The 56887-nt window shown below is 65.7% G+C and carries 52 protein-coding genes (1 of these 52 cut by a window edge); 29 read left to right on the forward strand and 23 right to left on the reverse strand.

What is annotated here, in order from left to right:
- Nucleotides 1-311: 311 nt before the first annotated feature.
- Nucleotides 312-1205 (reverse strand): LysR substrate-binding domain-containing protein, encoded by an 894-nt coding sequence (locus tag BG61_RS18705; RefSeq protein ID WP_035937640.1) that lies wholly within the window; start codon nt 1203-1205, stop codon nt 312-314.
- A gap of 97 nt (nt 1206-1302) precedes the next feature.
- On the opposite strand from BG61_RS18705, the gene BG61_RS18710 reads away from it, so the two are divergent.
- Nucleotides 1303-2232: a DMT family transporter gene (locus BG61_RS18710; protein WP_035937639.1), complete on the forward strand. Its 930-nt coding sequence runs from the start codon at nt 1303-1305 to the stop codon at nt 2230-2232.
- Here the strand turns inward: BG61_RS18710 and BG61_RS18715 are convergent.
- Together BG61_RS18715 and BG61_RS18720 are read right to left on the reverse strand one after the other, a co-directional pair.
- Nucleotides 2186-4645: a spermidine synthase family protein gene (locus BG61_RS18715; protein ID WP_035937686.1), complete on the reverse strand. Its 2460-nt coding sequence runs from the start codon at nt 4643-4645 to the stop codon at nt 2186-2188. The two genes, BG61_RS18710 and BG61_RS18715, sit on opposite strands and share 47 nt — an antisense overlap.
- Nucleotides 4646-4743: 98 nt before the next feature.
- Nucleotides 4744-5505, reverse strand: a complete 762-nt coding sequence (locus BG61_RS18720) for a protein-L-isoaspartate(D-aspartate) O-methyltransferase (RefSeq protein ID WP_035937637.1) — start codon at nt 5503-5505, stop codon at nt 4744-4746.
- A 222-nt stretch (nt 5506-5727) separates the two neighbouring features.
- Between BG61_RS18720 and BG61_RS18725 the strand changes: the two genes are divergently transcribed.
- A complete protein-coding gene (locus tag BG61_RS18725; RefSeq protein WP_051672633.1) occupies nt 5728-6927 on the forward strand; it encodes an acyl-CoA dehydrogenase family protein in 1200 nt (399 codons plus the stop codon).
- A 44-nt stretch (nt 6928-6971) separates the two neighbouring features.
- On the opposite strand, the gene BG61_RS18730 is transcribed toward BG61_RS18725, so the two are convergent.
- Entirely contained in the window at nt 6972-7664 is a 693-nt protein-coding gene (locus BG61_RS18730) for an ABC transporter ATP-binding protein (RefSeq protein ID WP_035937636.1), read from the reverse strand.
- A complete protein-coding gene (locus tag BG61_RS18735; RefSeq protein ID WP_051672634.1) occupies nt 7657-8472 on the reverse strand; it encodes an ABC transporter ATP-binding protein in 816 nt (271 codons plus the stop codon). The genes BG61_RS18730 and BG61_RS18735 overlap by 8 nt, the downstream gene beginning before the upstream one ends.
- Before the next feature lie 196 nt (nt 8473-8668).
- Here BG61_RS18735 and BG61_RS18740 point away from each other — a divergent pair, with 196 nt between their 5' ends.
- The 11 genes from BG61_RS18740 to BG61_RS18790 all read left to right on the forward strand — a co-directional run bounded on the left by BG61_RS18740 (nt 8669) and on the right by BG61_RS18790 (nt 20271).
- Entirely contained in the window at nt 8669-9949 is a 1281-nt protein-coding gene (locus BG61_RS18740) for an ABC transporter substrate-binding protein (protein ID WP_051672635.1), read from the forward strand.
- A gap of 24 nt (nt 9950-9973) precedes the next feature.
- The gene (locus tag BG61_RS18745) at nt 9974-11899 is read left to right on the forward strand and encodes an ABC transporter permease (RefSeq protein WP_051672636.1); all 1926 of its coding nucleotides are present in this window, start codon (nt 9974-9976) and stop codon (nt 11897-11899) included.
- Nucleotides 11899-12855: a D-2-hydroxyacid dehydrogenase family protein gene (locus BG61_RS18750; RefSeq protein ID WP_035937634.1), complete on the forward strand. Its 957-nt coding sequence runs from the start codon at nt 11899-11901 to the stop codon at nt 12853-12855. The genes BG61_RS18745 and BG61_RS18750 overlap by 1 nt, the downstream gene beginning before the upstream one ends.
- A 21-nt stretch (nt 12856-12876) precedes the next feature.
- Nucleotides 12877-13776, forward strand: coding sequence for an MBL fold metallo-hydrolase (locus tag BG61_RS18755; RefSeq protein ID WP_035937628.1), 900 nt, complete (start codon nt 12877-12879; stop codon nt 13774-13776).
- 129 nt (nt 13777-13905) lie between these two features.
- Nucleotides 13906-15078, forward strand: coding sequence for an ABC transporter substrate-binding protein (locus BG61_RS18760; RefSeq protein ID WP_161783685.1), 1173 nt, complete (start codon nt 13906-13908; stop codon nt 15076-15078).
- 151 nt (nt 15079-15229) lie between these two features.
- Nucleotides 15230-16099 (forward strand): branched-chain amino acid ABC transporter permease, encoded by an 870-nt coding sequence (locus BG61_RS18765; RefSeq protein ID WP_035937627.1) that lies wholly within the window; start codon nt 15230-15232, stop codon nt 16097-16099.
- On the forward strand, nt 16096-17139 hold the full coding sequence (locus BG61_RS18770; protein WP_051672638.1) for a branched-chain amino acid ABC transporter permease: 1044 nt from the start codon (nt 16096-16098) through the stop codon (nt 17137-17139). Before BG61_RS18765 ends, BG61_RS18770 begins: the two co-directional genes overlap by 4 nt.
- A complete protein-coding gene (locus tag BG61_RS18775) occupies nt 17136-17918 on the forward strand; it encodes an ABC transporter ATP-binding protein (RefSeq protein WP_035937625.1) in 783 nt (260 codons plus the stop codon). Before BG61_RS18770 ends, BG61_RS18775 begins: the two co-directional genes overlap by 4 nt.
- Nucleotides 17896-18606 (forward strand): ABC transporter ATP-binding protein, encoded by a 711-nt coding sequence (locus tag BG61_RS18780; protein WP_035937623.1) that lies wholly within the window; start codon nt 17896-17898, stop codon nt 18604-18606. The genes BG61_RS18775 and BG61_RS18780 overlap by 23 nt, the downstream gene beginning before the upstream one ends.
- A gap of 53 nt (nt 18607-18659) precedes the next feature.
- Nucleotides 18660-19661 (forward strand): dihydroxyacetone kinase subunit DhaK, encoded by a 1002-nt coding sequence (locus tag BG61_RS18785; protein WP_035937677.1) that lies wholly within the window; start codon nt 18660-18662, stop codon nt 19659-19661.
- 1 nt (nt 19662) lies between these two features.
- Nucleotides 19663-20271, forward strand: a complete 609-nt coding sequence (locus tag BG61_RS18790) for a dihydroxyacetone kinase subunit L (RefSeq protein ID WP_035937622.1) — start codon at nt 19663-19665, stop codon at nt 20269-20271.
- A gap of 51 nt (nt 20272-20322) precedes the next feature.
- Here BG61_RS18790 and BG61_RS18795 read toward each other — a convergent pair whose 3' ends face one another.
- The 5 genes from BG61_RS18795 to aldA form a co-directional block, all read right to left on the reverse strand.
- A complete protein-coding gene (locus BG61_RS18795) occupies nt 20323-20730 on the reverse strand; it encodes a Zn-ribbon domain-containing OB-fold protein (RefSeq protein WP_035937620.1) in 408 nt (135 codons plus the stop codon).
- A 4-nt stretch (nt 20731-20734) separates the two neighbouring features.
- On the reverse strand, nt 20735-21859 hold the full coding sequence (locus BG61_RS18800) for a thiolase family protein (RefSeq protein ID WP_129572262.1): 1125 nt from the start codon (nt 21857-21859) through the stop codon (nt 20735-20737).
- 88 nt (nt 21860-21947) lie between these two features.
- Complete coding sequence (locus BG61_RS18805; protein WP_035937619.1) at nt 21948-22586, reverse strand: flavin reductase family protein; 639 nt, start codon at nt 22584-22586, stop codon at nt 21948-21950.
- Between the two features lie 32 nt (nt 22587-22618).
- The gene (locus BG61_RS18810) at nt 22619-25222 is read right to left on the reverse strand and encodes a CaiB/BaiF CoA-transferase family protein (protein WP_232256380.1); all 2604 of its coding nucleotides are present in this window, start codon (nt 25220-25222) and stop codon (nt 22619-22621) included.
- A gap of 99 nt (nt 25223-25321) precedes the next feature.
- Nucleotides 25322-26764: an aldehyde dehydrogenase gene (gene aldA, locus BG61_RS18815; protein ID WP_035937615.1), complete on the reverse strand. Its 1443-nt coding sequence runs from the start codon at nt 26762-26764 to the stop codon at nt 25322-25324.
- Between the two features lie 197 nt (nt 26765-26961).
- Between aldA and BG61_RS18820 the strand changes: the two genes are divergently transcribed.
- From BG61_RS18820 to BG61_RS18850, 7 genes are read left to right on the forward strand one after another with little or no spacing between them, the layout of a single operon-like run.
- Nucleotides 26962-28107, forward strand: a complete 1146-nt coding sequence (locus tag BG61_RS18820; protein ID WP_035937613.1) for a CoA transferase — start codon at nt 26962-26964, stop codon at nt 28105-28107.
- Nucleotides 28108-28115: 8 nt separating this feature from the next.
- On the forward strand, nt 28116-29333 hold the full coding sequence (locus BG61_RS18825) for a CaiB/BaiF CoA transferase family protein (RefSeq protein WP_035937612.1): 1218 nt from the start codon (nt 28116-28118) through the stop codon (nt 29331-29333).
- On the forward strand, nt 29330-30532 hold the full coding sequence (locus BG61_RS18830) for a thiolase family protein (RefSeq protein ID WP_232256379.1): 1203 nt from the start codon (nt 29330-29332) through the stop codon (nt 30530-30532). The genes BG61_RS18825 and BG61_RS18830 overlap by 4 nt, the downstream gene beginning before the upstream one ends.
- A 10-nt stretch (nt 30533-30542) precedes the next feature.
- Complete coding sequence (locus tag BG61_RS18835) at nt 30543-30980, forward strand: Zn-ribbon domain-containing OB-fold protein (RefSeq protein WP_035937610.1); 438 nt, start codon at nt 30543-30545, stop codon at nt 30978-30980.
- Between the two features lie 18 nt (nt 30981-30998).
- Nucleotides 30999-31628 (forward strand): GntR family transcriptional regulator, encoded by a 630-nt coding sequence (locus BG61_RS18840; RefSeq protein WP_035937608.1) that lies wholly within the window; start codon nt 30999-31001, stop codon nt 31626-31628.
- 47 nt (nt 31629-31675) lie between these two features.
- Nucleotides 31676-32587: an SMP-30/gluconolactonase/LRE family protein gene (locus BG61_RS18845; RefSeq protein ID WP_035937606.1), complete on the forward strand. Its 912-nt coding sequence runs from the start codon at nt 31676-31678 to the stop codon at nt 32585-32587.
- A gap of 3 nt (nt 32588-32590) precedes the next feature.
- Complete coding sequence (locus BG61_RS18850) at nt 32591-33361, forward strand: SDR family oxidoreductase (protein WP_051672639.1); 771 nt, start codon at nt 32591-32593, stop codon at nt 33359-33361.
- A gap of 10 nt (nt 33362-33371) precedes the next feature.
- Here the strand turns inward: BG61_RS18850 and BG61_RS18855 are convergent, their stop codons facing one another.
- Nucleotides 33372-34034 carry a GntR family transcriptional regulator gene (locus BG61_RS18855; protein WP_035937604.1) on the reverse strand — a complete coding sequence of 221 codons (663 nt, stop codon included), beginning with the start codon at nt 34032-34034 and terminating at the stop codon, nt 33372-33374.
- Between the two features lie 184 nt (nt 34035-34218).
- On the opposite strand from BG61_RS18855, the gene BG61_RS18860 reads away from it, so the two are divergent.
- The 3 genes from BG61_RS18860 (at nt 34219) to BG61_RS18870 (ending at nt 37302) form a co-directional block, all read left to right on the forward strand.
- Complete coding sequence (locus BG61_RS18860) at nt 34219-34761, forward strand: DUF2889 domain-containing protein (protein WP_035937602.1); 543 nt, start codon at nt 34219-34221, stop codon at nt 34759-34761.
- Nucleotides 34762-34928: 167 nt separating this feature from the next.
- On the forward strand, nt 34929-36236 hold the full coding sequence (locus BG61_RS18865; protein WP_232256378.1) for an MFS transporter: 1308 nt from the start codon (nt 34929-34931) through the stop codon (nt 36234-36236).
- Between the two features lies 1 nt (nt 36237).
- Nucleotides 36238-37302, forward strand: a complete 1065-nt coding sequence (locus BG61_RS18870) for an amidohydrolase family protein (RefSeq protein WP_035937597.1) — start codon at nt 36238-36240, stop codon at nt 37300-37302.
- Between the two features lie 86 nt (nt 37303-37388).
- Here the strand turns inward: BG61_RS18870 and arsH are convergent, their stop codons facing one another.
- From arsH to BG61_RS18900, 6 genes are all read right to left on the reverse strand, one after another.
- Entirely contained in the window at nt 37389-38159 is a 771-nt protein-coding gene (gene arsH, locus BG61_RS18875; RefSeq protein ID WP_035937596.1) for an arsenical resistance protein ArsH, read from the reverse strand.
- The gene (arsB, locus tag BG61_RS18880; protein WP_035937594.1) at nt 38156-39241 is read right to left on the reverse strand and encodes an ACR3 family arsenite efflux transporter; all 1086 of its coding nucleotides are present in this window, start codon (nt 39239-39241) and stop codon (nt 38156-38158) included. Before arsB ends, arsH begins: the two co-directional genes overlap by 4 nt.
- A 58-nt stretch (nt 39242-39299) precedes the next feature.
- Nucleotides 39300-39779, reverse strand: coding sequence for an ArsI/CadI family heavy metal resistance metalloenzyme (locus BG61_RS18885; protein WP_035937593.1), 480 nt, complete (start codon nt 39777-39779; stop codon nt 39300-39302).
- On the reverse strand, nt 39776-40108 hold the full coding sequence (locus BG61_RS18890; RefSeq protein ID WP_035937591.1) for an ArsR/SmtB family transcription factor: 333 nt from the start codon (nt 40106-40108) through the stop codon (nt 39776-39778). The genes BG61_RS18885 and BG61_RS18890 overlap by 4 nt, the downstream gene beginning before the upstream one ends.
- A gap of 78 nt (nt 40109-40186) precedes the next feature.
- Nucleotides 40187-41521 (reverse strand): type II toxin-antitoxin system HipA family toxin, encoded by a 1335-nt coding sequence (locus BG61_RS18895; RefSeq protein WP_035937589.1) that lies wholly within the window; start codon nt 41519-41521, stop codon nt 40187-40189.
- A gap of 2 nt (nt 41522-41523) precedes the next feature.
- Nucleotides 41524-42030, reverse strand: a complete 507-nt coding sequence (locus BG61_RS18900; protein WP_035937667.1) for a helix-turn-helix domain-containing protein — start codon at nt 42028-42030, stop codon at nt 41524-41526.
- Nucleotides 42031-42358: 328 nt separating this feature from the next.
- Here BG61_RS18900 and BG61_RS18905 point away from each other — a divergent pair, with 328 nt between their 5' ends.
- The 5 genes from BG61_RS18905 (at nt 42359) to BG61_RS18925 (ending at nt 48456) form a co-directional block, all read left to right on the forward strand.
- Nucleotides 42359-43909, forward strand: coding sequence for a methyl-accepting chemotaxis protein (locus BG61_RS18905; RefSeq protein WP_051672641.1), 1551 nt, complete (start codon nt 42359-42361; stop codon nt 43907-43909).
- Between the two features lie 37 nt (nt 43910-43946).
- Complete coding sequence (locus BG61_RS18910; protein WP_035937587.1) at nt 43947-44678, forward strand: gluconate 2-dehydrogenase subunit 3 family protein; 732 nt, start codon at nt 43947-43949, stop codon at nt 44676-44678.
- Between the two features lie 2 nt (nt 44679-44680).
- Complete coding sequence (locus BG61_RS18915; protein ID WP_035937585.1) at nt 44681-46459, forward strand: GMC family oxidoreductase; 1779 nt, start codon at nt 44681-44683, stop codon at nt 46457-46459.
- 15 nt (nt 46460-46474) lie between these two features.
- A complete protein-coding gene (locus BG61_RS18920; protein WP_081868119.1) occupies nt 46475-47773 on the forward strand; it encodes a cytochrome c in 1299 nt (432 codons plus the stop codon).
- Nucleotides 47774-48138: 365 nt separating this feature from the next.
- Nucleotides 48139-48456, forward strand: a complete 318-nt coding sequence (locus tag BG61_RS18925; RefSeq protein WP_035937582.1) for a DUF4148 domain-containing protein — start codon at nt 48139-48141, stop codon at nt 48454-48456.
- Between the two features lie 193 nt (nt 48457-48649).
- Here BG61_RS18925 and BG61_RS18930 read toward each other — a convergent pair whose 3' ends face one another.
- From BG61_RS18930 to BG61_RS18940, 3 genes are all read right to left on the reverse strand, one after another.
- On the reverse strand, nt 48650-49954 hold the full coding sequence (locus BG61_RS18930) for an Nramp family divalent metal transporter (RefSeq protein WP_051672647.1): 1305 nt from the start codon (nt 49952-49954) through the stop codon (nt 48650-48652).
- An 80-nt stretch (nt 49955-50034) separates the two neighbouring features.
- Nucleotides 50035-51291, reverse strand: coding sequence for an oxalate decarboxylase family bicupin (locus BG61_RS18935; RefSeq protein WP_035937581.1), 1257 nt, complete (start codon nt 51289-51291; stop codon nt 50035-50037).
- Between the two features lie 274 nt (nt 51292-51565).
- Nucleotides 51566-52831, reverse strand: a complete 1266-nt coding sequence (locus BG61_RS18940; protein ID WP_035937579.1) for an MFS transporter — start codon at nt 52829-52831, stop codon at nt 51566-51568.
- Nucleotides 52832-52980: 149 nt separating this feature from the next.
- On the opposite strand from BG61_RS18940, the gene BG61_RS18945 reads away from it, so the two are divergent.
- On the forward strand, nt 52981-53907 hold the full coding sequence (locus tag BG61_RS18945) for a LysR family transcriptional regulator (protein ID WP_063741056.1): 927 nt from the start codon (nt 52981-52983) through the stop codon (nt 53905-53907).
- A 154-nt stretch (nt 53908-54061) separates the two neighbouring features.
- Here BG61_RS18945 and BG61_RS18950 read toward each other — a convergent pair whose 3' ends face one another.
- The 3 genes in view from BG61_RS18950 to BG61_RS18960 are tightly spaced (at most 29 nt apart) and all read right to left on the reverse strand, a layout consistent with a single transcriptional unit that may run on beyond the window.
- A complete protein-coding gene (locus tag BG61_RS18950) occupies nt 54062-55030 on the reverse strand; it encodes a CobW family GTP-binding protein (protein ID WP_035937577.1) in 969 nt (322 codons plus the stop codon).
- Nucleotides 55027-56685 carry an amidohydrolase gene (locus tag BG61_RS18955; protein WP_035937575.1) on the reverse strand — a complete coding sequence of 553 codons (1659 nt, stop codon included), beginning with the start codon at nt 56683-56685 and terminating at the stop codon, nt 55027-55029. Before BG61_RS18955 ends, BG61_RS18950 begins: the two co-directional genes overlap by 4 nt.
- A 29-nt stretch (nt 56686-56714) precedes the next feature.
- Nucleotides 56715-56887, reverse strand: the 3' end of a protein-coding gene (locus tag BG61_RS18960; RefSeq protein ID WP_035937573.1) for a sodium:solute symporter family protein. Its footprint extends 1213 nt past the window's final position; the window shows 173 of its 1386 coding nt (coding positions 1214-1386); its start codon lies off the right edge, out of view — the gene reads right to left on this strand; the stop codon is at nt 56715-56717.

The raw sequence follows: 56887 nt of genomic DNA on the forward strand, positions 1-56887 counted from the left end.
GGGATATCGAGGGATTGGGTGTACATGCGGGCTCCGTAACAAACGTGGCCCAAGTATAGATAAACCGACCGTACGGTTGATTAATTATTTCTCTTTATTGAGATAGATCGATAGTCGTAGGGCGGGTGTTCGAAGGGGTGACGTCGAGCGGACGATCGTGCGAAATCGCGGGCACCCATGTCAGCGGCGCGCGACGTGCGCCGGTTCCGAAAGCATGTGCGGCCGGCATGCCGTCCCGGGAACCCGTAGCGCGCGACCCAAGCGTTGCCGCACGTAATCGATCCGGACGCTGGGCCGAGCCTGGCCCTCGCTCATTTCCCGCGCGCCGCCGACGTCGCGAGGAGCCACTCCTTGAGTGCGCGCGCCGACGGCTGAAGGCCAGCCGATGCGGGATGCACGACGTAGTACGCCGTCGGGAGCGGCAGGGCGTGCCTGAACGGCTCGACGAGCGAGCCGCTCGCGCGCTCGCCCTCGGTCAGCATCGCGCTCGTCAGCACGACGCCTTGCCCGCGCACCGCCGCCTCGATGGCGATGAGCGACTGATCGAACTGGATGCCCGCGATGCTTTCTATCTGCGCGTCGGTGAGCCGCGAGTAGCGTGTCAGCCAGGCCAGCCAGTGCGGGTGCAGCGTGTTGTGCAGCAGCGTTGCGCGGTGCAGGTCCTCAGGCTTGCTGATCCCGTGCTCGCGCGCGTAGGCGGGTGAGCAGTAGAGCCGCGCTTCGTCGTCGCCGAGCTTGTGCACCGAGAGGCCGGGCGCATTGCCGTCGAAATGGCGAATCGCAAGGTCGATGCCGTCGAGTTCGAAATCGACGAACGCCGTCGATGTCGTGAGGTTCAGCGCGACGCCGGGATGCGCCTTCAGGAAGTCCGCCATGCGAGGCGCGAACCACTTCGCCGCGAACCCCGGCGGAACCGACAGCGTCACGCCTTTCCCCTGACGCTCGCGCATGCGCCGGCTGGCGTGCACGATCTGCGCGAGCGCCGGCTGGATCTGGGCGTAGTACGCGCGTCCCTCGGGCGTCGGCGTGACCTGGCGGATCTGCCGCACGAAAAGCGCGACGCCGAGCCATTCCTCGAGCTTCTGTATCTGCTGGCCGATGGCGCCCGGCGTCACGTTCAGCTCGCTTGCCGCAAGAGTAAAACTGCCAAGGCGCATGGCCGCTTCCATGGCTATCAACGTTTTCAGGGGTGGATAGGCAGGCATGGGGGAGTTTTTCTATCTCATCGCTGACGATTTATCGTTTGTACCCGAATGCGCGCCTCGCGACAATGGGCCGTCGATACAACCATCCCGCCCGGTCATGAATCCCTCGTATCTCGCGTTTGCGCTGCTCGGCCTCATCTGGGGCTCGAATTTTCTCTTCATGCGATGGGCGAGCGTGCATATCTCCGCTGCCCAGATCGTTTTTCTGCGCGTGCTGTTCGGCTTCCTGCCGATCCTCGTCGTCGCGCTCGCCACGCGCTCGCTGCGCTGGCGGCATCTGCGCCACGCGCATCACTTTATCGTGATGTCGCTGCTCGCGACCGCCGTCTACTACTACGCGTTCGCAGAGGGCGCCGCCTTGCTGCTGTCGAGCGTGGCCGGCATGCTGAGCGGCGCGATCCCGCTTTTCTCGTGCGTCTGCGCGCTCGTGCTGCTGCGCGACGAGCGCCCGACGCCGCGCATGATGGCGGGCGTCGCTGCGGGGTTCGCCGGCGTGCTGATGATCGCGCGTCCGTGGGCGGGCGTGGCGGGCGGCGTGAGCCTCCCCGGCGTGCTCTACATGGTCGCGGGCTCGCTCAGCGTGGGCTGTTCCTTCGCCTACGCCCGGCGCTTTCTCGCGAAGCTCGATCTGTCGCCGCTCGCGTTGTCCACGTGGCAGATCGGCTTCGCGCTCGTCGCGATTGGCGCGGTGACGGACTTCCACGGAATCACCAACATCGCCTCCGACGCGCGCGCGTCGGCCGGCCTCGTGCTCGGGCTGGGGCTCATGGGAACGGGCGTCGCCTACATGCTGTACTACTTCATCGTGCGGCGGCTGGGCGCGATGGCGGCGTCGAGCGTGACGTACATCCCGCCTGTGATCGCGCTCCTGATCGGTGTGGTGTTTGCCGGCGAGCCGGTCCGTCCGACCGATCTCGCCGCGATGGCCTGCATACTCGGAGGGGTCTATCTGCTGCAGGGCGGCAAGCTTCGTCCTCCTGTCACGGACACGCCAGCGCAGCCCCGACATACAGCACGAGCGCGATGAGGACGACCGCGGTGAAGCCGAGATGAATAGCGAGCACGGTGGCGAGCACCGCGGCGACCACCGAGGCGCACGCGTTGATCGCCCACGCCCAGGGCACGAGCGTTTCGCTGCTCGCGGCGGTGCGTCCGAGTCCGAGCGGGAACGGCATGCCCATCGCGAACGCGAGCGGCGCGACGAGCAGCACGCAGACACCAATCTTCACCGGATCGGGCAGCGGCATCATCAGGCGCAACAGCAACGGAAGCAGCGCGAGGTAAGCCACGCACACGATACACACGGCGGCAACGGCCTTGGCGAGCAGGGAGCGCCGGTCCCTGACGCGGCGCGGCCCGGCAGGACCGCTCGCATGCAGTCGCTGCGAATGGCGGCTCCCGAGCCCGGCAAAGGCAAGGAACGCGCATAGCACGACCGCGACGGCATAAAGCGGGTGGCCGAGGAACAGGATGAACTTCTGGATGAACGCGATCTCGACGAACATGAAGGCGAAGCCGATCGCGAGGAAATAGAACGCGATCTGCCAGCCGGACGGTTCGGCGGTTCCCGAAGCACCGTGCTCCCGCGCCGTCACCCGCTGGCGGCGCCGCAAGATCCAGAGCGGAAGCAGGATCAGTATCAGCGCGGCGGCGCTCGCCTGAAGGAGCGTCGCGATCAGCACGGGATAGCCCCATTCCAGGAGCGGCAGGCCGCCTTGCTCCTTCAGTCCGGCGAGTTCGCGCAGCGAGCGCCATTTGAAGAAGTGGAAGAAGTACGGCTTGTCGTCCGTCGCGGGGCGGACATCGAACTTGTAGCGCGCCTGGAAGTCGTCGCGGCCGTTGCCGAGCAGGGCTTGCGCGGCGTCGAAGACATGCGGCTTGTCGAGCACGTTGTAGCGGTTCGCTTCCGCGGCCTGCATGCCGGGATAGTATTCGACGTCGAACGAGCGCGCGCGGCAGAAGGCGCGCAGCGCATCGATCTGTGCCGCGCTGAACTCGCCGTTTCTGACGATCAGCGTGGCGGTCTTCCAGCCGCGGATCAGCACGAGCCGGCGCGAGGGATCGGGCACGCCGGCGTTCTCCATCGCCACGATCGCCGTGGCGAAGAGCTTCAGGATGTCGCGTGGCGGCAGCGTCACCCAGCGCGTGATCGCGAGCATCCCGCCCGCGTTCAGATGGCGCAGATAATCCTCGAACCCCTCTACCGTGTACAGGTAGCTCTCGGACAGCGCGTAGAGCCCCGCTGACGAAGTGCTGAACGAATCCAGCAGCGCGACCTGAATGAGGTCATAGCGCCCCGCGCGTCCGGCGATGAAGCTGCGCGCTTCGCCGGCGAACACGCGCACGCCCGGCGCGCTGTAGGGCTTGCCGGAGAACGCCGCGAGGCGCCCCTGTACGGCGTCGATCACCTGCGGATTCAGTTCGACCGCGTCGATGGCGCTTGCCCGGTGATAGAGCGCCTGCAGCACGTCGGCGCCGGCGCCGCTGCCGAGCACCAGCGTCTTCGGACGCACGAGCAGATGATACGGAAGCGCGGACGTGAGGTAGTCGAGGTAACTGAGCGGCTCGCGCCGTCCGTCGTAGTGATTGAGCGCGGAGAGGCCGTCGCCGTCGGTGAAGACGGCCAGTTGCGGCGGCGGCTCCATCGTCGCGTTCAGGCTCAGGCCGGGCGCGTGGCGCAGGGGAATCGAAGGGGTTTCGACGATCGTGACGAGACCGAGCGGGCTCGAGCTTTCGGCGATCACGCGCGCGTCCCTGATGCGCAGGATCTGGCTCAGTTCCTTGTATTCCGACGGTTTCAGCGCGACCCAGTCGCGCGGCAGCGCGGCTGGCAGGACGAGCGCGGCGCCGAGCAGCACGGCCGGAAGGAAGCGCCGATGCCAGCGGCACTCGACGCACGCGAGCGCCGCCGACGCGAGACCCGCGCCGCATACGAGCCAGAGCGCGTCGACCGGCGCGAGGACGAACAGCGCGGCGATGATGGCAAGGCTGCCCAGCCCGGCGCCCAGGATGTCGAAACCGTAGATGCGGGGAATCTGCTCGACGAAGCGCGTGAACGTGAGGCAGATGCTCGTCGCGGCGCAGAAGAAGGGCACGAACAGCAGAAGATAGATCACGAGGAGGCGCAGCGGCTGCCGCGGGTCCCACAGGATCTCGAGCGGATTGAACGCGACCTGCTGGGCGAGCGCGAACGCGGCCACGGAACAGAGTCCGAACAGCGCCGCTCCGCTCGCGAACACGGCCGTGAAGCGATGCGCGAGCCAGCGCTGCGCGAGCGCCACCATCGCGCCGGCGGCGCCGTAACCGAGCAGCGCGACGCTGATCATCATGTAGGCGAAGTGGTGCCACAGGATGATCGAGAAGAGCCGCATCAGGAGGATCTCGTAGCCGAGCGCGGCAGCCGAGAGGAGGGACAGCGCGAACAGCGGCACGGCGGGCATCGGTGTCGCGGGCCGTGTGGCCGCCGTCCGGCGCGGGGCGAGGTTCGCGCAGTCGTCACGTTCCATTGCCGCCTCGCCCGGGTGCGTCGAATGCCGCGTCAGTGTCCGACCAGCGGCACGAACCTGACGGGCAGGATCTGTCTCGTGGAAACCATTCCGTCCGCCGATTTGTGCACGAGCAGCAGATATTGCGTGAGGAACTGCGCACCGACCGGAATCACCATCCTGCCGCCCGGCTTCAGCTGCCGCACGAGCGGTGGCGGCACGTGGCTCGCGGCAGCCGTCACGATGATGGCGTCGTAGGGCGCATGAGCCTCCCAGCCGTAATAGCCGTCGCCGATCCGGGTCTCCACCTGCGTGTACCCGAGCCGCTGCAAGCGCTCCTGCGCCTGCCGCCCGAGGGGCTCGACGATCTCGATGGAATGGACCGAGCGTGCGAGGCGCGCGACGATCGCCGCCTGGTAGCCGGAGCCGGTGCCGATTTCGAGCACCGCATCGGTAGGCTTGACCATCATCAGGTCGGTCATCAGCGCGACGATGTAGGGCTGCGAAATCGTCTGGCCGTAGCCGATGGGAAGCGGTCTGTTCTCGTATGCGTAGGGCACCTGCGCGGGCGGAACGAACTCGTGGCGAGGCACCTGTTCCATCGCCGCCATGACGCGCGCATCGATGGACTGCCTGCCGGTTTCCTCGCTGGTGCCGGCGGTGAGCAACGCAATGTCCTTCACCATCTTCGCGCGCAGCGACGCGAAATCGTCGGCGGCGCGGGCCGCGGATGCAACGCACATCGCGCACATCGCGCACATCAGAGCGAGCGCCGGTATCGGAATGCGCAGACGGAGCGTCGTCGGTTTCACCATGCCCTCCGTTGCCTGACGTGCGTCATTTTACGCCCGTGCGCAGGCGCGCTGTCGCATGCTGCGCCGCGAGAATGGCAGGCCGGTCGCCACGCCGTGCCGGTCGCAGTGCTGGTTATTCCCGATATAACCGCAACGTCTCACGTGATCGAAAGGTTTCATTAGCGCGCGTACCGGGGCGTCAATACACTCGTGTCATCCCGGATCGAGCGCAAAGCCCCGTTGATGAACACGACTGCAAGCTACACCGACAGCGAAGTCCTGGTCTCCACCGAACGGAACGATCATGCGCAATTGCGCGATGCAGTCGCCCGCATCTGCGCCGACTTTCCCGCCGCATACTGGCGCAGGCTCGACGCGGAGAGCGGTTATCCGACCGAGTTCGTCGCCGCGCTGACCGCCGCGGGCTTTCTCGGCGCGCTCATTCCCGAGGAATACGGCGGCTCCGGCATGCCGCTGCGCGCGGCGGCCGTCATTCTCGAAGAGATCAACGCGAACGGCTGCGTGGCGAGTCCCGCGCATGCGCAGATGTACATCATGGGCACGCTGCTGCGCCACGGCAACGCCGGGCAGAAGCGCCGCTATCTGCCGGACATCGCATCGGGCGCGCTGAGGCTTCAGGCGTTCGGCGTGACCGAGCCGACCACCGGTTCCGACACCACGCGCATCAGGACCCGCGCCGAGCGGCGTGGCGACGTGTATGTCGTCAACGGCCAGAAGGTATGGACTTCGCGCGCGCTCCACTCCGACCTCATGCTGCTGCTTGTGCGCACGACGCCCGTGGAAGCATGCGCGCGGCGCACCGACGGGCTCTCGACGCTCATCGTCGACCTGCGCGAGGCGAAGGGCCGGGGCATCGACATTCGCCCGATCCCGGCGATGATCAACCACAACACGACGGAAGTGTTCATCGAGAACCTCGAAGTGCCGGTGGACAACCTGATCGGCGAGGAGGGCAAGGGCTTTCGCTACATTCTCGACGGCATGAATGCCGAGCGCATCCTGGTCGCGCAGGAGTGCATCGGCGACGGGCGCTGGCTGCTTCAGAAGGCGGTCGATTATGCGAACGAGCGTGAGGTGTTCGGCCGCAAGATCGGGCAGAACCAGGCGGTCCAGTTTCCGCTCGCGCGCGCCTACATGCAGCTCGAAGCCGCGGACCTGATGGCGCGCAAGGCCGCCGCGCTCTTCGAAGGCGGCCGGCCGTGCGGCGCGGAAGCGAACATGGCGAAGCTGCTCGCGTCCGAGGCCACCTGGCAGGCGGCCGACACCGCGCTGCAGACCCACGGCGGCTTTGGCTATGCGAAGGAATACGACATCGAGCGCAAGTGGCGCGAGGTGCGGCTGTACCAGACCGCGCCGATCTCGACGAACCTGATCCTGTCGTTTCTCGGCGAACACGTGCTGGGACTGCCGCGCTCGTATTGACGCGCAGCCTGCCGCGCGAACGGGCGTTCGCGCGGCAGGGTCGCTCACACGCCGAGGTGTTCGAGCAGTTCGTGTTCGCGCTCGATCACGTCGGCGTTGGAGAGCGTCTGGATGATCTTCCCGTCGACCATCAGGTTGTGGCGGTCGGCGACGGAGATGGCAAAGCGCAGGTTCTGTTCGACGAGCAGCACGGTGCGCCCGTCGGCCTTGAGCTGCAGGATCACGTCGCCGATGCGGTCGACGATCACGGGCGCGAGACCCTCGGTGGGCTCGTCGAGCAGGATGAGCTGCGAGCCCATGTGCAGCGGCCGCGCGATGGCGAGCATCTGCTGCTCGCCGCCCGAGAGCGTCGACGCCTTCTGGTGGCTGCGTTTGTGCAGCACGGGAAAGAGCTCGAAGATGCGCTCGAGCGGCCAGGCCGCCGGGCCGCGCACGGGCGAGATGGTCAGGTTCTCGATCACGGAGAGCGTGGCGAAGATGCCCCGGTCCTCGGCGACGTAGCCGATGCCGGCGCGCGCGGTTCGCTCGGGCCCGAGCGGCAGCATGTCGGTGCCCTTGAAGCGGACCTGGCCGCTGCGCTGGCGCATCTCGCCGATGATGGCCTTGAGCGTCGTCGTCTTGCCCACGCCGTTGCGGCCGATGAGCGTGACCACTTCGCCCGCCTGCACGTCGAAGCCGACGCCGTGCAGCACGTTGGTCTCGCCGTACGACGCATGGAGGTTGGTGACTTCAAGCATGGCCGTGACTCCTTTTGCCGCCCAGATAGGCTTCGATCACGCGCGGATCGGAATGCACCTCGTCATACGTGCCGACCGTGAGCACGCTGCCCTGCTGCAGCACGATGATCTGCCGTGCGAGATCGGACACGACGCGCAGGTTGTGTTCCACCATGATGACCATGCGTTCGCGCGCGATCTCCCGGATCAGGTCGATGATGCGGCCGATGTCCTGCGACGACATGCCCGCCGTCGGCTCGTCGAGCAGCAGCACGCGCGGCCGGCTCGCGAGGCTGATGCCGAGTTCGAGCGAACGCTTCAGGCCGTAGGGAAGGGCGGATGCCTGCTCGTCGCGCCACGTCCGCGCGATGCCCACCTCGTCCATGATGTCCTGGATCTCCTGCCGGTGTTCGTCGAGGCCGCGGCTGCGGCGCCAGAATTCGCAGCCGCTCGACGCGCGGCGCTGCATCGGCAGGAGCAGGTTCTCCGCGACGCTCATGTGCCCGAAGATGCTCGTGATCTGAAAGCTGCGCACGATGCCGAGCCTCGACACACGCTGCGGATTGAGCCGCGAGATCTCGGTGTCGTCGTAGTGCACCGTCCCCGCGGAAGGCTTCAGAAAGCTGCTGAGAAGATTGAAGAAGGTCGTCTTGCCTGCGCCGTTCGGCCCGATGATGCCGAACACGCCGGTTCCCTCGAAGCGCAGATCGACGCCCGCCACCGCGACGAATCCGGCGAATTCCCTGCGCAGGCCGCGGGTTTCGAGCACGAGCGCTTGCCTCGTTCGGCTCGCTTCCACTTGTCGCGCGTTTTCAGCAACTGCTGGCATTGCGACCTCCTTTGGTCGATGCGTCTCATGTCCGCCGGTCTCTTGTCGGCGTGTGCCGGCGAGCCGCTTTCCACGGTCGGGCCGGACCTTTTCTGCGGTGAAAATATAAAAAATAAAAAATAATTTCTGGTTGCTAATATACAATGCATTCCTGCAGGACGGCCTACGGTTCATCAAAAAATTATCGGAGACAGCCATGGCATTCGGTGGTGGGCGAAGCGCCGCGCGGCGCGGCAAAAGGAAGTCGGCGCGCTGGGCGCGCAAGCTGGCGGCAGGACTGGCAGCAGTGGGGCTGGCGGGCCTCGCGGGCCTTGCAGGCGGCGACGCCCGCGCGCAGATGAGCGGCAAGGCGTTCACCATTCTTGTCATCACTGACCTCTCAACCGTGTACTCCGACACGTCGGGCAAAGGTTCCGTCGACGCGGTCAAGATGGCGATCGCGGATTTCGGCGGCAACGTGAACGGCGTGCCGATCAAGATGATCGTGCTCGACAACAAGCTCGATGTCGGCATCACGGTCAACAAGACGCGCCAGCTGATCGAGACGCAGGGCGTGAACATGATCACCGACGTGACCGGCTCGGCCGCGGCGATCGAAGTGGCGAAGCTCGCGAAGAAGTACAAGGTCACGACGACCTTCGTGAGCCCGGGCACGACCGCGCTCACCAACGAGTTCTGCACCAAATACGCGTGGCACTACGCATGGGATACCTATGCGCTCGCCAATCTCGCGGCCACGAAGGTGACGAAGCTCGGCGCGAAACGCTGGTACTTCATCACCGCCGACTACGCGTTCGGCCATTCGCTGCTCGACCAGTTCCGCCGCGCCGCGACGGCCGCGGGCGGCACGGTGGTGGGCAACGACATGGTGCCGTTCCCCAACGACGACTTCTCCAGCTTCCTGCTGAAGGCCCAGGCCGCAAAGGCGGACGCGATCGGCGTGCTGGAGTCGGGGCAGGACCTTCGCAACGCGGTGAAGCAGGCGGGCGAGTTCGGGCTGATGAACGGCTCGGTGCGCATCGTGCCCGGCCAGATGAACCTCACCGACGTGGCGGCGCTAGGCATCTCGGCGTGGTCCGGCGCGATTCTCGCCGACCCCTGGTACTGGAACTACGACACCCGCACGCGTGACTGGACCGTGCGCTTCAGGAAGGCGTACGGGTTCACGCCCGGCAGCCTTCACGCGGGCAACTATTCGGCGGTCATGCAGGTGCTCGGCACGGTCAAGAAGATCGGCTCGGACGATCCCGACAAGATCGCGGCCGCGCTGGAAGGCTCGAGCTTCGACGACTTCTTCAGCCGCAACGCGACGTTCCGCAAGGCCGACCACATCGTCGTGCGCGACGTCTATCTCGAGCAGGTCAAGCAGGCAAGCGAGGTGAAGACGCCCGACGACGTCTTCACCGTGCTCGCGACCGTCAGCGGCAAGGACGCGTTCATGCCCGCTTCCGAAAGTACCTGCAAGCACGACTGGTAAGACTGCGTCCACCGAGGTGCGCCCATGTCGCAATACTATATTTCGCAACTGTTCAACGGCCTCGTCAACGGAGGCTTCATCGCGCTCATGAGCCTCGGCCTGAGCGTGATCTTCGGCATGATGCGGGTCGTGAACTTCGCCCACGGCGCGCTCTACATGCTCGGGGCGTTCATCGCGTTCACTGTGGGCTCGAACTTCGGGCTGTCGCTGTGGGTCGCGCTGCTGGTGGCCCCGGTCGTGATCGGCGGCTTCGGCGTGGTGCTGGAGCGGCTTTTCCTCCGGCGCCTCTACGGGCTCGATCCGTCGTACAACCTGCTGCTGACGTTCGGCCTCACGCTCATCATCGAAGACTCGATGCGGCATTTCTTTGCCGTGCAGGGCGCGCCGTTTCTCGTGCCGGGCGCGCTCGCGGGCGCGATCGACCTCGGCTTCATCGTCTATCCGAAGTACCGCTTCTTCGTGCTGATGCTCTCGCTCGCGATCTGCGGCGCGACGTGGCTCCTGCTCGAACGCACCCGGCTCGGCGCACTCGTGCGCGCGGGCACCGAGCGGCCCGAGCTGCTGCGCTGCTTCGGCGTGCGCGTGCCGCTGCTCGTGTGCGGCACGTTCGCCTTCGCCGCGGGGCTCGCGGCGATCGCGGGCGTGCTCGCCTCGCCGCTGCGCAACATCTCGCCGTTCATGGGGCAGGAGATGATCGCGACGACCTTCGCGGTGGTCGTCGCGGGCGGGCTGGGATCGATTGCCGGTTCGGTCGTCATGGGCTTCACGGTGGGCGTGGTGTCGGCGCTCGCGGCGATCTGGTATCCGCCCGCGGCCAACGCTGCCACTTATCTGCTCATGATCGTCGTGCTGATCGTGCGGCCGGGAGGCATCTTCCGCGGCATCGACGTCGCGCACTTCCCGCTGCACTACACGCCGATCACGCCCGCAGCGCGGCGCCTCGTGATGGGCTGGAAACTGAAGGCGCTCGCGCTTGCGATCGGCCTCGTCCTGCCGTGGCTCGTCTATCCGGTGCTCGCGGCCGACATCGTCCTGTGGGGACTGTGCGCGCTCGGCTTCGACATGCTGTTCGCCTTCGCGGGCCTGCTGTCATTCGGACAGGCGGCCTATTGGGGCGGCAGCGCCTACATCACCGGCATCCTGATCTCGCGGCTGCACTATCCGATGTGGATCGGCTTCGCGGGCGGCGTCGTGATCGCCACGCTCGTGGCGCTCGTGTTCGGCGCACTCATCGCGCGCAAGAAGGGCATCTACTTCTCGATGGTGACGTTCGCGCTCGCGGAAATCGTCTACTTCGTGATCAACCAGTCGCCGCGCTATACCGGCGGCGAGGACGGCCTGCACGGCATCACGCGCGGGTCGATCTTCGGCGTGAGCCTCGAAAACCAGGTGACGTTCTACTACGCGGCACTCGCCGTGATTGCCGCGGCCGTCGCGTTCGTGTTCCTCGTGATCCGCTCGCCGTTCGGCCTTGCGCTCTCCGGCGCGCGCGACAGCGAGCGCCGCATGCAGAGCGTCGGCTACAACGTGCAGGGACTGCGCCTGCGCGCGTATGTGCTCTCGGCGTTCCTCATCAGCATCGCCGGCTCGCTGTTCGCGCTCAATCACGAGTTCGTGAGTCTCGAATCCGTGTACTGGCGCGCGTCCGGCGAGCCGATCATGATGACGCTGCTCGGCGGCGCGGGCACCGTGTTCGGGCCGATGCTCGGCGCGGGCATCGTGGTGTTCCTGCGCGATTACCTGAGCACCGTCACGGATAGCGGCAGCCTCGTGCTGGGCGTCACGTTCGTGATCGTCGTGCTCGTGTTCAGGCGCGGCGTGCTCGGAGAAATCCTGCATCGCATGCCGGTGTTCGACGGCAGGCCCGCGGCGCGCATGCCGTCGCGCGCGCAGCCCGCAAGCCATGCAAGTTCCGATGAAACGACCATACAACGGAGTTCCGACCTGTGATGAAAGTCGCTCTGCTTGACGATTACCAGAACGTCGCCATGCGCATGGCCGACTGGGCGAGCCTCGGCGACCGCGCGACGGTCACCGCCTTTCCCGATCACCTCGACGACATCGACGCCCTCGCGCAACGCCTCGAACCCTTCGACGCCGTGGTGCTGATGCGCGAGCGCACGAAGGTTCCGCGCGAACTGATCGCGCGCCTGCCGCGGCTCAGGCTGCTGATCACGGCGGCGATGTGGAACGCATCCGTCGATATCGACGCGGCGACTGCGCACGGCGTGCAGGTATGCGGCACCGATGACCTGCCGACCCCCGCCGCCGAAATGGCGCTCGGCCTGATGCTCGCGCTCGCGCGCTCAATCCCGCAGGAGGAGCGCGCGATTCGCGAGGGACGCTGGCAAACGACGCTCGGAGTCGGGCTGCACGGCAAGACGCTCGGCGTAATAGGGCTCGGCAATCTCGGCCGGCAGATGGCGGGCTACGGCACCGTGCTCGGCATGAAGGTGCTCGCCTGGAGCCAGCGGCTCACGCCGGAGGCGGCGCGCGAGGCCGGCGCCGAGCGCGTCGAGCTCGACGCGCTGCTGCGCGAGAGCGACGTCGTGTCGATTCATCTGAAGCTTGCCGACCGCACGCGCGGCCTCATCGGCGAGCGCGAACTGGCGCTGATGAAGCCGGGTGCGTATCTCGTGAACACGGCGCGCGGGCCGATCGTGGACGAACGCGCTCTCGTCGCGGCGCTCGCGAACCACAGGATCGGCGGCGCGGCGCTCGATGTCTTCGATGTCGAGCCCATGCAGGCGCAGCACCCGTTCCTCGCGCTCGACAACGTGGTGCTCGCGCCGCACGTGGGCTACGTGACCGAGGAAAACTACCGCTTGATCTACCGCGGCGCGCTCGAGGACATCGTGGCGTTTCTCGACGGCCGGCCCGTGCGCGCGCTGAACACGCTTGCGTAGCAAATCAAACAGGAGAATGCGATGCAGATACAGAAGATCGGCAACACGGAAATCCGCAAGGTAAGTGAAATCGATCGCATGGCGCTCAATGCCGACTGGCTCTTTCCTTCGATCGATCCCGCGTTTCTCGATGCGCAGCGCGGCTGGCTCGGCCCCGATTTCATCGACCCGGTGCAGTTCAAGCTGTACCTGAGCTTTCACACGTATGTCATCCGCACGAAGCATCACACCATTCTCGTGGACACGTGCAACGGCAACCACAAGCAGCGTCCGTCGATGCCCGCGTGGACCAACCTGCAGACGCCGTATCTGGAGAACCTCGCCGCGATCGGCGTGAAGCCCGAAGAGGTCGACTTCGTGATGTGCACGCATCTGCATACGGATCACGTCGGCTGGAACACGCGGCTCGACAACGGCCGCTGGGTGCCGACGTTTCCGCGCGCCCGCTACATCATGGGCCGCGTCGAATACGAGCATTTCAACCGGATGCACCAGTCGAACCCGGAGACGCCCGTGAATCGCGGCTCGTTCGTCGACAGCGTGCTGCCCGTCGTCGAGCATGGGCTCGCGGAGTTCGTCGAGATGGATCACGTCTTCGAGCGTGAACTTGGGCAGGACGTCTGGCTTTCTCCCGCATGCGGCCATACGCCGGGACACGTATTCGTTCACGTCGGACACGAGCACGGTGACCATGCGGTGCTGACGGGAGACGTCATTCACCACCCGGTGCAGTTCGCCGATCCGCACCTGTCGAACCTCGCCGACTTCGATGCGCTGCAGGCGTACGAGACGCGCGTCGGCCTCATGCGGCGCTATGCCGACACGCGGACAAAAGTGCTGACGGGGCACTTCCCGTCGCCGACGGCGGGACGCATCGTCAGCCGCGGCGACGAGTTCCGCTTCGAATTCGAAGCGATCTAGTTGCTAGAGCACGCCGTCATCGCAGAGGTCTAGGGAGAATCACCGATCTTCCCTGGACTCATTAAATATAAAATGCATGATATATTTTTAGCGCGGGGAACATACCCCGGAACCGATCAGGAGAGCAGCATGAAAGGAACGCTTGGGGCGATAGCTGCGTTGACGCTCGCCGGGTTGCAGTGCTTCGCACCGGCGCCTGCGCACGCAAACGAGGAGCTGAAGATCGGCGTGATCGCGTCGCTCTCGGGCGGCGGCACGGCGTGGGGGCAGGGCTTGCAGCGGGGCCTGCAGATCGCGGTCGATCAGGCCAACCAGAAGGGCGGGCTCACGCTCGACGGCAAGGTCTACACGCTGAGCGTGGTCGCCTACGACGACCAGTACAACGCGGCACAGGCGAAGACGGCAGCGGACCGCCTCGTCAATCAGGACAAGGTGCGCATTATCTTCGGTCCGGTGGGCTCGCCCGGTGCACTCGGCTCGCTGCCTGTGACGGAGCCGGCGAAGGTGCTGCAGTTCGTCGACGGCTACGCGCCGGCGATCCTGAAGAACGAGTGGAAGGGCGCATACGTGTTTCGCGTCAACAACAGCAACCGGGAGTTTTCGGAGCCGATCGTCGAGTGGCTGAAGAAGACACATCCGCAGGCGAAGAAGATCGGGATGATCGCGCCGAATGACGCGACCGGGCAGGCCGCCGTGCCGATTCTCATCGCCGCGTACAAGAAGAACGGCTATGAAGTCTGGGACGAGCATTACGAACGCGGCACCAAGGAATTCACGCCGCTTCTCCTGCGCATGATGGCGCAGAACGTGGACATCTTCGAGCTGAACAGCAACGCGCCCGGCGAAGCCGGCCTGCTCATCAAGCAGGCCCGCCAGATCGGCTACAAGGGGCTGATCGTGCAGTCGGGCGGCGCCGGGGTGGACGAGATCGTGCAGATTGCCGGGCCGCTCGCGAACGGCTTTCTCAAGTACGACGTGATCGACGAGAGCCTGCCGCGCGTGAAGCCGTTCGTCGACTTGTATCGACAGAAGTATCCGGGCGTGATGAACGGCATGGCGCCCGTGTACTACAACGCCGCCAGCATCCTGTTCGACGCGATGCGCGCGGCCAACAGCACCGACACGCAGAAGATCCGCGACCAGATCGAGAAGATGCAGGGCAAGGACGCGCCGATCTTCGGCAAGATCGCATGGACCGGGCAGCAGGAATACGGCGTGGACCATCAGCTGCTGCACACCTTCCTCATCAAGGAAGTGCAGGGCGGCAAGACCAACGTGAAGGCGGTCATCACGCCGCAATGAGCAGGTCCCGCACCAGCAGGTCCCGCACCAGCAGATCCCGCACCAGCAGATCCCGCATGAGCAGCTCCCGCATGAGCAGCTCCCGCATGAGAAGCGCCCCTTAGCGAGCGGGGACGGTGCCGCGCGCCGTCCCCGCCGATCCGGAGGTTACATGTTCACACCCGCAGTGCTCGCGCAGATATCGGTGGACGGCATCGGGCTTTCCGCCATCTATATCCTCATCGCGCTCGGCTTCACGCTGCTCTTCGGCATCATGCGCGTCGTCAACTTCGCACACGGCGCATTCGCGATGCTCGGCGGCTACGCCCTCTATTTCCTCTACGGCAACATGGGACTGCCGTATCTCGTCGCCGCACCCGTCGCCGCGCTGGCGGTCGCGACGGTCGCGCTGATTCTCGAGCGCATCGTGTACCGGTTTTTCTACCAGAAGATGTTCCAGAGCATGATCGGGCTGCTCGGGCTCGACATGGCGCTGATGTTCACCGCGGTCATCCTGTGGAATGCGGAGGAACGCTCGGTGCCGCCCGCGACCGATACGCTCGTGCAGTTCGGCAACGTCATCTTCCCGGCGCAGAAGCTCATCATCGCGGGCATCGCGGCCGCGGCACTGCTTGCCTTCTATGTCTTCACGCGCTATTCGCGCTACGGCCTCGCGATGCGCGCCGCGGCGCAGGACGTGTCGATCGCCGAAGCGCAGGGCGTGAACAGCACGTTCATCTACAAGCTCGCTTTTTTCATCGCCATCTTCATGGCGGCGCTGGCGGGTGGCTTCTACGCGCAGACCTATGCGCTCTCGCCGTTCGTCGGCGAGCCGCAGCTGATGATCGCGTTCGTCGTCGTGATTCTGGGCGGCATGGGCAGCATTCCGGGCGTAGCGCTCGGCGGCCTGCTGCTCGGGTTCGCGAACAGCTTTCTCGGCACCTTCTATGGCAACGCCACATCGGTCTTCGTTTCCTTCGGCGCCGTGATCCTGCTCTTGATCTTCCGGCCCTGGGGACTGCTTGGAGCAAAAGAGGCATGAGCAAACAATCGGCTGGCAATTCCCCGGCCCTCGGCAAGTTCGACGCCGGCGGCCGCGTTCCCTCGAATGCCACGGCGAAGCGCGGCAACGGCGCCTTCACGTGGCCCGCTGCCGTGGCCGCGCTGCTCGCGGTGCTGATCGCGCTGCCGCTCGCCTCCGACGAGAAGTTTGTCATGTCGGTCGCGGTGACGACGTTCATCACCGCGATCGCGGCCGCATCGCTGCATCTCGTCGTGCGCACGGGACACGTCACGCTCGGACACGCGGCGTTCATGGGCATCGGTGCATATGCGTCGGTGATCGGCACGATGACGTTCCATCTGCCGTTTGCGCTCTCCGTGGTCGCGGCGTTCATCGTGCCGGCCGCGCTCGCGCTCGTCGTAGGTCCTATCGTGCTGCGCCTGACCGGCAAGTACTTCGTGCTGGTCACGTTCCTGTTCGGCGAGATCGTGCGGATGATCTTCGTGAACTGGTCGAGCGTGACGGGCGGCTCGAACGGCATCTTCGGCGTGCCGGCGCCAAGTCCGCTCTTCGCCTCGCCGGTGCCGTTCTACTACCTTGCGCTCGGCTTCATGGTGGTGATCCTCGCGTTCATCGCGCGGCTGCTGAACTCGGAGGTCGGCCGCGCGATCGACGCCATCCGCGAAAGCGAGCCGCTCGCGCGCTGCTCGGGCGTGCCGGTGCTGCGCACGAAGGTGATGATCTTCGTGCTCGCCTGCGGCATCGTGGGCGTTGCAGGAGCGCTGCAGGCCCACTTCGTGCGCTACATCGACCCGACTTCGTTCTCGCTCGTGCAGTCGCTCAATCTCGTCGTGATCAACGTGATCGGCGGCATGTACACGCTTGTCGGGCCGCTCGTCGGCACCGTGTTCGTCGTGCTGCTTCCGGAGTTCCTGCGGGGCTACGTCGAGTTGCAGCACGTCTTCTTCGGCATTCTCATCATCCTCGTCATGGCGTTCTTTCCCGGTGGCATCGCCAACATGGGCACGCTCTTCAGGACAAACCCGTTCGAACGCTTCCGATCTGCGAGGAACCGATGAACCCTCTGCTCGAAGTAACCGGTCTCACACGTCACTTCGGCGGACTCGCCGCGGTGTCGGACCTGACGTTCCATGTGGACGAGAACGAGATCCTCGGCATCATCGGCCCGAACGGCGCGGGCAAGACCACCGCAATCAATCTGGTGAGCGGCGTGATCCGGCCAAGCGGGGGCACGGTGCTGTTTTGCGGCGGCAAGGTGACGGGCACGGCGCCGCACGTGCTGGCCGCGAAGGGCCTCGTGCGCACCTTCCAGTCGACCACCGTCTACGCCGATCGCACGGTGCACGAGAACGCGCTGCGCGGCGCGTACCTCGGCGTTTATCCTGGCTTCGTGCAGACCATGCTCAACACGCGGCGCGCGCGGCGCATGCGCGAGGAGGCCGAGGCGCGCGTGAGCGAGCTGCTGGAGTGGCTCAATCTCGCGCAGGTCGCGCATCTGAAGGCGGGCGGGCTGCCTTACGGCTATCAGAAGACGCTCGGCATGGCGGCCGCACTCGCCGCGCAGCCGCGCATGGTGATGCTCGACGAGCCGGTGGCGGGCCTGAGCGCGGAAGAAGCGGACCAGGTGCGCGATACGATCCTCAAGATCCGTTCGCGCGGCGTGACGGTCATCGTGATCGATCACAACATGCGCTTCATGAAGGGACTCTGCGATCGCGTGATGGTGATGAACCAGGGTCACGAACTCGCGACCGGCGCGCCGCTCGAAGTGCTCGCGAACCCAAAGGTCATCGAGGCGTATCTCGGGAGGGGCCATGCCGCTGATCACCGTATCTGACCTCAACGTGCGCTACGGACGCATCGCGGGCACGCACAACGTGTCGTTCTCAGTGGAGGAGGGTGAGATCTTCGCGCTCGTCGGCAGCAACGGCGCCGGGAAGAGCAGCGCGATGAAGGCGATTCTCGGCATGGCGTCGTATGCGAGCGGCAGCATCGTGTTCGACGGCGCCGACATCGGCAAGCTGAGGACCTTCGATATCGTCAAGCGCGGCATCGGCTATTCGCCCGAAGGGCGGCGCGTCTTTGCGCAGTTGTCCGTCGCCGAGAACCTGCGCATGGGCGCGTATACCCGTCCGAAGGAGGAAGCGGGCGAGCGCATCGAGCAGATCTATGCGTACTTCCCGCGCCTGAAGGAGCGCGCGAAGCAGAACGCGAGCAGCCTGAGCGGCGGCGAGCAGCAGATGCTCGCGATCGGTCGCGCCCTCATGTCGCGCCCGAAGCTGTTCCTGCTCGACGAGCCGTCGCTCGGACTCGCACCGATCATCGTCGAGCGGATCGGCGACATTCTCGAGGATATCCGCAGCAAGGAGAACCTGACCGTGATCCTGGCCGAGCAGAACGCGCACTGGGCGATGCATCTCGCATCGCGTGCGGTCATCTTCGAGCTGGGGCATTCCGTCAACACAGATTCCACCGAGGTGCTGTTGCGCGACCCGAGCGTGCGCAGCGCCTATCTCGGCGTGTGACGCCGGACGGCCGGCGCATTGCCGGCACATCGATGCAGCACGAGGACAGACCGATGAAGAAGATCATGAATCAGCCGTCGGCTTATGTCGACGAAGCGTTGGACGGGCTGTGCCAGGCGTATCCGCACGTCTATCGGCGCGCGGGCGAAGCGGGGCGCGTGATCGCGCGCGCGCAGGCGCCGCGCCAGGGCAAGGTGGGCGTCGTATCGGGCGGCGGCTCGGGACATCTGCCGCTTTTCACGGGTTACGTCGGCACGGGCATGCTGGATGCGTGCGCGGTCGGCAACGTGTTCGCCGGGCCGACGCTCGGCGACTGCGCCGATGCGATGCGCATTGCGGAGCAGGGTGCCGGCGTGCTGCGCGTCTACGGCAACTACGGCGGCGACCGCATGAACTTCGATATGGCGGGCGAGCTGCTCGAACTCGAAGGCGTGCGTTCGGAAACGGTGCTCGTGAACGACGACGTCGCGAGCGCAGGGCGCGAGGAAGCGCACAAGCGGCGCGGCGTGGCAGGCGTCGTGTATGCGTTCAAGCTCGCGGGCGCGGCGGCGGAGCGTCCCGAGGCGTCGCTCGGCGACGTGGTGCGCATCGCGCGCAAGGGCGTGGATGCATGCCGCTCGATCGGCGTCGCGCTTACGCCCTGCATCGTGCCGGAAGCGGGCAAGGAGACCTTCTCGCTCGGCGCCGACGAAATGGAAATGGGCATGGGCATACACGGCGAGCCGGGCATCCGGCGCGGCAAGCTCGCGTCGGCCGACACGATCGCGGGGGAGATGCTCGCGCGGCTGGTGGACGATCTGGGCATCGGGCGCGGCGAGCGGGTGTCCGTGCTCGTCAACTCGCTCGGCGCCACGCCGCTCGAGGAGCTGTTCATCCTGTATCGCGCGGTGGCGCAGGAACTGTCGGCGCTCGGCGTCGGGATCGTGATGCCGATGGTCGGACGCTATGCGACGTCGATGGAAATGACGGGCGCGTCGCTCACGCTGCAGCGCCTCGACGACGAACTCGAAGCGTTGCTGCGCGCGCCCGCCGACTGTCCGTTCTGGTGCCGCTGACATGGCACTCGACGTGAACGTGTTGAAGGCGGCGCTCGAGCGCTGGGCCGATGGCATGGGCCGGGTGGCCCCTGAACTCAACGAGCGCGACGGCCAGCTGGGCGACGGCGACCTAGGCGCCACGCTGCTCAAGTGCGCGGAAAACGTGCGCGCGAGCGTGCCGGACATGCAGGGCGATATCGGCGACGCGTTCAAGCGCTGCGCACTCGCCTGCTCGAAAGCGTCGGGCTCGAGTTTCGGCACGCTGCTGACGGTGGCGTTCTTCGTCGCCGCGAAGAAGACCGAAGGACGCGCGAGCATCGCCTGGACGGAAGTGACAGACCTGCTCGACGCCGCGCTCACCGCGATGTCGCAGCGTGGCGGCGCGACGCTCGGCGACAAGACCGTGCTCGATACGCTCGACGCCGCCCGTGCGGCGAGCGCGGGAATCGACGATCCGCGTGTTCTGTTCGAAGCGGTATCGGCGGCGGTGGAGAGCACGATCGACGCCTTCCGCAACAAGCCCAATCGCATCGGACGCGCCCGCATGTTCGCCGAACGTTCCATCGGCATCGATGATCCCGGCATGATCGCGTTTCAGCGCATGCTCGCGAGCCTGCGTGCGGCGTAGGCCTGCCTAAGTTCGGCCAGCACCAGGCGGGGACGTGGCCCCGCTCGGCGCCTAGGCCGGTGTGAAGCGCACCAGCGAGATCGCAGGCGTGACGTCCTCGAAGACGGCCTGCATCGGCATGCCCATGCGCACGTCCTCTGGAATACCCGCGACGAAGTTTCCGGCGACGAGCGGCCCTTCTTCCAGTTCGACGAGGCACACGTGATACGGCAGGTCGCCGCGAAAGGCGTCCCAGTATGCGCGGTGGAACGTGGCCCACGATACGAGCCGGCCGCGTCCGCTGACCGGCCTCCAGTCCAGCACATCCGACAGGCAGGCGGGACACGCCGGTTGCGGCGGAAACATCCGGTAGCCGCATTCGGCGCACACCTGCACCGAGAGCCGGTGCGCATGCGCATGCATCCAGTAGCCCTTCGAATACGGGTCGATGTCGGGGAGTGGCTTCAGATAGTCGGGCATCGGTTCAGCGTCCTTTCGTGTAGATGATGGACCGCGTGCACGGCGTCGCGGCGATGTACTGCACGACCTCGCAGTCGGCGACCTGACGCTCGCCGCACTCGCCGCGCAGCTGGCGCACGGCCTCGATGTTCAGGCCCCACCCCTGCATGTACGAGTTCGAGAGGTGCCCGCCGTCGGTATTGGTGGGCAGCCAGCCGCCGATGCCGAGCGCGCCGTCCTGCACGAACTGCCCCGCTTCGCCCTGCGCGCAGAAACCGAGGCCTTCGAGACTGAACAGCACCGTGGGCGTGAAGTTGTCGTAGCACATGAGGGCATCGACGTCGTCGCGTGTGACGCCCGCCATCTCGTACGCCTGCGTGCCCGCGTCGCGGATTTCGTCGTACCAGAAGCCCGGATCGAAGTTGCCGATCGCGCTGCGCGCGAACGCGTCGCGCGCACCGACACCCGAGATCAGCACGGGCGGCTTTGCGAGGTCGGCGGCCCGCTCGGCGCTCGTGAGGATCATGCAGACGGCGCCGTCGTTGACGAGACAGTAGTCGAGGAGACCGAGCGGCTCGACGATGCGCCGCGCGCTTGCGTGGTCGTCGAGCGTGATCGGCTTGCGCATCACGGCGTCGGGGTTGAGCATCGCGTTGTTGCGAAACGCCACCGACACCGCGCCGAGCTGCCGCGTGGTCGTGCCGTAGCGCTCCATGTGCATGCGGAACATGAGCGCGTGCGAGGCGCCCGGAGACGTCAGGCCCCACGGGTCCCAGAACGACGCGAACTCGTCGCCGCCGTAGTTCATCCGACGCGAGCGGCCGATGTTCGTGTAGATGAGCGCCACATGATTCGCCGCGCCGGACTCGATCGCCATCATCGCCTCGACGATCGCCATGCCGGACATGCGGCCGTGGCCCGGCATCGTGCTGGTCCAGCGAGGGTTGAGCCCGAGTATCTCGCCCATGCGGGCATAAAACGGCACGCGGCAGCAGAGCAGGCCGTCGACCTCGTCCTTCGCGAGGCCGCAATCGGCGAGCGCGAGCCTGAACGCCTGTGCGCCGAGCGCGTAGTCGCTCACATCGGGGAAGTCGCCGTAGCGCGTATTACCGATGCCTGCGACGGCAACCCGGTTTCGCAGCGACTGCATTGAATTCACATCCGCCTCCTTGTTGTCGATGGAAGTTGCTGGTTGCCCTGCGGCGCGTGGCCGTGGCCGTGCCCGCGCCGGTGCCCGTTCATGCGCCGTGATCCGCCGCGCTCCACGCTTCGACGGCAATGCGCGGCAGCTCGAACACGTCCGATGTGCGCACATACGAATTGCCCTGCATGCGTCCGACGAGCGCGAGACGCCGCGTATCGATCCAGCAGCGCCCGGCGTCGATCACCGCGTCGTCGCGCACGTGCATCATGAGCACTTCGCCGAGCACGAGCGAGCGCATGTTCCCTAGCTCGACGATGCGCATCAGCCTGCATTCGAACGCCACGTGACTCTCGGCGATGCGCGGCGTCCTGATGAGCGTCGAGGCCTGCGGGGTGAGCCCCGCCTCGGCGAATTCGTCGACATGCGGCGGGAACTCGATCGCGCACACGTTCATGCGCTCGACGTTGTCCTCGCTCACGAGGTTGACGACGAACTCGCCCTGCGAGCGCACGTTCTCGCCGGTGTCCTTGCGGTCCGTGCCGGAGCGGTGCTGGATCGCGAACGCGAGCGTCGGCGGGTCCTCGGCGAACACGTTGAAGAAGGAGAAGGGGGCAGCGTTCGGCAGGCCGTCGGCGTCGATGGTCGACACCCACGCGATCGGGCGCGGCGTGACCGTCGAAGAAAGCAGCTTGTAGCGGTGCAGCGGGTCGAGCGTGGACAGGTTGAATTGCATCGTCGGATTCCTGGTTCGTTGGTGCGCGGCGCTCAGATCACGCCTTCGTCGCGCAGGGCCTCGATCTCGCTCGCGGAGAATCCGAGCATCTCGCCGAGCACGTGCGCGTTGTCTTCGCCATAGCACGGGGCGCCGCGATTGATCCGGCCGCCGCTGCAGGCGGGCGTCTTCGAAAGGCGCGGCGCGAATTCGGCCACCGGCCAGCGGCCGATCTTCGTGCCCTCGACTTCCGTCAGCCATTCGAGTTCGGCCAGTTGCGGATCGTGCTCGCAGCGATCGGCGGCGCTCTGGCAGACGCCCGCCGGCACGCCCGCGCGCTGCAGCCGGTGCATCGCGGCGTAGGCGTCCTGCGTCGACGTCCACGCGTTCACGAGCGCGTCGAGTTCGTCCTGATGCGCAAGGCGGTTCGCGAGCGTCGCAAAGCGCGGATCGGCCCGCAATGCGTGAAGGCCGCAGACGTCGACGAAGCCGTGCCATTCCTTTTCGCCGAAACAGGCGATCGCAAGCCAGCGGTCGTCGCCCGCGCAGCGATACGCGCCGTGCGGCGCGGCGGGCTTGGCAGGCGAGCGGTTGCCGTAGCGGCGGAATTCGCGGCCGTTCGCGGACCAGTCGAGCACCGCGGTCGCCGTCTGGAAGATGCCCGCCTCGCATTGCGACGAATCGATCCACTGGCCCTCGCCGGTGCGCTCGCGGTGATAGAGCGCGCCGAGCACGGCAAGCGAAAAGCCGTAGGCGCCGACCCAGTCGAGATACGAATAGCCCCAGCCCGCAGGCATCGCGGGATCGGGCAGGCCCGACATTTCGGTGCTGCCCGCGAACGACGCGGCGACCGGGCCCACGGTGCGAAACCGCCCGTAGCGTCCGCTCGCGCCCATGCCCGATTGCTGGATGTAGATGATGTCCGGCCGGATCGACTTCAACACGTCGTACCCGAGGCCGAGCCGTTCGAGCACACCCGGCGAAAACCCTTCGGCGACGACGTCGGACATGCGTATCAGGTCCTTCGCGATCGCCAGTCCCTTCGGATGGCGGATGTTGAGCGACAGGCCGCGCTTGCCGGCGTTCTTGTTGTTGAACTGGCCGCCCATGTCGGGGTCGGTGACGCCCGCGAGCGGTGACGTGGCCCGCCGGCGCGCTTCGCGTCCGCCGACCGGCGCCATCGCACCGAGCCGCGTATCGGGGTTCTCCTTCCACTCGACCTTGATGCTCTCCGCACCGAGCGCGGCGAGAAAGCGCGTGCCCCCGGCGGATGCGAGGAACCACGAGAAGTCGAAGATGCGCACGCCTTCCAGCGCGAACGGCCGGCCGCGCGCCGACTGCGTACGTGCCGTGATGCGCGGCTCAGCGGGCACCGATGCACGAACGCTCGCGGGCGCGGCGTGGAAATCTTCGTCGTGGCTGTGCTCTCCGAGCAGCGGCGCGCGCTTTCCGGTTTGCCAGGCCGTCGCGGAACTGAGCCATTTGCTGACCGGATAGCGAAACGATCGTCCGAGTTCGGGATGTTCGACATCCGCGAATGCACGCCGTGCGAGCCAGTGCTCGTCGAGCGCGTTTTCGTGCGGCTTTCTTACCGGCGCCCACAGCAGCCCCGCCTGCTGCGCATCGCGCCACGGGAGATCGGCGTAGTCGTAAGCGCCGACGAAACGCTGGATCACTTCCAGCATGTGCACGGTTTCGTCGTCCTGCGCGGCGGAGCCCGGCGTGTCGCGCGCCGACAGGTCGCTGTCCTGCGCAGGCGGCCGCAGGTCCTCCGCCTTGCCGAAGCGATCGAGGAACGGCACGAGCTTCGCCTTGTCCCGCGCAGAGACGCCCCACGCCATGTTCCAGCGGCCGTCGCGCGTGCGGCTGATGTTCGGAACGCGATTGGTCTTCTCCGCCGCGTGGCGCGCGGTCTGCCGCATGAGCGGCGCGCGCCGCATGACCCACGACATCAGGTCGAGCTCGGTGTTGATGGCAACCGCCTGATGAATCGCGCACGACACGTCCTGCCCCTCGCCCGTGCGCTGCCGGTGCAGCAGCGCCGCGACGATCGCCGCAGCCGTCTGCTCGCCGGCAATGTGATACGCGTGCCACGCCTGCGGCGCGATCGGCGGGGTGGTGTAGCGGCCGTTCGCGTCGGGATCGTAGCCGCAGTTCATCATGACGCCGCCGAGCGCGAGCTGAATCAGGTCCGAAGCCTTGTAGTCCTTCCACGGGCCGATGTCGCCGAACGGCGTGATGCGCGCCGTGACGAGCGACGGAAACTGCTGTGCAAGCGGCTCGTCGATGCCGGTCTCGCGCAGGAAACGCCCGCGCGTGCTGTCGAGCAGCACGTCGGCGTTGGCGAGCATCGCGAGGAAGCGCTCGCGCGAACCGGGTGCGGCGGGGTCGAGCACGACGGATCGCTTGCCGCGGTTGTACGCCCAGAAGAAGAGCGACTTCTCCGGGTCCTCGCGTTCGCCGAAGAACGGGCCGATGCGCCGGCTCGGGCTGCCGCCGGGCGGCTCGATCTTGACGGCTTCGGCGCCGAGGCCCGCGAGCAGCAGGCCGCAGTATTCGCCGGTTTCGTCCGCGATTTCGATCACGCGCAGGCCCGCGAGCATGCCGGGCAGGGGGGCGGCCGGCGTGTCGGCCGCCTCGGTCGAAGATGGATGCATGGAGGTCTCTCGATGGCAATGCGTGAGGCCGCCGCGCACCGCCCCGAACCGGATTCGGGGCCGCGCGGCTGTCGTTTCCATGAAGCCCGAATGGCGCGTCTAGGCGCGCTCGGGTGGATTCTGGATATAGACGACGTGCGTCTGCGTGTACTCGTAGAGCCCGTGCTTGCCGTCCGCGCCGCCGATGCCCGAGCGCCGCACGCCCGCGTGATAGCCCTGCATGGCCTCGAAGTTCTCGCGGTTCACGTAGGTCTCGCCGAAGCGGATGTCGGTGCACGCGCGCATCGCGTAGCCGATGTCGCCCGTGTAGATCGACGACGTGAGGCCGTAGTCGGAATCGTTGGCCTTGTCGATGGCTTCCTCGAGGCTGTCGATGATGTCGACCGGCGCAACCGGTCCGAAAATTTCCTTGCGCATGATTTCCATGTCGTGCGAGCAGCCGGCGAGCACCGTGGGCTCGAAATAGAGCCCGCCGCCGCGCTCGACCGTCTTGCCGCCCGTCACGACCTGCGCGCCGCCCGCCACCGCGCGGTCGACGAGCCCCTGAACCTTGCGCGCCGCCGCCGCGTTGATGAGCGGGCCCATGCCGACCTCCGCGCCGCCGAGCGGGTCGCCGAAGGTCGTCTCGCGCATCGCGCCCGCGAGCTTCGACACGAACTCGTCGGCCACCTTGCGGTGCACATAGATGCGCTCGGCGCAATTGCAGACCTGGCCGCTGTTGATGACGCGCGAGTCCCTGATCGCGCGCACCGCGAGATCGACGTCGGCGTCCTGCATGACGATCGCGGGCGCCTTGCCGCCCAGTTCGAGATTGACCTTGGTGATGTTCTTCGCCGCCGCGGACATGATCATCGAGCCGGTCTCGACGCTGCCTGTGAAGCTGACCATGCCGATGTCCCGATGGCTCGCGAGCGCGTGGCCCGCATTCGCGCCGTTGCCGTAGACGAGATTGAACACGCCGTCGGGCAGGCCGGTCTGCGCGAGCAGTTCGGTGAAGAGCGCCGCGTTGTTCGGCGTCTCCTCGCTCGGCTTGATGACGATGGTGTTGCCCGTGACGAGCGCGGGCGCCGTCTTGCGCGCGATGAGAAAGAACGGGAAATTCCACGGCAGGATGCCGCCGATCACGCCGATCGGCTGGCGAAACAGAAAGATGTTCTCGTTCGCGCGGTCGCTCGACAGGATCTCGCCCTCGATGCGGCGCGCCCACTCGGCCATGTAGTCGAGATAGTCGGCGGTGAAGTTGGCTTCGGTGCGCGCGAGCGGCAGGATCTTGCCCTGTTCCTCGGAGATCACGCGGGCGATTTCCTCCGCGCTGTCGCGGATGCGCGACGCGATCGCACGCAGGAACGAGGCCCGCTCGATCGCAGGGCGCTTGCCCCATGCGCGCTGCGCGCGCTTCGCCGCCGCAACCGCTTCTTCCACGGCGCTTGCGGGGGAGTTCGGAATCTCGGATATCACCTTGCCGCTCGCCGGATTGAGCACTTCAATGGGCTCGGCACCAGCGTGCTCGACAAACGACCCGTCAATGAAATTTCGATGCACCGTCTACCTCCTTGTGAGTGTGAGTCACGAGCGCCCCGGGCGACATGTCCGGGCTTCGGATCGAGTTCGCGTCCCAGAAAATATACACTATATAATGCATTGTATTAACTTTTTGCTGTGATCGCCGTCATCGCTTGCGGTGCGAAAAAATATAAATTATATTTTGCATTAACGCGACGACCCGGAAAGAGGAGCACATGGAACAGCCGTACAGCGGGGTGACGATTCTCGATCTCACGCATGATCTCGGGCGATATGCGGGACGGCTCTTCGCCGACCTCGGCGCACAGGTGATCCGCATCGAGCCGCCGGGCGGACTCGCCGACCGGCGTGCCGCGCAGGAAGAGGCGCCGCCGGGCGCAGCGCCTGCTGCCTACGAGTTCGAGTTCCTCAACGCGAGCAAGCTGAGCCGCGTGATCGATACGGCCACGCAGGCCGGGCGCACGGCGTTCGCGTCGCTTTTGGCCGAGTCGCAAGTGGTGCTGCTCGAACGCGATGGACCGCTCTTCGACGAACTGGAGTGGGTGAAATCGCTTGCGAGCGCCGTGGTGGTGACGTCGGTGTCGCCGTTCGGGCGGTCCGGGCCGTGGGCCGATGCGCCGTCGTCCGATCTCGTCCTGCAGGCGGCGGGCGGCATCGCGTGGCTCTCGGGCCGCCTCGACGGGCCGCCGCTGCGCCTGCCCGGCTCGCAGGCCACGATGATCACGGGCGTGTATGCGGCGGTCGCGACGGCCGTCGCGCTGCACGACACGCTCGCGAGCGGCCGCGGGCATGTGGTCGATGTCTCGGCGCAGGAATGCATCGCGCATTCGCTGCAGAACTCGATACAGGTCTTCGATTTCGAGGACCGCATTTCGATGCGCGGCGGCGAAGGCACGCGCGATTGCAGCGAGGACATGTTCGCCTGCAAGGACGGGCTCATCTTCCTCGCCGCGCCGCGCACGCTCGGCGTTTCGTGGAATGCGCTCGTGCAATGGATGCGCGACGCCGGCCATCCCGCGGCGGAAGAACTGTCGGCCGGGCGCTGGAGCGACCGCACCTGGCGCATGACCGGCGAAGCGAAGCGCGCCTTTCGCGCAACGCTCGAATCGTTCACGAAGGACTACACGAAGGAGCAGCTGACCGAGGAGGGCATCCGGCGCAAGGTCGTGCTCGGGCCGGTCAGCACCGTGCGCGACGTATTCGACGACCCGCAGCTTCTGCATCGGCAATATTTCCAGACCGTCACGCCCGCGCAAGGCGCGCATCCGCTGAAGTTTCCCGGCGCGCCATACCGGCTTTCGGAGCCGGTATGGCGCGTCGCCGCCGCCGCGCCGCTCGGGCACCCGGAACAATCACGCTAGGAGACCACATGCGACCGGACTTTCTCAAGGGCGTGCGCTTCACCGACCTCACCTGGGCGGGGGCGGGCCCCTTCGGCACCAAGGTGTTCTCGGATTTCGGCGCCGAAGTGCTGAAGATAGAGAGCATGACGCGGCCCGATTCGGTGCGCACGGCGGGGCCGTTCAAGGATGGCGTCGTCGGCACGAACCGCAGCGGCTACTTCGCCTCGCGCAACACGGGCAAGAAGAGCGTTGCGCTCAACCTGAAGACGGAGGAGGCGCGCCGCATCGTGATCGATCTGATCGCGCAGTCGGATGTCGTCACCAACAATTTCGGTCCCGGCGCGATGGAGCGGCTCGGGCTCGGCTACGAGACGCTGCGCGAGATCAAGCCCGATCTCATCTACCTGTCGATGCCGATGTACGGCCAGGACGGCCCGCGCGCGAACCTGCTCGGCGTGGGCATGACGATCAGCGCGGTCACGAGCATCATGTGGCACACGGCTTACGGTCCGAACGACCCGGTCGGCCCGGGCACGCATTACCCGGATCACGCGGCCAATCCCTACCACGGCGCGTTCGCCGTGCTCGCCGCGCTCACGCACCGGCGCAAGACCGGCCGTGGCATGAAGATCGATCTGTCGCAGGTCGAGTCGACGGCCAACTTCGTCGGACCGGCACTCGTCGAGACGAGCGCGACCGGAGAAGAGATCCCGCAGGTCGGCAATCGCAGCCGCACGGACGCGCCGCACAACATCTTCGCGGCAAGGGGCGACGATGACTGGGTCGCGATCAGCGTCGCCGGCGACGCGCACTGGCAGGCGCTCGCGCGCGCGATGAATCGCGCCGATCTGCTCGACGATGCGGCGCTTGCGAGCGCATCCGGGCGCCTCGCCGCACTGGAGCGCGTCGAGGCCGCGGTCGCGCAGTGGACGCGCGAGCGCGACGCAGCCGAAACGGCCGCCGCGTTGCGCGCACTCGGGGTTCCGGCGGCGGTCGTCGCGCGGTCGAGCGAACTCGTGCAGCACGATCCGCAACTCGCGGCGCGGGGCTACTGGCAGCACGTGCAGCATCCGGAAGTGGGCCCGGTCCTGCTCAGTTCGCCGCCTTTCACGATCGACGGCGAGCGCGTCGAGCTCGACCGTCCGCCGCTTTTCGGCGAGCACACGCAGCAGGTGCTGCACGATCTGCTCGGCATGTCGGCGCAGGATGTGGCCGGTCTCGAAGCGAGCGGGGTGCTGTCATGAGCGCGGGCGCCGGCAGTTTCGTGAATCCCGGGCGCTCCGCGTCGCGGCGCCTCTCGCGCGCGGCGGCGATCGTGGGCGTCGGCCATACCGACTGGGTCGGCGACTGGACGCGCGTGCGCAACGGCGAGAAACCGAGCGACAGCTACGGCTACGGCGCGATCGCGTTTCGCGCGGCGCTCGCGGACGCGGGCCTCACGCGAGCGGACATCGACGGCGTGATCGCCGGGCCGACCACGGCCTACGAGCGCATGTCAGAAGTGCTCGGCATCAATCCGCGCTGGGGCGATCAGGCCGACGCGGTGCTGTCGGTCGCGCAGGCCCTCACGGCGATCGAAACCGGGCTCGCGGAAACGGTCGCGCTCGTCTACGGCAACGACCAGCGTTCCGCGCAGATCCAGTACGGCGGCCCGCAGGCGATGGGCGGCGACGCGTTTCTCTCCTACGTCTATCACGCGCCGTGGGGGCTCACGTCGCAGGGTGCGCTCTACGCGCTCACGTTCCAGGCGTGGAAGCACGCGCGCGGCTTCGACGAAGTCGATCTCGGGCACATCGCGGTGGCGCAGCGGGCGTGGGCGTCGATGAATCCGAACGCCGTGATGAAAAAGCGCATCACCCTCGACGACTACCGCGAGGCACGCTATATCTGCGAGCCGCTGCGCCTCTTCGACTACTGCATGATCAACGACGGCGGCGTCGCGCTCATCGTCACCACGGCCGAGCGCGCGAAGCGGCTCGCGAAGCCGCCGGTCTATGTGCAGGGCCTCGGGCGCCGCGACCTGAACGTGGGCGCGACGAGCCTCGAGCCGCGGCTGACCGAGTTCTACCTGCCCGCGCAGCAGGATTGCGCGCGCCAGGCGTACGACATGGCGGGTTTCGGCCCGTCCGACATGGACCTGTTCCAGGTCTACGACAGCTTTTCCGTGCACGTGCCGCTCGCGCTCGAAGGCTACGGCTACTGCGAAGTCGGCGGCGCCGGGCGCTTCCTGCGCGAAGAGGGCATCGGCCCGGGGGGCCGGCTGCCGACCAACACGAGCGGCGGCCATCTGTCCGAGACGTACATGCAGGGCTGGGCGCACCAGATCGAATGCGTGCGCCAGCTGCGCGGCGAATGCGGCGAGCGTCAGGTGCCCGAGTGCCGGCATGCGCATTACACGTCCGACGTAGCGGGCAAGGCCGTATCCATCATCTACAGCCGATAGGAGTTCGTTCATGACCAGCGTATCCGACGCGGCGCGCACGCCCGCGCCTGTCATGGGTCTTTTCGATGGTCCCATGTGGTCGAGCATCCGCGAGGGCGCGATGCAGTTGCAGCGCTGCCAGGACTGCGGCGCGATGCAGTATCCGCCGGCGCCCGTCTGCACGCATTGCCTGTCGCTCGCACTAAAGTGGCAGGCGATTTCCGGCCAAGGCACAATCCTCTCCTGGGTGGTGTTTCACCGGACTTACCTCGACGCCTATCCGGCACCTTACAATGTCGTGGCCGTGCGCCTTGCGGAGGGGCCCGTGATGATCTCGAATCTGGAGGGCGCGCCGCCCGCGCAGAGCTGGCTGGGAGCCCCGGTTCGCATGGTCTACACCACGATGCCGGATGCAGCGGTGCTGCCGAGATTCACGCTCGACGACGTGAGCGCGGGCAAATCGCCCTAGAAAAACGATGGAATATCTATGACCTTTTTTACGAAGCTGGATCAGGTGGCGGAACGCCTGCGCGAGCGCATCATCGCAGGGGAATACAAGCACGGCGACAAGCTCAAGCAGGCGGAAATCGCGGCGGAACTGGGCGTTTCGATCACGCCGGTGCGTGAGGCCCTGAAGGTGCTCGAGATGGAAGGCTTCATCGTGAGCGTGCCGCACAAGGGCCTTTCCGTGCCGCACATCGCCGCCGAGCGCGCGCAGGAGATCTTCGAGCTGCGCGTGCTGCTCGAGCGCCGCCTGACCCAGATGGCAGTGGAACGCATGACGAAGGAGCAGATCGCGGAGTTGCGCGGCATGCACAAGGAGTTCTCCGCGCTCGTGAAGAAGCGCGAGATCTATGCGGTGCGCGCCGCCAACGTCCGGTTCCACTTCCGCGTGTACGAAATGGCCGACTGCCCGCAGACGCTGCAGTTCGTGCGGGTGTTGTGGGCGAAGTACCCGTTCAATTTTCACGACGACCAGGTGATCCGCTTCAAGCAGCTCCTTCAGGAGCACGCCGAGTTCATGCGCAAGCTCGAAGCCGGCGACAAGGAAGGTGCGGTCGCGGCGATGGTCGATCACATTCAGACAGGCTGGAGCCGGGTGTCGAAGAACATCTGAGGCACGGCGCGCGAGCGCTCCCGGTCCGCCAAACATGGGGAGCGCCAATGAGCAAGTGTTTCATTCCGGTCGACTATCACCGCTTTCGCCGCTACATGACGCACGCGGTGCTGGAGGAACTCCATACGGGCCTGCGCTGGGCGGAAGGACCCGTCTGGTTCGCCGACGCGCAGATGCTGCTCTATACCGACGTGCCCGGCGACAGGATCTACCGCTGGGTCGAAGGGCAGGGGGCATCGGTGTTCCGGCACGGCTCGAATCACGCGAACGGCATGACGCGCGACCGCCAGGGGCGCCTTGTCGTGTGCGAGAGCGGCGGCCGGCGCGTGACGCGCACCGAACTCGACGGCCGCATCACCGTGCTGGCCGAGCGCTTCGAAGGAAAGCGCCTGAATTCGCCGAACGACGTGGTCGTGAAGTCCGACGGCACGGTCTGGTTCAGCGATCCCGACTACGGCATTCTCAGCGACTACACGGGCACGCGCGCCGAGAGCGAGATCGGCGCATGCAACGTGTTCCGCTACGATCCCGCCGACGGTTCGCTCGGGGTCGCCTGCGAAGGGCTCGCCAAGCCGAACGGCCTTGCGTTCTCGCCGGACGAGCGCACGCTCTACGTCGCCGACAGCGGCCGCACGCATGATCCGGACGGCCCGCATCAGATCGTCGCATTCGATGTTGCCGCCGACGGCCGCACCGGCCACCGCCGCCCGTTCGCGCAGATCCCGACGGGCGTGCCGGACGGTTTTCGCGTGGACGTGGATGGCAATATCTGGACCAGCACCGTCGACGACGGCGTGCTGTGCTTCGCACCGGACGGCGCGCTGATCGGCCGCATTCACGTGCCCGAGCCGGTCGCGAACCTGACCTTCGGCGGGCCGAAACTCAACCGGCTCTTCATCGCGGCCGGACAGAAGCTCTATTCCATTTTCACGGGAACGCGCGGCCTGCCGCTCGTCTGAATCATGCGCACATCCATTGAAGAAGCGTCATCGGGCGCGAGCCCGCGCGTGCTCATCGTGACGGGCGCCTCGCGCGGCATCGGCGCGGCCGTCGCCAAGGAAGCCGCGCGGCGCGGCTATCGCGTATGCGTCAACTATGTTTCGGGCGAAGCGCTCGCGAACGGCGTCGTGGCCGACATCCGCGCCGGGGGCGGCGATGCGTTCGCGCATCGCGCCGATACGTCCGACGAAGCCGCGGTCCGCGGGATGTTCGACGAAACCACGCGCCGCTACGGCACGGTCACGGATCTCGTGAACAATGCGGGCGTGAACGGCGGCACGAGCAGGTTCGCCGATCTCGAACTGGCGGTGCTGCAACGCACGCTCGCGGTGAACGTCGTCGGCTATTTCCTTTGCTGCCAGGAGGCGGTGCGCCGCATGTCGACCGCGCGCGGCGGACACGGCGGGCGGATCGTAAACGTGTCGTCGGTGGCCGCGGTCAACGGGTCGGCCGGCGAGCGCGTCCATTACGCGACGTCGAAGGGCGCGGTTTCGTCGATGACGATCGGGCTTGCCAAGGAAGTCGCGCGCGAGGGCATCCGCGTAAACGCGGTGTCGCCGGGGCTGACCTTCACGGAGATGAACGAGCCGGGGCGCATCGACGGGCTCGCGCATGTCGTGCCGATCGGGCGCGGCGCGCAGCCGGAGGAGATCGCCAGCGGCATTCTCTGGATGCTCTCTGACGAAGCGGGCTACGTGCTGTCGGCCAATCTCGTGATTTCCGGCGGACGGTAGCGGCAGAGCGCTATTTTTTCTGCGGGGCGGCCGTCGTGCCGTAGTGCTTTTTGAAGCCGCGATGGCCGCTCTCGATGTGCGCCTGCAACTGCTTCGCGACGACGCGGGCGTCGCGCTCGGTGAGCGCATCGAGAAGCGCGCCGTGCTCGCCCACCACATCGGCGGTACGATTGGGCATCACGGAGAGCAGGTCGAACGGATACTTCGCCCACAGCACGCGGACGAAGTGCAGCGTTTGCACCTGATCCGCCATTTCGTAGAGTCGAAAATGAAACCGGTAATTCGCGCTGCGCATTCGGGGCCAGTCCTGCTTCCTGAAGGCGTCGCACATCGTCTCGTTGATCGCGACGAGTTCCGCCAGCCCCTCGGGCGTCATGCGGCGCGTGGCTTCGCGCGCGAGCTTCGGCTCGAACAGCAGGCGCAGTTCGTAGAGTTCGTCGACTTCGTCGATCTGAAAGGGCGCGACGACCGCGCCCCGGTGCGACGTGCCGAGCACGTAGCCCTCCGCTTCGAGCAGCTTCAGCGCCTCGCGCACGGGTGTGATGGAAAGATGCAGGCTCTCGGCAATCTCGGCCTGCTTGAGCTTCTGGCCGCGCTTGAGCTCGCCGGACATGATCTGCTCGCGCAGGAGGTCGGCGACCTGGCTTTCCTTGGTTTTGAAGACGACGTTCACGTGATGGCTCCGCGGCGGGGTGGATGCGCCCCGCTCGCCAGGCGCGCGCAGGGTTGCACGATGCATTGAATTTTCAGCATTCTATTTTAGTTCCAGGCTGGGCCGGGCGCGTAAAGCGCACGGGTCAGCCGCGCTTGTGGCGCGTGATGCGCCGGGCGTCAATCCATTCGATCCGGAATGTCTCATGCCACTTACACCCGTTGCTGACCGCGAACTGCTGCATACACGCACCATCGAAGCCAGGGGCTATTCGAGGGCGGGCGGTCTTTACGATCTCGAGGCGCATCTTCTCGACGTGAAGACGCACGACAAGCTCGGCCCCGCCGGCACCCGCCATGCGGGCGAGCCGATTCACGAGATGTGGCTGTGCATCACCATCGACGAGAGCCTGACCATCGTCGGTGCACAAGCGTGCTTCGATGCCGTTCCCTACGAAGGGCAGTGCGAGCGCATCGCCCCTGACTACGGACGGCTCGTCGGCCTTGCGATCGCGCCGGGTCTCACGTCGAAGGTGAAGGAACTGCTCGGCGGCACACAAGGCTGCACGCACGTCACCGAACTGATCGGCGTTCTCGCCACGCTCGCGTTCCAGACCATCGGCAATCGCCGCGCCCGCGAGGCGCAGGCGACCGTGCGGCCATTTCAGCTGAACCGCTGCCACGCACTCGCGACGACGGGCGAGGTCGTCAGGAAATATTATCCGCGCTGGTTCGAGCCGCGCGATTGATCGTTCTTTCCTCGCGGGGCGATCCGGTTCGACGGTCGGGATAAACCCTCGATCGGGCGGCTTCTTCGTTGTTGGCAAATAAAATATAAATTATATTCTATCCAGTCCTGTTCGGGACCGGGCGCGAGCGGATGCGCCCGTACGACCTTCAACAACTGGAGACCACCGTGAGATGGAAAGCCCGGTACTGGGTGTACCTGATGCTGTTTCTGCTTGCGACGATCAACTATCTCGACCGTGTGGCGCTTTCGGTCGCTGCCGTTCAGATTTCCGCTGACCTGTCGATCACCAAGGTGCAGCTCGGCTATCTGTTCTCATCGTTCCTGTGGGGTTACACGCTCTGCCTGATCCCCGTGGGGCTTCTGATCGACCGGTTCGGCACGCGCTATGTCACGGCGATCAGCATGGCGGTGTGGTCGGCAGCCACGGCGCTCACGGGCGCCGCCACGAGCGTGGGCGCGGTGATCGCGGCGCGCGTCGTGATGGGCATCGGCGAGTCGAGCTGCTATCCGTCCGCGGGGCGCATCGTGCGCGAATGGGTGCCGAGCCGCGAACGCGCAACCGCCATGACGATCTTCAATTCCGGCGCCTACTTCGGCCCGGCGCTCGGCGCAATCGTGCTCTCGTGGCTCGTCGCCGAGGCGGGCTGGCGCGTGTCGTTCGCCGTCTGCGGGGCCGTCGGCTTCGTCTGGATGGCCGTCTGGCTCAGGTATTTCCGGCAGCCCGAGCACACCACGTGGCTTCCCGCCGATGAGCGGCGAACGATCGAGAAGGAGCGCGAGACCACCGCGCAGGCCCGCGCCGATACACCGTCGATCGGCCTCGGCGGGCTCATGCGCTCGCGCACGATGATCGGCCTCATGATCACGCAAGGGTGCAACGCCTACACGCAATATCTTTTCCTGACGTGGCTGCCGAACTACCTGCAGACGGAGCGCGGCATGACGCTGCTCAAGAGCGGCACGGTCATGGCGATGCCTTATCTCGGCTCGATGTTCGTGTCGATTGCGCTCGGCATGCTGAGCGATCGCCTGTTGACCGAGAAGACCATCGAGAGCGGACGCAGGCGAACGCTCGTCGGCGCCGTGATGTTCGGCGGGGCGGTGATCCTGTTCGTGCCGTGGGTGTCGAGCGTATGGATCATTCTCGGGCTGGTCACGATCGCGCTCGGCAGCGTCGCGACGGGCAACGCCCTCAATATCGCGCTGCTCGGCGACCTGCTGCATTCGAAGGCGGACGTCGGGCGCGCGATGGGGCTGCTGCTGATCGGCGGGAACGTCTTCGGCTTTCTGGCGCCGATCGTGACCGGCTATGTCGTGCAGGCGACCGGGCATTTCGACGCCGCGTTTGCCGCCGCGGGCGCGCTGCTCATCATGGGCGCGCTGTCGTCGTGGTGCCTCACGCGCAGGCCGATCCGCGCACGCGCCGCGCCGGACATGCGCATCGAGGTTCCGCCGCACCACGCAGGGAGCTGACATGAGCACATCGTTTTCAGACAGCCAGAAGAACGCGCCCGCAGCCCCGCATGTGACGATCCGGCCCGAATGGCTGGCCCTGCATGCGGAGGAAGCCATCGATCCGGCGCGGCCCATCATCGACGCGCATCATCATCTGTGGGAGTTCCCCGACAAGCGCTATCGCAGCGACAATCTGCTCGCGGATCTGCGCTCCGGGCACGACATTCGCGCGACGGTCTTCATCGAATGCCAGACGCATTACAGCCGCGAGCGGCCGCCCGGGTTCGCGCCGCTCGGAGAAGTGGAGTTCGTGCTGGACGAGATTCGTGCGGCGGGCGAGGCGGGCGCGAGGACGCGCGTTGGCGCGGCGATCGTGGCCAACGCCGACCTGCTGCTCGGCGACGCGGTCGAGCCCGTGCTCGCCGCACTGATCGAAGCCGGCGAGTCACGCGTGAAAGGCATCCGCAATATCGGCGTGTGGCACGCGGACCCGTCGGTGAAGGCATCGGCCGCGACGCCGCCGCCGCATCTGCTGCTCGATCCGCGCTTCAGGCAGGGGCTGAGCCATCTCGCGCCGCTCGGCCTTTCCTTCGATGCGTGGGTCGTGCACACGCAGATCGACGAACTGTGTTCGCTCGCCGCCGCCTTCCCCGATACGCGAATCGCGCTGAATCACGTTGGCGGGCCGCTCGCGATCGGCCCCTATCGCGGGCATCGGGACGAAGTGTTCACTCAGTGGCGCGCGGCGATCGCACAGCTTGCGCGTCATCCGAACGTTTCGATCAAGCTCGGGGGCTTCGGCATGGCGCTCTTCGGCTTCGATTTTCATGCGATGCCGCGTCCGCCAGCGTCTTCGTTGCTTGCGCAGAACATTCGACCGTATGTGGAGACGTGCGTCGAACTGTTCGGCGCGGATCGGTGCATGTTCGAGAGCAACTTCCCCGTCGACAAGGGCAACTTCAGCTACGGGGTGCTGTGGAATGCGTTCAAGCGCGTGACGAGCGGATGCACGGATGCCGAGAAGTCCCGGCTCTTTCACGATAGCGCCGCCGGGTTCTATCGGATAGGCGTGGTGCCGGCGTAGGGGAGCGGGCCGCTCTTGGCCGGCACGGGAGCGGTACGCCCAGTCGATCAAACCCCGCTGCACCGGCGCCGCGCTCGCCGTTCACGTCATTGCGGCTCGCTGTCGTCGGTGCCGGCACTGGCGGTGAGCGCCTCATGGTCCATCGCGGCGGCCGCGAGCGTCGTCGCCAGTTCCGGATGCGCCTCCTTGCGTTCGCTGTAGCGGTCGGTCAGGTAAGGGCTGCGGTCGCGTATCAGCAACGTGAACTTGTACAGTTCCTCCATCACGTCGACGACGCGGTCGTAGTACGCGGACGGCTTCATCCGGCCGTCGGCATCGAACTCCTGCCAGGCCTTCGCCACCGACGACTGATTGGGGATGGTCACCATCCGCATCCACCGTCCGAGGATGCGCAGCGCGTTCACCGCATTGAACGACTGCGAACCGCCGCTGACCTGCATCACTGCGAGCGTGCGCCCTTGTGTCGGACGGATGCCGCCGCTTTCGAGCGGCAGCCAGTCGATCTGATTCTTGAACACGGCCGTGAGCGTTCCGTGACGCTCGGGGCTGCACCACACGTGCCCCTCCGACCACTCGGAAAGCTTGCGCAACTCCTGGACCTTGGGATGATCGGCCGTCACGCTGTCCGCGAGCGGCAGGCCGTGCGGATCGAACACGCGGGCGTCTGCGCCGAAGCGGCGCAGAATGCGTTGAGCCTCGAGCGTGAGAAGACGGCTGTACGACGTTGCGCGCAACGAGCCGTAGAGCAGCAGAATCCGCGGCGCGTGTTGCGAGATCGTGGCCGGTTCGAGCTTCTGCAAATCGGGCGTGTCGAGATGGCGTTCGCTGATGCCGGGCAGATCGACAGGGGGATTCATGCGCTGGGTCCTCCGGCGCCGCTCGCCGCTTCGTACCAGCGCTGCGAACGGTTGACGACGCCGACCACCAGCAGCATCACCGGCACTTCGATCAGCACGCCGACAACCGTGGCGAGCGCCGCGCCCGAGTGAAAACCGAAGAGGCTGATGGCCGTCGCCACCGCCAGCTCGAAGAAATTGCTTGCGCCGATCAGGCTGGACGGTCCCGCGACGCAATGCGCAACGCCCAGCCGGCGATTGAGCAGATAGGCGAGGCCCGAATTGAAAAACACCTGAATGAGGATCGGCACCGCGAGCATCGCGATGACGAGCGGTTGCCCGACGATCGCCTGCCCCTGGAATGCGAAGAGCAGCACCAGCGTGGCGAGCAGCGCGCCGATCGAATAGGGCCCGAGCCTGGATAGGGTCGTGCGCAAGTGCGCTTCGCCCTTCGCCATCAGGAGACGGCGAAGCAATTGCGCGAGGATGACCGGAATGACGATATAGAGGCTGACCGAGATGATGAGCGTGTCCCACGGCACCGTGATGGCCGACAGCCCGAGCAGCAGCGCGACGAGCGGCGCGAACGCCAGCATCATGATGGAGTCGTTCAGCGCCACTTGCGACAGCGTGAAATACGGGTCGCCCTTGCACAACTGCGACCAGACGAACACCATCGCCGTGCACGGCGCGGCAGCGAGCAGGATCAGCCCGGCGATATAGCTGTCGAGCCGGTCGGGGGGAAGCCACGGGGCAAAGACGTGCCGGATGAAGATCCAGCCGAGGAGCGCCATCGAAAACGGCTTGACGAGCCAGTTCACGAACACCGTTACGCCGATGCCGCGCCACTGGCTCTTCACGTGTGTCATCGCGCGAAAGTCGATCCTGACCAGCATCGGAACGATCATCACCCAGATCAGCACGCCCACGGGAAGATTGACCTTCGCGACCTCCATGTGGCCGATTGCCTGGAAGAGCCGAGGAAGCATCTGCCCGAGCGCGATCCCCGCCACGATGCACAGCGCGACCCAGACCGTCAGATATCGCTCGAAGAATCCGATTGCAGAGCGGTTCCGGCCAACCGCCGCATCAGTGCTGCTCATTCGGATGCTCGACAGGCTGATGGCCGATCGCGGCGACGATCCAGCACATTCACGAGATTCACGCGCGGCTCCGCATGGTGATAACGGATTGCGCCGGGGCGCAGCATGCGCCCGACGTTTGCGAATGTGCTGTCGATTGCGCCATTGCTTCGTCCCGTGAGTGCCCATAGACCGGCGCGCTCTCCAGTGTCCTGAAGGTTTCCCACGCGACGCCCTGCGGGTCGACGGTCCACGCCTTGTCGGAGCGTGCATAGCAGCACGTCGTGCCGGTCTGCACCTGCACCGGCAGCCGGGCGGCGGCGAAGCGCGCGTTCATCTCGGCAAGCTCGGTATCCGTTTCGACCTGAATCCCGATATGGTCGACGCCCGGTTTCGCGCCGCGCTGCGAGATCGAGAAATTGACGGCGGGATCGGTCAGCTCCCATTTGCAGTAGTCGGCCTTGACGACCGCCGGTTCGGCGTTGCCGAACATGGCGCGATAGAACCGGATGCTGTCGTTCAGATCTTCGACGGCGACGTGGATATGCATGCGCTTCATGGTGTGTTTCCGCAGCAGGTGGGAGCATCGCTCGCGGCACAGGGCGCGCCCGCGCAGCAGTTCTCCGTGAGAAAGCCGATCAGGCCCGTCATGGCGTCGAAGTTCGCCGTATAGATGACGAAGCGCCCCGACTGGCGCGGCGTCACCAGCTCGGCATGCGAGAGATCCTTGATATGGAACGAAAGGCTCGAAGGCGAAAGCCCCAGTTGCTGGGCGATTTCACCGGCCGGCATGCCGTCCGGGCCGGCGACCACCAGCAAGCGAAAGATCGCAAGCCGGGATTCGTGAGCGAGCGCGCCCAGCGCGCGTACGACGAGGTTGGAGTCCATGCACGGAACGATACACCGAACAATTCGATATTTCAAGTAAGTTTGAAATGTCGTTTTTGCGTGCCTCGCGGGCGCACTTCAATGCGCCGTCGCGAGCTTCCGGTTCAGGCGACGCATCCCGTCGAAGATCGTCTCGGCGACGTCCATCGGGAAATCGCGGGGAAGCTGGGCCGCGACCTCGTCGATGACGCCCGCGGTGCGCGCGGTCAGTTCGCCGATCATCGCCTCGACGTCCGGCGCCGGAAATCCGGCGCGCTGCCCCTGGGCGATCCAGTGGCGGCGCTGAATCTCGCCCAGCAGGTAGTGAACGTTCCTGCCGCGCACGGCCATCGCGAGTCTCACCCGTTGCGCCGCGAGCTGATTGCCACCCGTGCCGACGATGGGATGGGCCGAGAGCACGTCGTAAAGCGGCGTGGACTCGTAGCGGCTGGCGGGCAGGTGGGCGATGCTGAAGTTCTTCGCGTGACCGTCGGTTGCCGCGAGCAGCCAGAAGATCATCTGTGTCATGAAGAAGTCGCGCCGGTCCTGCGCCGCGCGCTCCGAGCCGGAGAGCACTTCCACGATCGCCTCGATACCGGGGCCGCCGTCGGACTCGTACTTCTGCAATGCCGGCGTGCCCGTCGCCTGGCACATGTCCTCCTGCGGCAGCCGCAGAATCCAGCTACCGTCGCTCGACAGCCTGCGATCGAACCGCTCGACGACGAGCACCTTCTGATCCTCGAACCGGGCAATGTCGCACCGGGCGATGCGCATGCCATAGGCCGCGACGATTTTCGAACAGAGCCATTCGTTTTCCACGGACGTCCGCATGTCGGCCCGCATGTTGCCTACGAGACCCAGAGGCAACTTGAAGATATGCGTGGTCGGCGTGCTGCCTTCGGGCAGAAGCCACTGGTTGCCATGCCAGAGGAGGGCGGTCTTTTCCTGCGCGCCGGCAATCGACAGACGCAGATCGTCGACCGGCTCGTGCTGCCCGATCCGAGGCGCCGAGGTTGTGTCTTGCAGCAGACGCGCGATCTGACTTTCGCTCAGGGCCCGCCCCCGGATGCTCGCGAGATCGACGGGCTCCTCGCCGGGCGGCAACATCTGGATGGCGCCGACGCAGTCGCGGCCCAGCGTGGCGAGCAGCTGAAACGGCGCTGTACCGCCGGTTCTGTATCGTGCGGCGATGCGGCGCCGGATCGGCTCGCTGTCAGGAAGAAGGTTGTCGAAATAGTCTGTGACAACCTGCCCGCGCCACGGCTGGTTGCCCGGCGTAAAGGGCAGCGATAGCGATAGCGGGCGGCCCTGCGGATCGGCGATCCAGTCGTCGCGATAGACCAGGCGCTCGCCGCCGTGCGCGGTTTCCCAGTATCCGACGGGCAGGCCGTTCATCCACAAATCGAGTCGGCTCGGTTGCGAGCGGCGTGCCATGCTTACCAGTTCTCCCTTTTTCTTGCGGCCGCTGCCTTCTTGCTGCCGGGGCGGCTCGCAAGCGGGTCCTTGTCAGCGCGTCCACTACGGGGGGGCGTCGCGCCCGCCGTCTTCGCCGCGCCCTTGCCGCGCGACGACGTGTCCTTTGCCGGCGGTGACGGCACGGCGCGCGCCGCGCGACCGGCCTTGACGACCGATGCGATCTTCGCGGCGCGGGGCGGCGCGGTGTCTGCCGTAAGGGCGGGCGAAGGGGCGGCGATCCTGTCGCCGTCCACGGCCTTCGGCGGGCGGGTGCCAGTGTCGGTCAGCGTCAGATCGGCACCGAGCACGCGCAAGACCCTGAACAGGCGCTCCACGCTGATGGCGGCGGGGTTGGCCTCCAGTTGGGCGTACGTCTGCTGCGTCACGCCGAGCCGACTGGCCATCATGGCCTGCGTGAGTCCTGCGGCCTTGCGGAATCCTTGCAGGATGGGCCGCAGCTGGCCAAGTGTCTTGACGGGGTAGTCCACGGCACCGCTCCAGTGGGTCATGACGACGATACAGGTGACAGGCTGTAAATCAGGATAACAGTCTATACGCTGTTTTTTTGAATTACAACCTATCACCTGTAAAACTGGAAAACAGGCGATAGCCTGTTACCGAATGGGAGCATGTATTCATGCAAATGTCGCGCATGATGTAATAAATTTGAAACAAAACCATTGTCCTTACACATATGTAGAGAATGAATGCATGTCTTCGTAAAATATTGCTTGCCAACCTAAAGGTAGTTAAACGTTTGCCGTAAACCGGGGAAGCCACTGTGCATGCACAGGAACATCCCCGGAGAAAAAAACAATGAGAACTGGCAAGGCAGCGCTCTCGCTGCAGGCGCGCATTGCGCTGACGATGGGTTTTCTCGCCGCCCTGATGGTGGCGATCGGTGTCCTTGGCCTGCTCGGCACGAGCCGCGCGAACCGCGCCAACCGCGACACGTACGAGAACAAGCTGACCGCCGCCACGAATATCGGCAACGCGGAAATCTACATCGCGCGTACCCGCCTCGTACTGGACCGGGTCGCGCTGCATCCGGACGACCCGAAGACCGCCGAGCAGATCGCCCGCGCGACAGGGTTCTTTGCGAAGTCGGACGAGTGGTGGCAGCAGTTCGTCAAGCAGCCGCACGAGCCGAGCGAAGCGAGCCTGATAGGCGATGCGACCGCGCGCCGTCAGACCATGCGCGGCGCCGTGTCGGCCTTCATCGATGCGATCAAGGCAAACAACCGCGAGCAGGTCGACACGATCGCGATGACGCAATTGAGCGCCCTCTACAACGACATGAGCGCCGCCAACGAGAAGGTCAAGCAGGCGCTCTACACGAACGCGAAAAACAATTACGAAGCGGCCGAAGCGAGCTTTCAGATGTTCTTCACGCTGTCGATCATCATGATCGCGATCGGCGTGGTGGCCGCGGGCTTCAGCTGGCTGGCGCTGCGCCGCGCGATCATGACGCCGCTCAACCAGGCGCTCGCACATTTCGATGCGATCGCCCAAGGCGATCTGAACCGGCGCATCCAGGTGCTCTCCGAAGACGAGATGGGCACGTTGCTGCGCGGCATCGAAAAGATGCAGGCGAGCCTCGCGAAGACCGTGCGGGCCGTGCGCAGCAGCACGGAATCCATCGCCACCGCGACCGAGCAGATCGCCTCCGGCACGATGGATCTTTCGTCGCGCACCGAGGAGCAGGCGGCATCGCTCGAGCAGACTGCGGCCAGCATGAGCGAGCTGACGGCGACCGTGAAGCAGAACGCGGAGAGCGCGCGCACGGCGAGTTCGCTCGCCGACAACGCGACGGCCGTCGCCACCCGCGGCAACGAGGTGGTCGAGCGCGTGGTCGGGACCATGGGCGGTATCGATGCAAGCTCGCGAAAGATCTCGGAGATCACGGGGATCATAGAGGGCATCGCTTTCCAGACCAACATCCTCGCGCTGAATGCAGCGGTGGAAGCGGCCCGCGCCGGCGAGCAGGGGCGAGGTTTCGCCGTGGTCGCATCGGAAGTGCGCAGCCTTGCGCAACGTTCCTCATCGGCGGCGAAGGAGATCAAGGAACTGATCGCGGATTCCGTGCGCACGGTCGCGGTGGGAACCGAACTCGTCGCCGATGCGGGCAAGACGATGCAGGACGTGCTGCGCGCCGTGCGCGACGTCACCGCGATCATGAACGAAATCGCCGCAGCGGCCGAAGAGCAGCGCACCGGCATCGAGCAGGTCGACACCGCGGTCAGCCAGATGGACTCGATCACGCAGCAAAACGCGGCGCTCGTCGAGGAGGCCACCGCTGCCGCTCAGTCGCTCAGCGAACAGTCGCGCAACATGCGCGGCTTCGTCGAGGTCTTCAAGCTCGCCTGACACGCATCACTTCCTTACTCACAAACCTCTCGCAACAATGACGCTACCCAACGACCGCAGCCGCCGCAGCTTTCTCAAAGGCTCATTGGCGATTGCACCGATAGCCGTGGTCGGCATTTCCGGTGCCGTGGCGACGCCCAACGGACAGCCGGACCCCGGCACCCCTCCGCCTGACCGGCCCGCTGTCGAGAACTACACGCCCGGCTATTTCACGCCTGAAGAGTGGGCATTCGTGAACGCGGCGTGCGACGTGCTGATCCCGAAGGACAGCGTGGGCCCGGGCGCCGTCGAGCTCGGCGTGCCGCAATACATCGACCGCCAGATGCAGACGCCCTACGGCGACGCGTCGCGCTGGTACATGCAGGGGCCGTTTCTCCCCGCGGAAGCGGAGTTCGGCTACCAGTCCAAACTCACGCCGAAGGAACAGTACCGGCTTGGCATCCGCGCGATCAACGGCTACTGCCGCGAGCATTTCGGCGGCAAGACCTTCGCGGAACTCACGCATGCGCAACAAACCGACTTGTTCAAGAAGATCGAATCCGGCGCGCTGAAAGTGGAGGGCTTCAGGCTGAAGACCTTCTTCGAAGGCTTTCTGCTGGTGAACGTCAACGAAGGCTACTTCTGCGATCCGTCGTACGGCGGCAACAAGGACATGGCCGCGTGGAAGATGATCGGCTATCCCGGCGTGCGCGCGGATTACCTCGAGTTCGTGGGTGAGGCCAAGCCTTATCCCTACGCACCGGTCAGCCTCTACGGAAAGCGAGGATAAGCATGGCAAGCATCAAGAAGAAGCCGGTCGACGCCGTGATCGTCGGCTTCGGCTGGACCGGCTCGATCATGGCGATCGAACTGGCCAACGCAGGTCTCAACGTGGTTGCACTGGAGCGCGGCGATGCCCGCGACACGGTGCCGAGTTTCGCGTATCCGCAGATCGTCGACGAGATCAAGTACTCGGCGCGTCAGGCGTTGCTGCAGAACCTCGCGAAGACGACCGTCACGAACCGGCATACGAAAAACGATACGGCGGTGCCTTACCGGCAGATCGGTTCGTTCAAGCCGGGTGAGGGCGTAGGCGGCGCGGGCGCGCACTGGTCGGGCGTGCAGTCGCGGGTCATGCCCGACGAGCTGCGCATGAAGAGCCACATCACCGAGCGCTACGGCGCGAAGTTCATCCCCGAGGACATGAACCTGCAGGACTGGGGCGTGACCTACGACGAACTCGAACCGAGCTTCGACCGGTTTGAGCGCGTATGCGGCACCTCGGGGAAGGCCGGCAACATAGAGGGCAAGCCGGTGGAGGGCGGCAATCCGTTCGAAGGCCGCCGTTCGAACGACTTTCCATTGCCCCCGCTCGCGGACCATCCGACGGGCAAGCTCTTCGCCAGGGCGGCGAAGAGCCTCGGCTACAAGCCCTTTGCGCTGCCGGCCGGCAACGCGTCCGGGCCGTATGAAAACGAATACGGCTGCCAACTGGGTCCCTGCAACTTCTGCGGATTTTGCAGCGACTACGGCTGCCTGAACTATTCGAAGGCGTCGCCGCAGACGGCCATCATTCCGGCACTCCTGCGCAAGCCCAATTTCGAGCTGCGCGTGAATGCGCATGTGATCAAGGTCAACACGGACGCAAGCGGCAAGCGCGCGACTGGCGTGACCTACGTCGATGCGGAAGGCAACGAGGTTGAACAGCCCGCCGAGATGGTGATTCTCGCGGCATTCCAGCTGCACAACGTGCATCTGATGCTGCTGTCGAAGATCGGCCAGCCGTTCAACGCCGACACCAACGAAGGCGTGGTCGGCCGCAACTTCTGCTACCAGCTGCTCAACAGCGTGAACATGTTCTTCGACCAGGACACGTACATCAATCCCTTCATGGGCGCGGGCGGCGGCGGTCAGGCAATCGAGGAGTTCAACGCGGACAACTTCGACCACGCGTCGCTCGGCTTCATCGGCGGCGGCATCATCTGGGGCCGGCAGACGGGCAACGGCCCGGTGCGCGGCATCCCGCTGCCCAAGGGCGCGCCGAAGTGGGGCACGGAGTGGAAGAAGGCGGTGAAGGACAATTTCGTGCACACCGGCCGCATCGAGTCCCAATGCAGCAACATGGCCTATCGCGGCTGTTTCGCCGATCTCGATCCGAACTACCGCGATGCCTACGGTTCGCCGCTCCTGCGTCTCACGCTCGACTGGCAGGACAACGACCTCAGGGCATCGGAGTACGTGGCAGGCAAGATGATGGAGATCGGCCGCGCGATGAATCCCAAATCGATGTCGGGCCGCATTCTCAAGCCCGGCACGCACTGGGACACGCGTGCGTATCAGAGCACGCACATCAGCGGCGGGACGGCGATGGGCGCCGACCCGAAGACGAGCGTCGTCAACAAGTACCTGCAAAGCTGGGACGTCCCCAACCTGTTCGTGTTGGGCGCGAACGTCTTTGCGCATGGTATCGGCTACAACCCGACGGGACTGGTCGGTGGTCTCGCCTACTGGGCCGCGAGCAACATTCGCTCGCAATACCTGAAGAATCCCGGCGCGATGGTGCAGGTCTGAACGAGCGATGAGAACATGAGGAAAATCATTACGGGCATGGCGGCGGGCGCCGTCGCGGTCGTGGGCGCGCTGTGGGCGTTCTCATTCGCGCAGCCTTCAGCTTCGATCGATCCCGCGATCGCGAATCGTCAGGGCGATGCCGTTCACGGCGCCTATCTCGCGCGGGCCGGCGACTGTGTGGCCTGCCATACCGCGCGCGGCGGCACGCCGTTTGCGGGTGGCTTGCCGTTCGAAACACCAGTGGGCATCATCTATTCCACCAACATCACCGCCGACCGCGAGCACGGCATCGGTGGCTACACGTTCGAGCAGTTCGTCCTCGCGATGCGCGAAGGCGTGGCGAGGGACGGCAAGCGGCTCTATCCCGCGATGCCGTACACGTCGTACGCGAAGGTCTCCGATGCGGACCTGAAGGACCTTTACGCGTATTTCATGACGCAGGTAGCGCCTTCGGCGCAGCAGAATCGTGCGTCGGATATCGTGTGGCCGCTCAGCGTGCGCTGGCCGCTCGCCTACTGGAGCCGCGCGTTTCATGACGACACCCGCTTCGTCGGCGATCCGTCGAAAGGTGTGGAGTGGAATCGCGGCGCGTATCTCGTGCAGGGGCTCGCGCATTGCGGCACATGTCATACGCCTCGCGGCGCCGGCTTTCAGGAGAAGGACCTGAGCGGCAAGAGCGATCTCTACCTGTCCGGCTCCGCTCTCGACCGCACGGCGCCGATCAGCCTGCGTTCGGCTGCGGGCGGCGGGCTGGCCAGCTGGTCCGGCGAGGATATCGTCGCGTCGCTCAAGACGGGGCGCAACCCGCATTCGGCGGTGTCGGGTCCGATGAGCGAAGTGGTCGAGCACAGCACGCAGTATCTGAGCGACGGCGATCTCGCTTCGATCGCCGTGTATCTGAAGAGCCTCGGTGCGGCGCCCGGAGCGGTCTCGTTCCATCCCGACGACACGACGGTGAAGACCATCCTCGCGGGCAAGGCGGTAGGGCGCGGGGCCAGCATCTATATCGACAGCTGTGCGGCATGTCACCGCATGAACGGCCAGGGCGCGGCGCGCGTGTTTCCTTCGCTCGTCGACAATCCGATGGTGACGCAAGGCAATCCCGATTCCCTGTTGGGGGTGATTCTGGCGGGTGCACGCCTGCCGTCCACGGCGAGCGCACCGTCGCGGCTCGCCATGCCGCCGTTCGCGTGGCGTTATGACGACGACGACGTCGCACAGCTCGCGACCTTCGTGCGTTCGAGCTGGGGCAATCAGGGACCGGCGGTCACGGCGCAGCAGGTGGCCGCAGTTCGGGCCCACGTGGCGCATTAGTCGATCGATGCGCACGAGCGCGTCGCTTCCGAGCCGCATTGGCCGGGAGCGGCGCGCAGCGCAGGGAGCGATGAAGCGTGCGTGACGCCTCCGCTTCGACATGCACGCATTACTTCGCATCCTTCCTTCAGACGATTGCGTGCCGACGGTCCATATCCCCGTTCACACAGCGCAAATCCTGGGCAAAGATGTCAAAGATAGAGGGGACGAAAGACGACACGCGGCGGCGATTACTCGCGCCGGAAGGAAGATTCAATATCTGAATCGGGCCTTAAAGACAGTGCGCGGGATGACTAGACTGCATTCAACGACGAAACGCAATTACGCGGTAGTCGCATTGCAGACAGTTATCGAGGTCATTGATCATGAAACGCACATTGCTTGTTTCCCTTCTTGTTTCCGTTCTCGCGGTTCCCGCGGTCTCTTTCGCGCAGTCACAGCAGCCCTTGACGCGTGCCCAGGTTCGCGCCGAACTCGTCGAGCTTCAGCAGGCCGGATACCGCGGCGACAACGACGCCACGTACCCCGCCGCAATCCAGGCTGCCGAGGAGCGCGTGGTTCAGGCACACGGACAGTCGCAGGCCGCCTCGTCGTATGGCACGGACGTGAGCGGTTCGGCTGCATCGGGCGGGCGCTCGCACGATGAGATTCCCGGACTGAAGCCGGTCTATTTCGGTCAGTAAGCGGGTCTGACGCATGGGGGGGTAGCCCGGATGTGCTTTCTCCGGGCTGCACGGACGTCCATTGCAGGTAGATGAGGGAGAAGTCCGGTGATCCGTATGAAGGAACGCGCGCGCTTCGGGCCCTGCATCGGTCGCATGGTGCCTGCCGCTTGCACGTGCCGCCGAGGGCGCGCAGGGACGGGGCTTTCGCGGTCTAGTTGAAGGCTTGCGCAATCAGGACGACATTGAGCGCACCGACCACCAGCGCGCCGGCTGCGGCGACGCAGAACGTGGTCTTGCCTATGACGAGTTCCCCCATCAACGCGCGACGCCGGGAGAAAATGAGCAGCGCCATCATCGGCATGGGAAGTGTCATGCTGAGCACGACCTGACTGATGAGCATCGCATGCGTCACGTTGCACCCGGTGACGAGCACCCCGAACGACGGAATGATGGTGACCAGCCTGCGTACCCATGCCGGAATGCTCCGGTGCACGAACCCCTCCATGATCATCTGCCCCGCCATGGTCCCGACCACCGAACTCGACAGGCCGGAAGCCAGCAAGCCGGTCAGGAAGATGGCCGCGGCGCCCGCCCCGAGCGCGGGAATCAGCGCGTGATAGGCAACGGCGAGATCGGCGATATCGGGCGAGGTTGCATGGAACGCCGATGCGGCCATGATGACCATGGCCATGTTGACGCATCCTGCCGCGCCGAGTGCGAGGATGACCTCACGGTTGGAATATCTCAGGTGCGTCAGCATCTCCGCGCGGTTGCGTGCCGGCGCCCGTTTCTGCGTGAGTCCCGAATGCAGGTAGAGCGTATGCGGCATGATCGTCGCGCCGACAATGCCGATGGCGAGAACCAGAGCGGAATGGTCCTGCACACGCGGTAACAGCGCCGACGCAGCGACATCGCCCCAGTTGACGGGCGCAATCCACAGCTCGCAGACATAGCAGACGCCGATCAGCGCCACCATGGCTCCGATCACCAGTTCGAGCGGGCGGTAGCCCCGCTTGTCGAGGGCGAGAAAGGCGAACGTGACGACGGCGGTCTCGAACATGCCTGCGAGGAGCGACTGGTGCAGCACGAGTGACAGCGCAAGCGCACCGCCGAGAAACTCGGCGAGATCGGTGGCCATCGCCGCCAGTTCCGACCCGAGCCACATGATCAGCACGACCGGACGCGGGAAGTGGTCGCGGCACAATTCGGCGAGATTGCAGCCGGTCGCGATTCCTATTCTCGCCGACAGGGCCTGGAACAGCATCGCGAGCACGCTCGACAGAATCACCACCCACAGAAGACCGTAGCCATACTGGGCTCCCGCCTGGATGTTGGTCGCATAGTTGCCCGGGTCCATGTAACCGACCGACGCGATCACCGCCGGCCCGACGAACGGAAGGAATGCCCGCAGGCCGCGAGCACGTCCTTCGAGCGCCGTCCGCACGGCAGTCTCGCTCCGCTGAGCGAGACTGTTGCGGATCGCGATGCCTTCCTGTTTGCTCGAAACAACCTGCATGAAACGGCGCTCCATAGTGCCAGCGTTGAACACGCAAAAGGTTTTGACCGCATGTCGACGATGCCCGGTCGGCAACACCTCTACTCAGGCATCACGTCCGGACGATCGCTTGGAAACTGCGCGAGCACATCGGGGCTGATGTTGAGCGTTTGAACGACCATGTCGGAGGGCGTGTGCGTGAGCCAGTCCGAGAGCGAGACCTCGGAGAACCGGTCCGCCTTGAAAATCTCGAGGAACTGCAGATCGGTGTCGCCGACGTTCTTCACGTAGTGGCCCAGGCTCTTCGGCACATACCCGATGTCGCCCGCGCGGAAGTCGCCGGTCATTGCCTTGGGGCCGGTATCGAACACCGTCATTTGCGCCTTTCCCTTGACGTAGTACTGCCACTCGTCGGCATTCGGATGCCAGTGCAGTTCGCGCATGCCGCCCGGCTTGACGGTGACCAGCGCTGCGGCCACGGTTGCCGATATCTTGAAGTTGCGGCTGTCGGCGATCTGAACGTGGCCGCCGCGTGTCTTTCGAACGGGCGCGGAGTCGCCCAGCGAGAAGGTGAAGGGGAGCGCCGGCGGGCCCTTTTTCGAAGCCGCCGCGCGTTGCGCCTGGGCGAGCGGACCCGGCTCCTTGCCCTGGAAGATCCAGAGATTTTCGAGCGGAATGTTCTTGAACGCGTCGGCGGATACGCCGAAGTTGGCGGCCAGTACGTCGGGCGGTGTGTGAGCGATCCAGTCGGTGAGCAGCAGCGTGTTGAATTCGGACGCCATGCCGTTATCGAACGCGAGCAGGAATTCAGCCCCGCTTGCGCCGACACCCTGCAACGAGTGCGGCAACCCGGGCGGGAAGTACCAGAGATCGCCAGCCTTCACATCCTGAACCGAAGACCGGCCTTCTTCGTCGAGCACGGTAACGCGGCATTTGCCGTCGAGCATGATTGCCCACTCGGCTTGCTGGTGCCAGTGCATTTCGCGGATGCCGCCTGCCGAAAGCCGCATGTTCACGCCGGAAATATCCTTCGATATCGCGAAGTCCGCCTGAGTGACTTCCCGCGCCCAGCCGCCATTCTGGATGCGCTTGTGCGCATTGTTGAACGACGCCCAGAAAAGCGGCAGGCCGTTGACGTCGGTGGGCGGCGGATTCTGGAACGTCGGGAACTGATTTGCCAGTGCGGGATTCTGGGGGCCGGGATCGGTGAGCCCCTGGCGATTCAGGGCGTTGACTGCGCCTTCTGGCGGCCGGTCCGGGTTGCCGAACGATGCAGCTCTTGCTGTGACTGCCACGCCGGCCGCCATGGCCGTAGCGGCCGCGCCGACCAACACTTTGCGTCTAGTCAGATCCGTCATGCTGTTTCCTTGAGTTTGGTTGGTGATCGAACCGCAGAACTCGCATGGCGACTACCCGACGACATCCATTTGTAGCAAGGCTCTCACTTGCGTGTCCGCATGGCGAAACAATATCCGGGCGGGGTAGCGGCCGCCATCAGATCAAGTGGTGCACGGCGTTACCCTTAAAGGTCGCCAACCTATACATGGATTTAGGGCGCGCGAAGCCGGCGCGCGCCGGGATGCGCGGATTATCCGGACTCGTGCACCCATGCGCGGCGCAGCATCGGCCGCTTCAGCTCGCAGCGTCGGTGTTCACCCAGCGATTCAACCCGGCGCAAACGAGCAGCAGGCACGCCGTCACGAAGAACACCGCGCGCAAGCTGACATGCGCGCCGATTTGCCCGCCGATCAACGGACCGATGACCTGCCCGCTGAACTGAGCCGACTGAAGATAGCCCAGGGTCTTGCCGGAATTGTGATCGGAGACGGCGTGCCGGACCTCCTTGGCAATCGATGGAAGCAGTCCCGCGAGGGTCATGCCCATCAGGCCACGAAGAATGGCGAGGTGCCACCATTCGGTGACGAACGCCTGCGGCACCAGCATCACGCCGGTCGCGACCAGGCAGCCGATGATCACTTTCGGGGTTCCGATGCGATCGGCGAGCGCGCCGAGACGAGGGGCGGTCAGCATGCTGCCGAACGCCGATGCCGCCATCACGATGCCCGCCATGCGCGCGACGTGGTCGTCCGGCACGCCGAGCTGGCCGATATAGACGGTGATGATCGGCTCGATCGACATGTTCGCGAGCAGCACCATCATGGCCGTCAGCAGCAATACGAGGATCACGGCACGATTCATCGTGGAAGGCGATGCCGCGCCGGCGTCGCTGCCTTTCTTCACGTCGGTGGTGCGATCGAAGTCCTCGCGCACGACCAGTATGGTCAGCAGCGCCGCCACCGCGATGATCGCTCCGCCCACGAAGAATGTGCCGCGGATGCCGACCCATGTCGGCAGGAAACCGCCCACAAGCGGTCCCACGAGATTGCCGGCGAGGGCGCCTGTCGACAGCACGCCGAGCGCCCAGCCCGAGCGCTCGCGCGGCACCTGCGTCCCGACCATCACGATCGACGCGGACGCGTAACCGCCGATCAATCCCGCGAGCAGCCGCAGCGCCACGAGTTCGGTCAGGTTGTGCGCGAGCCCGATCAGCGACATCACGACGGCCATGCCGACCGCGGCGCGGACCAGCATGGGCTTGCGTCCGTACCGGTCGGCAAGGCGCCCCCACAAAGGCGCGGTAATCGCGGTGCCGAAGAACGTGGCACCGAATGCAACGCCGGACCACTGCACGACCGCCGAAGGCGTGCTCACGCCCAGTTGCTGCACGTACAGCGGCAGGAACGGCAGCAGCATGCTGAGACTCAGCAGCGTCGAAAACGAGCCGATTACGCAGACGAAAAGATTGCGCCGCCAGTACGGTGCATTGCGCTCCGTATAGCTGAGCATCGGAGCGTGGCCGGCCGGCGGCATGAGCGAACTGGCTGCTTGCTGATTCATGTGAACCTCTACCGTTCGATTGGGCGGTGGGCGAATGGCCCCGAGCATTTACGCCGCTCCGGGCTGCCACCGCGAAAAGCAATGGATGATTTGCATAATATCTCAATTTGAGAATAGAATGCATATAACGTTCTTTAAGGGAGATTGTCGTGGATCATACGACGCTCGACATTTTTCGTGTCGTGGCCGCGGAGCTGAGCGTGACGCGGGCCGCGAAGCGGCTTGGCCGCGTGCAGTCGAACGTGACCACGCGAATCCAGCAACTCGAGGAAGAACTGGGGGTGGCGCTGTTTCGGCGCGATGGCAACCGCCTGACGCTGAGCGCCGAAGGGGAACGCTTTCTCGGCTACGCGAGCCGCATGCTTGCGCTCGCCGACGAAGCGCGACAGGTGCTCAAGCCCGGCGAACCCTCGGGCACGCTCAGGATCGGCAGCATGGAGAGCACCGCTGCGGCTCGTTTGCCGGGACCGCTTGCGGCACTTCACGTCGAGTACCCCGAGGTTCAACTCAGGATTTCGACGGCGCCTTCACGACAGTTGCTGGAACAGGTTCGCAGCGGACAGATCGATTGCGCGTTCGCGGCGCTGCCGCCGTGCGGCGACATGGCGTCGGCGGCGGATCTGGAGGCAGCAGGTCTTCACGGCGAACCGGCATTTCGCGAGGAGATCCTGCTCGTGCTGCCGCCCGGGCATGCCGATGTGCGACGTGGCGCCGATGTTGCCGTGCGTTCGCTTGCTGCGTTCGAACAGGGCTGCAGTTACCGTGTGCTTGCCGAAGAATGGTTCGGGCGGGATGCGCCGCCGCTCGACATTCAGGAGGTCGGCTCGTACCACAGCATGCTCGCATGCGTGGCGGCGGGCGGGTGCGTGTCCCTCGTGCCGCGAAGCGTGCTCGACCTGCTGCGCGAGCCGCCGGCGTTGCGCACCCATGTGGTAGCCACCGTGGATACGTGGCTCGTGCATCGCAGCGGATACCAGACGGCAGCGTTCGATGCGCTGAAAAAAGCGCTCGCGCCATTCATGTCGAAGGTGTCGAAGATGCCGAAGCAGCACGCGACGAAGGGAAGATTGAAATGAACGCGTTGCCGCAGGTTTCACCGGCGGCCGGACCGGGTGGGGTGGTGCTGCTTCGCATAGGTTTGAAACGGTTCGGGGCAGTCTCGCGAGGGGATACGACGGCCGTGTTAAAGCATTGAGGCGGCCGCCGGGATGGCGCCACTTCAAGGCGCGTTCACTGCTGCCAACGGGCCGTTGGCGGCACCTCGTCTCTCTGCAGCGCCCGGGCGGCGTCGGCAAGCTCGTGCTCCGCCTGCGCGTCGAAGTCTCCGATGAACACCAGCACGGGAGACTCGTCGGCCAGCGCCTGCTCGTCCTCGATCCGTGACAACGCCACGCGCCCTCCGACCGCATGGCAACTGTAGAGACCGCTGTCGTGGTCCAGCCGGACGATCCCCTTGGCGCGCAGCACGGTACCGGGCAAGGATTTGAGGAACGCCTTCAGTGCCGCCTTGCGCACGGGGCCGTCAAGCCGTACACAGACACTACGAAGGTTTAGCCGCCTCGGTATCTGCCAGGGCTTCAGCCGCAGTTCGTCACCGCGCGCAGGTGCGGCAACCGTTCCGAAGACGAGTTCCGGCGCGACGACGCCGTGGTCGGCGGCCACGATGAGCCGCGTGCGCGCGAGCGACGCGAGCTTGGCGAAGATCGGCGCATGCGCGGCCTCGGGCAGCAAATCGAGTTTGGTGACCGCCAAAACCGTGGCCGCCGCAATCTGCTCGCGGGCCATGTCGCCGACTAGCGGATGCGCAAGCGTCGCGTCGAGCCCGCAGGCGTCGACCATCACGACGATTCCCTGCAGGCGAAAGTCCCGGCCGACCAAGCCGATCTGCGCGATGCGGCCCGGATCTGAAACGCCGCTTGCCTCGATCAGCAGCACGTCCGGCCGGGGCGACCTCGCGGCGACGCGCGTGAGTGCCTCCACCAGCGCACCGCCGATCGAGCAGCAGATGCAGCCGTTCTGGAGTTCGATCAGGTCGTCGCTCTGCGCGCGCACGAGCCGCGCGTCGATATTGACCTCGCCGAAATCGTTGACCATCACGGCCACGCGCCGGCCGTGCGGCTGGGTCAGCAGCGCATTCAGCACGGTCGTCTTGCCGGCGCCGAGATAGCCACCGAGGACGATCAGTTCGACCGGCGTCATTCGGGTGCCCGGAACGCCCGCCCGCCGAGCACGGTGCCCCAGATCCGCATGTCCTTCAGCCGTTCCGGCGCGCATTCCGACGGATCGTCCTCCAGCACGGCGAAATCGGCGAACTTGCCCGCTTCGATGCTGCCGACGACGTCGTCCATCTTCAGCGTGTAGGCGGCACCGAGTGTGATGGCGCGCAGCGCGTCGTCTACGGGGATGCATTCCTCCGCACCCAGCAGCCGTCCCGAAGCCGTCCGGCGCTGCACCGCGCACCAGGCCGTGAAGAGCGGGCTCAGTTGCGTGATGGGCGCGTCGGAATGAAACGCGAACGGAATGCCGAGCCGCAATGCCGAGCCGGCCGCGTCCATCCGGTTGGCCCGGTCGGGTCCCATTGTCTGCGTGTAGTGCGCGTCGCCCCAATAGTAGATGTGGTTCGAAAAGAAGTTCACGCAAAGGCCGAGCGTCCGGATGCGCCGCAGTTGCGCCGCGTCGGCCATCTGGCAGTGTTGCAGCGTATGCCGGTGGTCAGGGCGCGGCGAATCGGCCAGCAGTTTCTCCAGCGCGTCGAGTGCGACCCCGGTCGCCTCGTCGCCGTTCGTGTGGATGTGCAGTTGCAGTCCGGCTTCGTGAAATGGCGCCAGCAGGCCGGCGAGTTGATCCGGAGCGATCAGCCAGAGGCCGTTCGGCTGCCCGCCGAAATAGCCGGGCCACTTCACACGTGCCGTGAATCCCTGAATGGAACCGTCGACGATGAACTTCACCGGTCCGAAGCGCAGCTTGTCCGAGTTGGCCGACATCGCGGCGCGGAGCGCTTCCGGTCCGCACGACGGACTGCGTTGCGGCGCCAGCGCCGGCACGATGCGAACCGGGTAGTCGGGGTCCGCGGTGACAGTGCGAAGCGTCTCGTTGCCGAGCTGCGAGAGGTCGTTGACGAGGTCCGTGGCCGTCGTCACCCCCGCCAGTTGCGCGACGCGCCCGAAGCTCCAGATCGCTCGCGGGTTCTCGCTCGCTGCAATCGACAATTTCCCGCCGATGACCTGATACACGGGGAACATCGCCGCGAACTCCTGCAACTCGCCCGTCGGGCGGCCGTGTTCGTCCAGCACGATTCCGTCGATATCCGTATCTTCGTCGATGCCAGCCAGTCTCAACATCGCGCCGTTCACGTTCATCAGGTGCACGCTCGCATGGAGCACGGCGATCGGCCGCTTCGCCGACACCGAATCCAGCTCGTGCACGGTCAGCCGTTGCGTGCCGAACAGGATCGGGTCGAAGCCCCAGGCCAGCAAGGGCGCCCGGTCGTCATCGATGCGCCGCTCGGCCTCGCGCAGCCGGTCGAGCACGTCCGCGAGCGACGTCAGCCCGCGCCACAGCTTTCCGTCGGGGCCGCGCCGGTCGTAATAACCGACGTAGACCGCGTCCCACATGGCGCCTTCCATCAGGTGGCAGTGGCCTTCGACGAGGCCGGGCATCAGCACCTTGTCGCGAAAGGTCTCGTCGATCGCGCAGCCGCCCCAGGTCTGAACGTCCTCGGCGTTGCCGACGGCCAGGATGCGGCCGTCGCGCACCGCAACGTGCGTGGCGCGCGGCTGGGCCGGGTTCATCGTCAGGATGCGGCGAGCAACGAAGACGGTGGTCGTGGCGTGGGCAGGTTGTGCGGGTGACATGGTTCTCCTGTTGATGACAGCTGCTGGATTCAGGATACGCGGACGGCCTTCGGCGACCGGATCACGGTATTGAACACGCCGATCGTGGCGAGATTGACGCCGAGGCAAACGAGGCCCAGGTTGATGCCGCCGAAGTCGATGCCCTTCGTATAGAGGACGATCGCCAGCACTTGCCCCACCACGATGCCCAGCGCGACCGCGG

Source organism: Caballeronia glathei (assembly GCF_000698595.1).
Taxonomy (GTDB): Bacteria; Pseudomonadota; Gammaproteobacteria; order Burkholderiales; family Burkholderiaceae; genus Caballeronia; species Caballeronia glathei.

Excerpts from the sequence above, each read along its gene's own strand:
- BG61_RS18705 (WP_035937640.1), bottom strand. The coding sequence starts at position 1,205 with ATGCCTGCCTATCCACCCCTGAAAACGTTGATAGCCATGGAAGCGGCC.
- BG61_RS18710 (WP_035937639.1), top strand. The coding sequence starts at position 1,303 with ATGAATCCCTCGTATCTCGCGTTTGCGCTGCTCGGCCTCATCTGGGGC.
- BG61_RS18715 (WP_035937686.1), bottom strand. The coding sequence starts at position 4,645 with ATGCCCGCCGTGCCGCTGTTCGCGCTGTCCCTCCTCTCGGCTGCCGCG.
- BG61_RS18720 (WP_035937637.1), bottom strand. The coding sequence starts at position 5,505 with ATGGTGAAACCGACGACGCTCCGTCTGCGCATTCCGATACCGGCGCTC.
- BG61_RS18725 (WP_051672633.1), top strand. The coding sequence starts at position 5,728 with ATGAACACGACTGCAAGCTACACCGACAGCGAAGTCCTGGTCTCCACC.
- BG61_RS18730 (WP_035937636.1), bottom strand. The coding sequence starts at position 7,664 with ATGCTTGAAGTCACCAACCTCCATGCGTCGTACGGCGAGACCAACGTG.
- BG61_RS18735 (WP_051672634.1), bottom strand. The coding sequence starts at position 8,472 with ATGCCAGCAGTTGCTGAAAACGCGCGACAAGTGGAAGCGAGCCGAACG.
- BG61_RS18740 (WP_051672635.1), top strand. The coding sequence starts at position 8,669 with ATGGCATTCGGTGGTGGGCGAAGCGCCGCGCGGCGCGGCAAAAGGAAG.
- BG61_RS18745 (WP_051672636.1), top strand. The coding sequence starts at position 9,974 with ATGTCGCAATACTATATTTCGCAACTGTTCAACGGCCTCGTCAACGGA.
- BG61_RS18750 (WP_035937634.1), top strand. The coding sequence starts at position 11,899 with ATGAAAGTCGCTCTGCTTGACGATTACCAGAACGTCGCCATGCGCATG.
- BG61_RS18755 (WP_035937628.1), top strand. The coding sequence starts at position 12,877 with ATGCAGATACAGAAGATCGGCAACACGGAAATCCGCAAGGTAAGTGAA.
- BG61_RS18760 (WP_161783685.1), top strand. The coding sequence starts at position 13,906 with ATGAAAGGAACGCTTGGGGCGATAGCTGCGTTGACGCTCGCCGGGTTG.
- BG61_RS18765 (WP_035937627.1), top strand. The coding sequence starts at position 15,230 with ATGTTCACACCCGCAGTGCTCGCGCAGATATCGGTGGACGGCATCGGG.
- BG61_RS18770 (WP_051672638.1), top strand. The coding sequence starts at position 16,096 with ATGAGCAAACAATCGGCTGGCAATTCCCCGGCCCTCGGCAAGTTCGAC.
- BG61_RS18775 (WP_035937625.1), top strand. The coding sequence starts at position 17,136 with ATGAACCCTCTGCTCGAAGTAACCGGTCTCACACGTCACTTCGGCGGA.
- BG61_RS18780 (WP_035937623.1), top strand. The coding sequence starts at position 17,896 with ATGCCGCTGATCACCGTATCTGACCTCAACGTGCGCTACGGACGCATC.
- BG61_RS18785 (WP_035937677.1), top strand. The coding sequence starts at position 18,660 with ATGAAGAAGATCATGAATCAGCCGTCGGCTTATGTCGACGAAGCGTTG.
- BG61_RS18790 (WP_035937622.1), top strand. The coding sequence starts at position 19,663 with ATGGCACTCGACGTGAACGTGTTGAAGGCGGCGCTCGAGCGCTGGGCC.
- BG61_RS18795 (WP_035937620.1), bottom strand. The coding sequence starts at position 20,730 with ATGCCCGACTATCTGAAGCCACTCCCCGACATCGACCCGTATTCGAAG.
- BG61_RS18800 (WP_129572262.1), bottom strand. The coding sequence starts at position 21,859 with ATGCAGTCGCTGCGAAACCGGGTTGCCGTCGCAGGCATCGGTAATACG.
- BG61_RS18805 (WP_035937619.1), bottom strand. The coding sequence starts at position 22,586 with ATGCAATTCAACCTGTCCACGCTCGACCCGCTGCACCGCTACAAGCTG.
- BG61_RS18810 (WP_232256380.1), bottom strand. The coding sequence starts at position 25,222 with ATGCATCCATCTTCGACCGAGGCGGCCGACACGCCGGCCGCCCCCCTG.
- BG61_RS18820 (WP_035937613.1), top strand. The coding sequence starts at position 26,962 with ATGGAACAGCCGTACAGCGGGGTGACGATTCTCGATCTCACGCATGAT.
- BG61_RS18825 (WP_035937612.1), top strand. The coding sequence starts at position 28,116 with ATGCGACCGGACTTTCTCAAGGGCGTGCGCTTCACCGACCTCACCTGG.
- BG61_RS18830 (WP_232256379.1), top strand. The coding sequence starts at position 29,330 with ATGAGCGCGGGCGCCGGCAGTTTCGTGAATCCCGGGCGCTCCGCGTCG.
- BG61_RS18835 (WP_035937610.1), top strand. The coding sequence starts at position 30,543 with ATGACCAGCGTATCCGACGCGGCGCGCACGCCCGCGCCTGTCATGGGT.
- BG61_RS18840 (WP_035937608.1), top strand. The coding sequence starts at position 30,999 with ATGACCTTTTTTACGAAGCTGGATCAGGTGGCGGAACGCCTGCGCGAG.
- BG61_RS18845 (WP_035937606.1), top strand. The coding sequence starts at position 31,676 with ATGAGCAAGTGTTTCATTCCGGTCGACTATCACCGCTTTCGCCGCTAC.
- BG61_RS18850 (WP_051672639.1), top strand. The coding sequence starts at position 32,591 with ATGCGCACATCCATTGAAGAAGCGTCATCGGGCGCGAGCCCGCGCGTG.
- BG61_RS18860 (WP_035937602.1), top strand. The coding sequence starts at position 34,219 with ATGCCACTTACACCCGTTGCTGACCGCGAACTGCTGCATACACGCACC.
- BG61_RS18870 (WP_035937597.1), top strand. The coding sequence starts at position 36,238 with ATGAGCACATCGTTTTCAGACAGCCAGAAGAACGCGCCCGCAGCCCCG.
- arsH (WP_035937596.1), bottom strand. The coding sequence starts at position 38,159 with ATGAATCCCCCTGTCGATCTGCCCGGCATCAGCGAACGCCATCTCGAC.
- arsB (WP_035937594.1), bottom strand. The coding sequence starts at position 39,241 with ATGAGCAGCACTGATGCGGCGGTTGGCCGGAACCGCTCTGCAATCGGA.
- BG61_RS18885 (WP_035937593.1), bottom strand. The coding sequence starts at position 39,779 with ATGAAGCGCATGCATATCCACGTCGCCGTCGAAGATCTGAACGACAGC.
- BG61_RS18890 (WP_035937591.1), bottom strand. The coding sequence starts at position 40,108 with ATGGACTCCAACCTCGTCGTACGCGCGCTGGGCGCGCTCGCTCACGAA.
- BG61_RS18895 (WP_035937589.1), bottom strand. The coding sequence starts at position 41,521 with ATGGCACGCCGCTCGCAACCGAGCCGACTCGATTTGTGGATGAACGGC.
- BG61_RS18905 (WP_051672641.1), top strand. The coding sequence starts at position 42,359 with ATGAGAACTGGCAAGGCAGCGCTCTCGCTGCAGGCGCGCATTGCGCTG.
- BG61_RS18910 (WP_035937587.1), top strand. The coding sequence starts at position 43,947 with ATGACGCTACCCAACGACCGCAGCCGCCGCAGCTTTCTCAAAGGCTCA.
- BG61_RS18915 (WP_035937585.1), top strand. The coding sequence starts at position 44,681 with ATGGCAAGCATCAAGAAGAAGCCGGTCGACGCCGTGATCGTCGGCTTC.
- BG61_RS18920 (WP_081868119.1), top strand. The coding sequence starts at position 46,475 with ATGAGGAAAATCATTACGGGCATGGCGGCGGGCGCCGTCGCGGTCGTG.
- BG61_RS18925 (WP_035937582.1), top strand. The coding sequence starts at position 48,139 with ATGAAACGCACATTGCTTGTTTCCCTTCTTGTTTCCGTTCTCGCGGTT.
- BG61_RS18930 (WP_051672647.1), bottom strand. The coding sequence starts at position 49,954 with ATGCAGGTTGTTTCGAGCAAACAGGAAGGCATCGCGATCCGCAACAGT.
- BG61_RS18935 (WP_035937581.1), bottom strand. The coding sequence starts at position 51,291 with ATGACGGATCTGACTAGACGCAAAGTGTTGGTCGGCGCGGCCGCTACG.
- BG61_RS18940 (WP_035937579.1), bottom strand. The coding sequence starts at position 52,831 with ATGAATCAGCAAGCAGCCAGTTCGCTCATGCCGCCGGCCGGCCACGCT.
- BG61_RS18950 (WP_035937577.1), bottom strand. The coding sequence starts at position 55,030 with ATGACGCCGGTCGAACTGATCGTCCTCGGTGGCTATCTCGGCGCCGGC.
- BG61_RS18955 (WP_035937575.1), bottom strand. The coding sequence starts at position 56,685 with ATGTCACCCGCACAACCTGCCCACGCCACGACCACCGTCTTCGTTGCT.